The sequence below is a fragment of the Acidovorax sp. Q11 genome (assembly GCF_054950075.1).
Genome location: NZ_JBUDZG010000001.1, coordinates 110536 through 164707, shown reverse-complemented (window position 1 = coordinate 164707; position 54172 = coordinate 110536). Strand labels below are relative to the sequence as shown.

Genomic DNA, 54172 nt, shown 5'->3' with positions numbered 1-54172 from the left:
CATTGGGCCACAGACGATATCGATGGAAATTATCAACAAAAATAAATCCCGACCCCCGGCGAAATCCCCATATGGATGTGGATACCATAACCCAAAAACCAACGCGGCAGCCATTAACCCAATTATGAGGCTGCATATCAAATGAAAACCTGATGCACGCAAAGCTGACTGCAGTCGCAGGGATTCAGTCACTAACATTTCATTAAAAGATAAAATCCAAATAAAAAGAGCGCCGAAGCGCTCTTTTTATTTGTCTAATTAGCGGCACTCAGCAGGTGCAAAGCGAACGGGCAGCGTGGGGCCGCCAGCCACGGCCAAAGTGGCGCGTGTGGCGATGCCGAAAGCATAGCAATCCCAGCGCAGATTCACTGTAGCAGGCGTGCTAGCGGTTGCAGTACCAGCCAGCGCAGCACCGTTGGCTGTTACGTTCAACACCAAACGATTCGCAGCAGCAGGCTGAACCACTGGCAGGTATCCAATAGAGATGTGACCTGCAGCTTGGGCAATGCCAATTCCGAGCGAATTTGCAGTTGCAAATGCAGTTTGCAACTCAGCAACCGTGCAAGCGCCAGCAGCGGCGCAGGCTGTTGCGCCAACAGAGCGGGTCGCTACGGTGCCGCCATAACCCGCGCCGAAGGCGTTACCGTTTGCATTGTTTTCGCCAACAGCTAGTTTTGCTGCACCTGCAAGTGCCAAACCTTCAGTAACACGTGCGCGCACCGTATAGTCTTGGTAAGCAGGCAGTGCCACAGCAGCCAGAATACCGATGATCGCGACAACGATCATCAGTTCGATCAGGGTAAAACCCTTTTGGATAGAGCGCTTCATAAAAAACTCCTAAGAAAAGTTGCAAATGCGCAGTTGCTATGCAATCTGCGTGCCTACCGAGCCGGGCTGCATCGGGCGGCTGCTCGACTGCGTTGCCCAGCCTCGCAACAGGCAACTTGCACCCCTGTGAGGGGGTGACGAATCAGCAAAGTCAAGCATTTGACGAACAAACCTTGGCAAAGAAGCGTGTTCTTCAAAATTGTTCACAAACCTCCCAGGAGGCAGGTACTTGATCGATCTGGTGTACGTCAAAAAAAGCCCCTTCAAACCCCAATGTCTTACATTTTTGTCAGCCAGTATTGTCAAGCCGGTGCCTCAAACCTCCAGCGCTTGGCCCGCAACCAGCCACCGGATGTCATGTGGGCGCAGAGAGCCGCTTGTGCCATCCAGCTGCCGAATTTCCTCCATGATGAGTTCGGTCTCTGAAGGCTTGGTGTGTGTGATGTAGATGGGAAAACTATTTGAGGGATCGATATGCGCCAACTCCTGGGCCAGCGTGTCGGGCGACAGGTGCAGGCTGCGGCGGGCAAGATCGCGTTCGCGGTTGCTGAAGGCGGTTTCTATGACGAGGTAGCTCACGGGCATCGCGTTGACCCGGTCCCAGAACGGCTGGTTGCGTTCGGTGTCGCCGCTGAAAACCCACCAGCCCGTGTGCCCGCGCACGGCGAAGCCGACGGCGGGCACGGTGTGGCGCGCGGGGAATGCTTCGATTTCAGTGCCATCAATCGTCATCAAATCGCCAGTCTTGAACGGCTGGTATTGAAGGAATGGTGATGCCTGCGACGGAATGGTGCTGAAGTCCGGCCAGATGATGTTGTTGAACACATGGGCCTGGAGCGCCTCGATGGTGGCTTGTAGTGCGTGAACCTGCACGGGGCTGCGGCGCAAGGATGAGACCGAATCCAGCATCAGCGGCAGTGCGGCGATGTGGTCGAGGTGGGAGTGGGTGAGGAGCACATGGTCGATGCGGCTCATTTCCTCCAGGGTCAGATCGCCCACGCCGGTGCCCGCATCGATAAGGATGCGGTCTCCAATCAAGAACGATGTCGTGCGACAGTCCTTGGCGATGGCGCCGGAGCAACCCAGCACGCGAATCTGCATGTGAAGCCTTCCCGCTTTTTGCTTGCTCGCCTACTTGGTATCGAAGTTGGTGGCGCTGTCCCAGTCTGGGTTGTAAGGCAACAACCGAAAGCTGGCCACGCGCTCGGCGTACAGCGCATGCAACACGGCGTGGGGATCAAACCCTCTCAGCCGCGTCAACAGTGCATCACATTGTGCCCATTCCTGGGCGGCATAGGCTGCGAGAAATTGCGTCCACACCTCCAGCTCTTCCGCTTGGCGATGTGGTAGCTGGTCCAGTTTGGCCAGTGGCTGGTAGATGGGGACGGCCTGGGCCTTGCCTTTGACGCGGACACGGTCCATCTGTTGCCAGGCGAATTGGGGGGCCAGCGATTTAGCGCTTTCGCTCACCACAATGGCGGTCCCATAGTGTTTGGACAGGCCTTCCAGCCGTGAGCCCAGGTTCACGGCATCGCCGATGACGGTGTAGGCGCGGCGGATGTCTGAGCCCATGTCGCCGACGCACATGACACCGGTGTTGAGCCCGATGCCCACCCCGATTTCAGGCAGGCCACGCTGTCGGTGGTCGGCGTTGATCTGCCCAATGGCCTGGGCCATCTCCATAGCGGCCGATACTGCCAGGTGGGCGTGGTCCGGGGTGGCGACGGGAGCTCCCCAGAAGGCCATGACGCAATCGCCCATGTATTTGTCGATGGTGCCCCGGTGGCTGCGGATGATGTGGGTGAGTTTGCTGAACACCTCGTTGAGCAGCGCCTGCAGCTGCAGTGGCTCCATGCGCTCCGACATAGCAGTGAAGCCGCGCATGTCGCAGAACATCACCGTCAATTCGCGGTTAGTGGCCTGCATGCTGTAGTGTTCGGGCTGCTTGACCATCTCGGCCACCAGTTCGGGTGGCACATAGGCGCTGAACAGGGTGGCCAGTTCGCGCTTGGAGCGGCTTTCCACAAAGTAGCCATAGGCCATGTTGAGTGCAAACGCCAGCAGCGCCATCACCACAGCGGTGGCGAGTGGTAGAGCCAGCCCATGGGCCAGATAGAGCCAGAGGTTGAGGCCCACCAGCGATGCCACCACACCGCCGCTGAGCAGCACGGCTGCGGACGCTGACAGCAGGGGCAATGCCACGGCCAGCAGCAATCCGGCACACAGCAGTTGCAAGGCATCAAATCCTACGGCGTAGTCTGGCCGCACGATGTTCTTGCCGTCCAGAAAGGCCGAGAGCACATTGGCGTGCGCCTCGACGCCCGGATAGGTCCTGCCGACCGGGGTCACCCGCAGGTCCAGGAGGCCGGGGGCGGTGGAGCCCACCAGCACCAGCTGGTCTTTGAGTTGGCCTGGCGAAAGCTTTCCCTCCAGAACATCCGAAGCCGAGACGTACCGGAACGAGCCACCCCGGGCGTCACCCGGGCCCCGGTAGGGGATGAGGGTGGCCAGCTGATCATCCACGGGCAGGGCCAAGGCGCGGCCATCGTCGCGCAGCACAATGCTCTGCAGTGCGTCGTGCGAGCCGTTGGGGACTGGGTTGGCGAAGCCCGGGTGGATGTCTGGCGAGCCAATCACGGCGCGAAACATGGCCAGGGCCAGGGATTCGTAATACTGCCCCTGGTACTCGGCCAGCAGCGGGAGGGAGCGCACCACGCCATCCTCATCGGTGATCGAATTGAAGAACCCGGCGGTGGGTGCGGCGGCGGCCAGGCTTTCGATGTTGCTGCTGTAGCCTTTCCACGATGTGGCGATCAGTGGCAGGCCACGCAGGCGGTCCAGTGGCAGCGCGGGCGGGGGGAGTGCCCCCTTGGTAATGCCGTCGCGGTCATCGCCTGATAGGTAGTAGCCCAGAACCACTGGGCGGCCTTGCAGTGATTGCGCGAACAGTGCGTCGTAGTTCAGCGAGGGTGCGAGACGTTCCAGCTGCTCTTGAAACCCGGTTTGATTGCGCAATGGGCCCTGGGCCAGCTCGCGCAATGTGGACAGGCCTGAGCTCTCGTCCGCCTCGGCGAACACCACATCGAACCCCAGTACGGATACCTGCTGCCGCTCGAACAGTTCGCGCGCCAGGGCTGCCAGCTTGTCGCGCCTCCAGGGCCACTGTCCGATCTGGCCCAGGCTTTTTTCGTCGATGTCGATGATGACGATGCGCTCGTCCAGCGTGCGGGGCATGGTGACCCGCAAACGCGTGTCATAAATAATGTTGTCCAGCCGCTCCAACACCTGGAGGTGGAGCACATCCGAGATGTGCAGCAGCGCAAAAACCAGCGGTATCAGGGTGACGGCAATGCGCCGCCAGCGGCGCAGAAACAGGTGCGAGAGCTGCTGTCGCATGGGCCTGGCCGCATGGGGGTGTCAGTGGTCGATAGCGGTGCTGATGCAAATGCCACGAGGGCGCCGCACCAGCGCCGATCGTCAGCCTTGTTCGAACTGCATCTCGGTGCCGGCCAGTTCCAGCCGGTCTCCATGCTTGAGCGGCACGGGAGACGCGCCGATGGAGGCGCCGTTGAGCAGCGGCATTTCAGGGCCCTCCACATGGGCCAGCACAAAGCCCTGGTGGCGCTTGGTGATGGAAGCAACGGCCACGCCGGGCTTGCCGATGGTTGTCACCACCTTTTGCAAAGACACCTCACGTCCTGCTGCCGCGCCCGACATGACGCGGATCACAGCGGCGATGGGGGCGGGCGCTGCCGGGACAGGCCGTGCCGCTGCGCCCACGGGGGGCACCATGCCCGGCTTGAAGATCATGGTCTTTTCGAAGTTCTGGCCCTCGGCTTCCTGCAGGAAGCGAATCTTGTACTTGCCCACTTCGATCGTGTCACCGTTGCGCAGATCCTGGCGCTTGACGGCTTTGGCATTCACATAGGTGCCGTTGGTGCTGCCCAGGTCTTCGATTTCGACCTCGTGTTCTGCCATGTGGATCACGGCGTGCTCCCCGCTCACGGCGAGGTTGTCGATCACGATATCGTTGTACGGGCGTCGGCCGAGCGTGGTCCGCTCCTTGGTCAGTTGCACTTCCTTGATGACGACCCCGTCGATTGAAACGATCATTCTCGGCATGATCCACTCCTGATGTGATGAATTGTTGTGGTTTGGGCCGTTCAGGCGGCCCCTAGCAATCGGGACATGAGGCCGCGCTTCTTGCCTCCCGCAGCGGCCTGCACCAGCAGCACGCTCACGTTATCACGCCCGCCGTTCGCGTTGGCGGTGTCGATGAGCAATGTGGCTTTTTCTTCCAGCGCAAGCTGCGCACGCACCATCTCCGCAAGGTCGGGGTCGGACACCATGTCCGTGAGCCCATCCGAGCACAGCAGGAAGAGGTCATTGGCGGCCACCTGGAACTCGTTGACTTCCATCATGACGTTGGGCTCGACCCCCAAGGCACGGGTCACCAGGTTGCGGTTGGACGATAGCGCCGCCTGCTGGGCTGTCAGCAGGCCTGCGTCTATCTGCTCTTGCAGCCACGAGTGGTCCCGCGTGATCTGCTGCAGCGCACCATCCCGCAGCCGGTAGCAGCGCGAGTCGCCGATGTGCCCGAGGATGAGGCGGCTGCCATGGAACACGGCGACGACCAGGGTGGTCCCCATGCCCGCATATTGGGGGTTCGACAGCGATGCACCCAGGATGGCATGGTTGGCATTCTCCACGCAGATTTCCAGCGCACGCCGCACATCGGTGGATTGGGGCGTGGTGCCCGCCTGGGCCAGCCAGCGGGCCATTTCGGTGCGGATGAACGTGGTGGCCATGCCACTGGCCACTTCTCCGGCGTTGTAGCCGCCCATGCCGTCTGCGAGTATGGCGACCTGCGCTTCGCGATCGACCGCCACCGCATCTTCGTTGTTGGTGCGCACCCGGCCCTTGTCGGTCCGCGCGAAAAATTCGTAGGTCATGGATGTGTGGGCGAGCGTCATTGGGCGCCTGAAACGGGCGGGGTTGACGCTCCCCGCACGGCGGGGGGATCCATCACGGTTTCCTGAAAATCCGTCATCTCATGCCCTGTTGCATCGCGGTCCGCATCATAGACCACTGTTTCGGGCGCGGGCAGGCTCTCGGCACCGGCTGTTCCAGCGGCAGCCTGCCGCAGATCGGCGGCAAACTGGCGGCCTGTCTGGTAGCGGGCCTCCGGGCGTTTTTGCAGGGCCAGCGCCACCACCCGGGCGACGGCAGGGGAGAGGTCGGGGCGCAACTCGCGGATGTCCGGCGCGTCCACACTGGCGATCTTGTGCATCAGCTCGGTCATGGAGGCGCCCCGCAGCGGAAGGGTGCCGGTCAGCAGCTGGAACAGCGAGATGCCCAGCGAGTACAGGTCCGACCGTCCGTCCACCTTTTTCCCGGCGAGCTGCTCCGGCGACATGAAGCTGGGGGTGCCGAGCACCAGTCCCGTGCGGGTCTTGCTGGAGTCGGTAATGCGCGCAATGCCAAAGTCCGTCACCTTCACCGCCTGGGTGGGGCTGTCAAACATGATGTTGGCGGGCTTGATGTCGCGGTGCACCACGTTGTGGGCATGGGCGTAGTCCAGCGCATCGGCCACACACGCGGCAATCGACAGCACAGTGGCCACGGGCAGCAAATGTTCCTTCGCGCAGGCATGGGACAAATCCCGGCCTTTGAGAAACTCCATCGCGATGTAGGCCAGGTCATGCTCTTCGCCTGCATCGAAGATGGTCACGATGTGGGGGTGCTGCAGGCGCCCGGCTGTCTCGGCTTCGCGGAAGAACCTGGCCCGCGCATCGATCAGCGCATCGCCTTCGAACTCCTGGCCCAGGGCCAGGGTCTTGATGGCTACCACGCGCCCGATTTTTGGGTCCCGCCCCAGGTACACGACGCCCATGGCCCCTTTGCCGATTTCCCGGTCGATCTGGTAGCGACCCAGCATGGGCATGCCCAGCGTGGCGTCACCTGGGAGCCGTGGGCTGGCGGCGACGCCCTGGGGGGGAATGGACGCAGGCTGGCTGTTGGGGCCGCCGCTGTCGGCCTTGGCGCGTGCCCGCTTGTAGCGGCTTCGCGTGTCTTTGTATTGCCGGTTGTGCCGCAGGATGTGTTCGTAGACTGCCTTGGCCTTGGCGAAGTTGCGTTTGCGTTCGAAGTCTTCGGCCAGGTGGTACAGGTTGTCCAGCAAGGCGTCGCTGGCGGGCACTTTGCGCAGCCGCTCAAACGCCATGTCCAGCTGGCCCTGTCCGTGCAAGGCCAGTCCCATCATCCGGTCCGCCTCTGCGGCTTCGGTCGATGCTGGGCGGCCCCGGCCGCTTTTCCATCCGAGCAGCAAGCTCGCGGCGATTCCTGCAGCGAGCCCGATGGCAGGCAGCGCCAGCGCAACCCACAGGCCCGCGTAGTGCAGCAGCCCCCACCCGGCGGCTGCGAGTGCCAGCACCAGCGCTGCGCCAACACCCAGCGCAACAGGCGCCCGTACCCGGTGGGTCAGCAATGCCACGTACAACAGCGCGCCCGCCGCCACCAGTCCCGATACCCAGAGGCCCCAGGTGGGTTTCTGCACGCCAAGGCCCTGCCGGATCGAGGACACGGTGCGCGCCAGCGTCTCAACGGGGTACAGCGCGCCTTGCCCCCCCTGCGGCGCCAGTGCCTCGGTGTTGCTGCCCACCAGCACAATCTTGCCCTTGAAACTGCTGGCAGGCGTTTTGCTGTCGAGCACGCTGCTGAAGGAGTGTGTAGGGAATGCCGGGCTGTCGCCCGGTACCGTTTGCACACGCGGTTGCATCACGGCGGTGGCATCTGTTGCAATGAGCAGCCCTCCCAGGCGCAGCCCGGGGGGCATGTCCTGGGTCTGCAAGTCACTCGACCCCAGGTGAAGGCTGTGCTGGGCCGCCAGCAGGGCCAGCGCAGGAATCCCGGCGTTGTCGTAGCGCAAAAGCAGGGGCACCCGGCGGGTTTTTCCATCCTCGTCCACCTCTGGGTACAGGTGGCCCACGGCAGCGGCAGAGGCCCCCAGGTTTCCAGTGGGGTGCTGCGCGGACTGGACGGGCGTGGCAAAGGTGCCGGGGTCGGGCAGCGTGCTGCGGCGCACATGGGACGGCAGCGCTGCGGGCGTGCCCGCAGGGGCGTAGCGCGACGCCAGCAGCACGTTGCCCGCACGCTGGATGGCAATGGCCAGGCGGGCATCCGTGTCGAGCGCCTGGTCGGCGTCGGCAGCGATGCGGCTGAGTTCGGTGGCCAACGGACCGTTGTCGCCGGAAGCGGCAAGCAATTCCCGGATCTTGCGCACATGGCCAAGGCCCCGGTCACTCTGGGGCTCTGTGAAGTAGGCGGTGTGGACGATGGTCTTGGCGCCGCTGGCTGCCAGCTGATCGATCAGCCGCGCATGAATGTCGCGGGACCAGGGCCAGGGGCCCAGCGCAGCCAGGCTTGCGTCGTCGATGTTGACGATGGCGATTTCTGGCAGGGGTGCGGGAGTGGTGGTGCGGATGGCCGCGTCATACAGCGCAAGGTCCAGCCGCTGGGCAAGGCCCGTGACCACGCACAGGGCCACTGTCGCCAGCCCCGCCAATGCGCTCCAAAAGCCATCGGTACGCCACACATTCAGTCGCCGTGCCGAGGATTTTCTGCCCACTTGCTGTTGTTCCACTCAGGTATTGAACAGCATTTCAAGCAATAACTGCGCCCAGCCCTTGGGGCTGCCATTTCTGCGGATTTCTGTACCAAACAACGCGGTGGGAATGCTTCCTGTGCCGTTCTTGTCGGGCGCGGGGCTTGGCATCAGGCGGAGGTGCCATTTTTGTCACATGGGGCGACGCTTGGTCCCGGTGTGTGAATATGTGCCGCCACCCTGGCATCGGGGCAAAGCGTCTTTTTGGGGGTGCGAGGGCCCCGGAAAAACACCTGTGGACTGGCGCAGAGGGCAAAAAAAAGCGCCCGGAACCTTGGTTCCGGGCGCTTGGAGCCACTGTGGATTCGCCCGTCTGGCGGCTGCCATGCAGAGCGCATGGCGACTGCCGTGGGCGAAGCGTGACTTACTTCAGCTGGGCCTTGAGCAGCTTGCCCAGTTCCGAAGGATTGCGCGTGATGATGAAGCCGGACTCTTCCATGATGGCCAGCTTGGCATCGGCCGTGTCGGCACCACCGGAGATCAGCGCGCCAGCGTGGCCCATGCGCTTGCCGGGAGGGGCGGTCACGCCAGCGATGAAGCCGACGATAGGCTTCTTCATGTTGGCCTTGCACCATTGGGCGGCTTCGGCTTCATCGGGACCACCGATTTCGCCGATCATGATCACGGCGTCGGTGTCTGGATCGTCGTTGAACGCCTTCATCACATCGATGTGCTTGAGGCCATTGATGGGGTCGCCACCAATGCCCACGGCGCTCGACTGGCCCAGGCCGACTTCGGTCAGCATGGCCACGGCTTCGTACGTCAGCGTGCCCGAACGGGATACCACGCCGATGCGGCCCTTGCGGTGGATGTGACCGGGCATGATGCCGATCTTGATTTCGTCGGGCGTGATCAGGCCGGGGCAGTTGGGGCCCAGCAGCAGGGTCTTCTTGCCACCAGCGGCTTCCTTGGCCTTCATCTTGTTGCGCACTTCCAGCATGTCGCGCACTGGGATGCCTTCGGTGATGCAGATCGCCAGGTCCAGGTCGGCTTCGACGGCTTCCCAGATCGCGGCAGCAGCGCCTGCTGGGGGCACGTAGATCACCGACACGGTCGCGCCGGTCTGGTGAGCGGCTTCCTTGACGGAGGCGTAGATCGGGATGTTGAAGATCGATTCGCCAGCCTTCTTCGGGTTCACGCCGGCCACGAAGGCGTTCTTGCCGTTCGCGTATTCCTGGCACTTCTCGGTGTGGAACTGGCCCGTCTTGCCCGTGATGCCCTGGGTGATGACCTTGGTGTCTTTGTTGATGTAGATCGACATGTGTGTTCTCCGGGCTTACTTGACGGCAGCAACGATCTTGGTCGCAGCTTCGGCCATGGTGTCTGCGGCGATGATGGGCAGGCCGGACTCGGCCAGCATCTTCTTGCCCAGCTCTTCGTTCGTGCCCTTCATGCGCACGACGAGCGGCACGTTCAGGTTCACAGCCTTGCAAGCGGTGATCACGCCGGTGGCGATGGTGTCGCACTTCATGATGCCGCCGAAGATGTTGACCAGGATGCCTTCGACCTTGGGGTTCTTCAGCATGATCTTGAAGGCTTCGGTGACCTTCTCGGGGGTGGCACCGCCGCCCACGTCCAGGAAGTTGGCCGGTTCGCCGCCGAACAGCTTGATGGTGTCCATGGTGGCCATGGCCAGGCCGGCGCCGTTCACCAGGCAGCCGATGTTGCCGTCCAGGCTGATGTAGGCCAGGTCGAATTTGGAGGCTTCCACTTCGGCCGGATCTTCTTCGTCCAGATCGCGGAAGGCCACGATTTCGGGGTGGCGGAACAGCGCGTTGGCGTCAAAGTTGAACTTTGCGTCCAGGGCCATCAGGTTGCCCTTGGAGTCGCAGTTCAGCGGGTTGATTTCCACCAGCGACGCGTCGGTTTCCATGTAGCACTTGTAGATCTTGGCGAAGATGTCTACGGCCTGGTCGATGGAAGCGCCAGTCAGGCCGATGGCGGCCGCGACCTTCTTGCTCTGCTCGACAGTGATGCCAGCAATCGGATCGATCATCTCGGTGATGATCTTCTCGGGCGTGGAGTGGGCCACTTCCTCGATGTCCATGCCGCCTTCGCTCGAAGCGATCAGGGCGACCTTCTGCGTGGCGCGGTCGGTGACCAGCGACACATACAGTTCGTTCTTGATGTCAGCGCCGTCTTCGATGTACAGGCGGCGGACCTTCTGGCCCTCAGCGCCCGTCTGGTGCGTGACCAGTTGCATGCCCAGGATTTCGCTGGCGCGTGCTTTCACGTCGTCAATGGTCTTGGCAACCTTCACGCCGCCACCCTTGCCACGGCCACCGGCGTGGATCTGGGCCTTCACGACCCACACGGGGCCGCCGAGCTTCTGGGCTGCTTCGACGGCTTCTTGCACCGTGAATGCTGGAATGCCGCGCGGAACGGGCACACCAAAATTGCGCAAGATTTCCTTGCCTTGGTATTCGTGAATCTTCATGAGGTCTCTCTCAGGGAAGGGTGGTAATTACCCGTTTACCATGAACAGTTGTCTGGCCGCGGGCTTGGGACATGGCAACCCGCGACTGTATCATGTTGCAACGCACCATCCCATGTGCTTAGTACGTACATCCCCTTACCACCGGGCGGCAGCCCTGTTGTTGCAAACGAAGGAACACCCCATGTCCAAAGTCTTTATCGATGGCGAAGCCGGTACCACGGGCCTGCAGATTCGCGAGCGCTTGCAGGCCATGCCCCAGGTCGAGCTGGTCAGCATCGCACCCGAGTTGCGCAAGGACCCCGGCGCCAAGCGTGACCTGATCGCGGGTGTGGACCTGGTGGTGCTGTGCCTGCACGACGATGCGGCGCGTGACACCGTGGCGATGGTCGATGAGATCGAGCGCAGCGCGGGCCGCAAGGTCAAGGTGATCGACGCCAGCACGGCCCATCGCACGGCCGATGGCTGGGTGTACGGGTTTCCAGAACTCGCGGCATCGCAGACGCAAGCGGTGCGCGACGCCGCCCGCGTCTCCAACCCCGGCTGCTACGCCACGGGGGCCATTGCCATCCTGCGCCCGCTGGTCGATGCGGGCCTGATCCCTGTGGACTACCCCCTGAGCCTGCCCTCGGTCTCGGGCTACTCCGGCGGCGGCCGCACCATGATCGAAGCCTACGAGGCGGGCACCGCAGCGCCCTACGAGGCCTATGCACTGGGCCTGTCGCACAAGCACATTCCGGAAATTCTGCGCTACACCGGGCTCACACGCCGCCCGGTCTTCATCCCCGCCGTGGGCAACTTCCGCCAGGGCATGCTGGTGCAGTTGCCGCTGCACCTGGACCTGCTGCCGGGCGCGCCCAAGGCCAGCGATCTGCACGACGCACTGGCCAGCCACTACAGCCGCACCAACACGCCCGAGCAGTGGGTGAGCGTGCTGCCTCCCACCGACGATCTGAAACTGGCCGCCGACACGCTGACCGACACCAACAAGCTGGAACTGCGTGTGTTTGCCAACGAGCAATACCGGCAGGCCGTGGTCATTGCGCGCCTGGACAACCTGGGCAAGGGCGCCAGCGGCGCAGCGGTGCAAAACCTGCAGCTGATGCTGGGCGTGTAACCGCCACAGAGCGCCCCAGAGCGTATCTGAGCGCACCAGGAAGTGGGGCCGATGCCCTGCCGTTGGCGGTGCGTTCAACCCTCGTCAGACTCTTCGGCGCCCAGCACGGCGCGCCGCACAACATCCCCTGAGAACCCCCGCGCCAGCAAAAAGCGCATCTGCTTGGCGCGGGCCTGTGGGTCTGCGGCGGGCTCGCCAAACTTGCGGCGCCACACCTCGCGGGCGCGCTCCAGTTCACTGCCCTGCAACTGGGCCACGGCCTGCTGCACCGCGTCGGCGCCCAGGCCTTTAGACTGCAGCTCCTGCCGTATGCGCGCTGCGCCCAAGCGGCCTGCGCGGCGGTTCAGCACCGAGTCCACCACCCGCGCCTCGCTGATGAAATCGCGTGCCTGCAGGTCGTCGAGGAGGGCGTTGAGGTCATCGCCCTCCTCAACATGCGGGGCCAGCTTGCGCAACAGCTCCGCGCGCGAGTGTTCGCGCTGGCTCAGCAGCCGCAGTGCGCGCCCCTTGAGCGACAGCGTGGTGAAGCCCATGGTGATTGGGATGTTCAAAATTGATAGCAAACAAAGCTTTGCTATCGCGCGGTGAGGCCTTGTTTGACTTAGATTGTGGATGCCTGCCTGCCGCCAAAACCTTGCGGGCCTTGTTCTGGCGGCATGGCAGTTCTTGGCTTACGCCTCGTCGCTGTCGGCACTGGCCTGCGCCAAGGCGGCAGGCAGCAACGCAATGCCCAGACCTTCGCGCACTTTGTTTTCTATCTCTCGGGCCAGATCCGGGTTCTCGCGCAAAAACTCGCGGGCGTTGTCGCGGCCCTGGCCGATCTTTTCGCCGTTGTAGGCATACCAGGCGCCCGACTTCTCGACGATCTTGGCGGTGACGCCCATGTCGATGATCTCGCCCTCGCGGCTGATGCCTTCGCCGAACAGGATGTCGAACTCGGCCGTCTTGAACGGGGGGCTCACCTTGTTCTTGACCACCTTGACCTTGGTTTCATTGCCGATGGCTTCGTCGCCCTTCTTGATGGTGCCGGTGCGGCGGATATCGAGGCGCACCGAGGCGTAGAACTTCAGCGCATTGCCGCCGGTGGTGGTTTCGGGCGAGCCGAACATCACGCCGATCTTCATGCGGATCTGGTTGATGAAGATGACCATGCAGTTGGTCTTCTTGATCGTGGCGGTGAGCTTGCGCAGCGCCTGGCTCATCAAACGGGCCTGCAGGCCGGGCAGGGCGTCGCCCATTTCGCCTTCGATTTCGGCCTTGGGCGTGAGCGCGGCCACCGAGTCCACGATGATCAGGTCCACAGCGCCCGAGCGCACCAGGCTGTCCACGATTTCCAGCGCTTGCTCACCCGTGTCGGGCTGGCTGATCAGCAGGTCGGACAGCTGCACGCCGAGCTTCTGGGCGTATTGCACGTCGAGGGCGTGTTCCGCATCGACGAAGGCGCAGGTGCCGCCCTGCTTTTGCATCTCGGCCACCACTTGCAGCGTGAGCGTGGTCTTGCCCGACGATTCCGGGCCATAAATTTCCACCACGCGGCCCCGGGGCAGGCCGCCCACGCCCAGGGCAATGTCCAGGCCCAGCGAGCCGGTGGACACCACCTGGATGTCCTCGATCACCTCGCCTTCACCCAGGCGCATGATGGTGCCCTTGCCGAACTGCTTCTCGATCTGGGCGAGCGCAGCGGCCAGGGCCTTGGCCTTTTCGGTGTTCACGGGCAATGCGGGGTTGGTGCCTTTGACTGCGACGTCCATGAGAAAACTCCTTGAGAAACAATGGGTTGGGTGTTTGCATGGCTCTGCAATTAATTACAGGCTGGATGCTTGAACAGTAGTTTATGCGAGCCGTCTTTTGTTATTCAAGGATAATTTAGTCAGTTTGCCTGACAATTCAGGCATGCCTGATTCGCCCCTTCCATCCCCTGCCGAAGACGGCTGGCGCCAGACCCACCTGGGCCGCCTGCTCGGCCACGCGATGCGCCGCTTCGACGCGCGGGTGCTTCAGCTCATGGCGCACAACGTGGAGGTGCCGCTGGCCCTGTCCAACCTGGCCGCGCGCGACCAGGTGACGGCTGCCCATGTGCACATCACGCGCCACCTGGCGCTCTCGGGCGACCGGCTGACCGATCTGGCCCAGCGCGCGGGCATGACCAAGCAGGCCATGGCCAACCTGGTGGATCAGTGCGAGGCCTGGGGCCTGGTCACGCGCGAGGCCGACCCGCTGGACGCACGCGCGCGCCGCGTGTGTTTCACGCCCGTGGGCCTGGCCTGGCTGCAGGCCTTTCGCGATGCCGTGGCGCAGGCCGAAGCCGAGTTCCGCGCCGAGGTCGGCAACGAGGTGGCCACCGTGGTCACCATCGGGCTGGAGGCCTACGCGGGGGGGTAGGCGCTTTCGCGCTGCGCGGCCTGTACCAGTGCTGCCGGGTCCAGGCGCAGCGCCTTCAGCGTGCGCGTGGCCACACCTTGTGGCGCGGCTGCGACCAGCGCCACCACATGCGCGCCCAGCAAGGGGCCCGGCTGGCCCTTGCGTGCGTGGGCCAGTGCCTGCACCAGGCTCTGGCCAGAGGGCTGGGCGTGGAAGGCCCGGGGCTGTGGCGCCGTCAGAGGGCTGGCGGGCGGAATATCGGCCTGGATGCCCACCTGCGCCAATGCGTCGCGGTATTGCTGCTCAATCGCGGCGGGGATGGCATCGGGATTGGCGCCGATGCTTTCGAAGGCGCGGCGTGCGGTGCCATCGGGCAGCTCGATGGCGGCCAGCAGAAAGTGCTCAGCGCCCGGCCGTGGCTGCCCCTGGGTTCGGGCATGGTGCTCGGCGCGTGTGAACAGCTGGCGCAGGGTGTGCATGTCCTGCAGGCGTTGGCGGATGCGTTGCAACATGGAGAAGCTCCTTCAATGCGATCAAGGGTGGGTGGGGCGCGCGACCTGGGCAGCCAGGCGCTTGTGGGCTGCCTGTTTGCTCACGCCCAGCGCCTGGGCGATCTGCGCCCATGACCAGCCCTGCTCCAGCGCTGCGGCCACGGCACCGGCTTCCAGCCGGTCGGCCATGAGGCGCAAGGCCACCACGGCCGCCAGTGCGGCCTCGGGCTGGTCGGGCGAAGGAAGCGAGGATGGGGGCTGCGTTTGCATTCGTCAACTGTAGTTGACGAATGCAAAAACTGTCAACCTTGGTTGACGAGGCGTGCGGTGCGGCCTGGTCCCGGAGAGGGAGGCGGCATCGCTTATCGGCACTGCTCCTGTTTCCCCTCAATCAGGGGCTATCGGTGACACCCAACAACGGTGCTGCAGGGGGCGCCACCGGCTGCGCACAGGCCAGCATCCACTGCCGAAAACACTGCAGCGCGTGCAGCTGTGTGCGCCCCTCGGGGTAGCAGAGCCAGTAACCCACGGTGCTGGGGTAGCCGCCGCGCAGCGCTGCGTCGGCCAGGGGCTCGCGCACCAGCCCGGCGGTGATCTCGTCCTGCACCAGGCAGCGCGGCACCAGCGCCAGGCCCATGCCTGCCATCACGGCGCGGATCATGGTCTGGAACTGGTCGAACTGCGGGCCGGCCAGCGGGTCGATGTGGCCGGGCACGCCATGGGTTTCGCTCCAGCGCAGCCAGGCTTCGGGCACGGTCACATGGCGCAGCAGGGTGTGGCGCGCCACATCGCGCGGGGCGTGGATGGGCCAGTCGGCCACCTTGCTGCGGGGGGCAATCAGCGCCACGTCGTGGCCCGTGATGTAGTGCGCGTGGGCACCTGGCCAGTGGCCGTCGCCGAACAGGATTGCGCAGTCCAGCTCGGGCCGGTCGAAGTTATAGCTGTGCATGTAGGGCACAAAATGCAGCGTGACCTGCGGGTGCTGCTGCTGGAATTGCGGCAGGCGCGGGATGAGCCACTTGGCGGCGAAGGTGGGCAGGCTGGACAGGTGCAGCGCACCGCCGCCATCGTCGCTGGTGATCAGCTCCAGCGTGGCCGCCTCCAGCTGCGCCAGCACCGCGCGCACGGCCGTCTCATAGCGTTCGCCCGCCGGGGTCAGCGCCAGGCGCTTGCGGCTGCGCTCGAACAGTGGCACGCCCACCCAGCCCTCCAGCTCCTTGATCTGCTTGCTCACCGCGCTTTGTGTGAGGTGCAGGGCTTCGGCCGCGCGCGACACGCCGCCGAACCGCGTCACGGTGGAGAACGCCCGCAGCAGGTGCAGGGGTGGGGCAAGGCGGCGCAGGGACGACATCGTAAGTAATCAAATCATTCCAATTTGGAATGTTATCAGGCATATCCATTGCTTGGTAGAGCGCACCAATTCACTTAACCTCAATGCATCCCATAGGAGAATTTTCCATGCAACGCCGTCATCTGCTCAATGCATTGGCCGCCGTATCTTTCGTTCCAGGAATGTCTTTGGCGCAAGAAGGCAAACCTCTGCGCCTGGTCGTGCCCTTCCCTCCCGGCGGCGCTACCGACATCACGGCCCGCAGCCTGCAAGAGTCGCTGGCCCGCATCCTCAAGCAGCCCGTGGTGCTCGACAACCGCGGCGGCGCCGGGGGCTCCATCGGCATGGCCGAAGTGGCGCGGGCCCCGGCCGACGGCCTCACCATTGGTGTGGCCACGCTCTCCACCCACGGCGTGAACCCCGCCGTGTACAGCAAGCTGCCCTACCACCCCACCAAGGACTTCGTGGGCGTGACCGAGATCGTGAAGGCCCCTGGCGTGATCGTGGTCAACCCGGCCGTGTTGCCGGTCAAGGACTTTGCCGACCTGGTGAAATACCTCAAGGCCAACCCCGGCAAGGTGTCGTACGCCACGCCGGGCAACGGCACCATCGGCCACATGTGGGGTGAGCTGTTCAAGAGCAGCACAGGCACCTCGATGGTGCACATTCCCTACCGGGGCGCAGGCCCGGCAGTCAACGACGTGCTGGCGGGCCAGGTGGCGGTGTACTTCGACCAGGTGGCGTCGTCGCTGCCGCATGTGAAATCGGGCAAGCTCAAGGCGCTGGCCGTGTCCTGGCCTGAGCGGCTGGATGTGCTGCCCGAGGTGCCCACCTATGCCGAGCTGGGCTACAAGCAGGCCAACGAACCCTCGTGGTTTGGCCTGGTGGCCCCGGCTGCCACCCCCGCTGCGGCGGTAGACCGCATCCAGCAGGCTGTTGCCCAGGCGCTCAAGGAGCCCGCCGTGCGCGAGCGCCTTGCAGGCCAGGGCCTGTATCCCTCGGGCACCACGCCCAAGGAGTTCACGGCCCAGATCGGCAGCGAGATCGACAAGATGAAACGCGTGGCGGCCTACGCCAAGATCGCCCTGGATTAACCCGGGGCGGGCCTTGTTCCGCAGGGACAAGGCCCGCCCGGTGGGCAGGGGCATCCCCTGCCCGGCCGTGAGCCGGATGCCGTGGTCCCTGAGGGATAACCATGGCCTGATTCCGGTCTGGGTGGCTAGGCCAGCCGCCCTACTTTGCGCACACTCTGCCTATGCATGCAGCCTTGAGACTGATCCATCACCGATTCCAGCAAGCCCAGCCCGGCGTCACCGGCTCGCCGGGGCTTGCCTCCACGCCATCCGCTGCCACCGTCACGGCAGTGCCCGGCAGCACCCCGCTGGTGCTCGACTCGCCCCACAGCGGCACGCAGTACCCGGCCGACTTTGGATCCGCCTGCGACCTGCCCACGCTGCGCCGGGCGGAAGACACGCACGTCGAAAAGATCTACGCCTTTGCCCCCGCGCTGGGCGTGGCCTGGGTCGAGGCGCATTTCCCCCGCATCTACCTCGATGTCAACCGCGACACGACCGAGCTGGACACCTCCCTGCTCGACGGCGACTGGCCCGACCCCATCTCCACCGACCCCAAGGTGCTCAGCAAGGTGCGCCTGGGCAAGGGCCTGGTCTGGAAGTTCACCGATGAAGGCGAGCCCATCTACAAGCGCCTGCTCACCGTGGCCGAGGTGCGCGCGCGCATCGACCGCTGCTGGCGCCCCTACCACGCGGCCGTGGCGCAGGCCATTGACGCCGCCCATGCGCGCCACGGCTACAGCATCCACCTCAACTGCCACTCCATGCCCGCCGTGGCCGGGCGCTTTGCCACCGAGTTCCCGGGGCTGGAGCATGCGGACTTCGTGGTGGGTGACCGCGACGGCAGCACGGCCAGCCCGGCGCTGTCGGCGCTGATCTGCGAGCACCTGCGGGCGTGTGGCTACAGCGTGGAATACAACCACCCCTACAAGGGTGTGGAGCTGGTGCGCCGCTACGGCAACCCCGCGCAGCACCGCCACAGCATCCAGGTCGAGATCAACCGCAAGCTCTATATGAACGAGCAGACGCTCGCCCAGGTGCCCGAGGGCATGGCGCGGTTGCAGGCGGACCTCAAGACCCTGGTGCAGAGGCTGCTGGCGCACGACCCGCGCTGAGCACCCGGCGCAGGCCCGGCGGGCTCAGGCCACCAGCGTGGAGACCCCTTCGTAGAGCAGGCCCATGCTGTCCGCCGTGGCGATGTTGCCGTGGACCAGGCCCGCGCGCGAACCATCGAATGCGACCACCGACATGGCCTGAAAACCCGCGTCCTGGCCGGTGTGCAGCAGCCAGCCTGTGCCGTGCGCCGCATGCACCAGCCAGCCCAGGCCATAGCGGCCCGCAGGGGCGTGCCCCAGGTCCTGCAGGCCCTTCACGTAGCTGCGCGGCAAGGCGGTGGCTTCGCCGCGCAACGCACGCAGATGCCACTGCAGCCACCGTGCGTCCTCCTCTGCCGTCAGGCTCACGGCGCCCGCCGGGTCCAGGACCTCCAGCCACACGCGTTCCGGCGCCTCGGCCAGGGGCAGGGGCTGCAGCCGCCCGTCCAGGATTTCATGCCCGGCAGGCTGCTGGCTGCCGGCACGCATCGGTTCTCCCACAAAGAGCGAAAGGCCCAGGGGCTGGGCCACGCGCTGGCGCAGCAGATCCGCCCACCCGAGGCCCGTGGCCGCGCGCAGCATGCGGGCCGCCAGCGCATAGCCTGCGTTGGAGTAGGCAAAGCCCGGGTCCGCGCCTGTCCCGCGAACGGGCGGCTGGCGCAGCAGCCACTGCAGGAAGAACGCCTCTGCCTCCGCAGGTTGCTGCAAGCGCGCCAGCACCTCGGGGCCCACTGCATTCACGAACAGGTCCACGTCTTCGACGGCTGAAAAACCCATCACCCCGGCGCGGTGGTCCAGCAGGTCGCGCAGTGTGATCTGCTGGTAGGCGGGCAGGGCGCTCCGCGCCAGCTCGGGCAGCGTCTGGGCCAGCGTGCTGTCCCAGCGCAGCAGGCTCTGGTCCACCACACTCGCGGCTGCGCAGGCCGTCATGGCCTTGGTGTTGGAGCCGATGGCCATCAGGTCGCCGGTGGCCAGGGGCGCATTGCCCCCCAGGCGGCGCAGCCCCGCGACGGCTGTGCGGACCTGGCGCGGGTCTGCCCACCCGGCTGCGGCGCCCACCACGCCCTGCTTCACCAGCCCTTGCGCCAGAGTCTGCACCCGCTTGTGGGCTTCACGGGGGGCGTCGTCGTCGCCCCCACCGCAGGCGGTGAGCACACTGCCCAGCGTGGACAGGCCTGCGGCGGCCAGCCAGTGGCGGCGCGAGAGGAGGAAGGCGCTGCGCGCCGTGGACGGGGTAACAAGGCGGGTACGGTTCATGGCATCTCGTGAAGTGAAGAAGATGCCGGGATTGTTGAAACGCGAACCTTGGGCGAACCCAAAGATCTGCGCTGGGCTTGGAGGCTGCTGGGTGCGGGTTGTCAGCCCGCCACCGGCCAGCGCAGCGTGAAGCCCACGCCCCGCCCGTGCAGCCCCGGCCCCAGGTGGACCTGCCCGCCCAGGTGGCCGATGGCCTGCTGCGCAATGGTGAGCCCCAGGCCCGATCCGCTGCTGCGCGCGCGTGGCGAGCGCCAGAAGCGCTCGAACACCCGGTCTTGCTCACCGGCCGCTATGCCCGGGCCGTCGTCGGCAATCCAGACCACCACGTCGTCGCCTTCCTGCCGCACCTGCAACTGCACCTCGCGCCCCACGCCCGGGCCGCAGCCGTGCTTGAGCGCGTTGTCCAGCACATTGCCCAGGGCGGACCAGAGCAGCTGGCGGTCCAACGGCAGCTCCAGGGTGTCCGGGCCGTCAAGCGACAGCTCCACGCCCAGGCCCTCGGCCCAGCCCGCGCGCTCGGCCAGGCAGTCCTGCAGCAGCGCCATCAGGTCCTGGGGCGCGGTGGGGTGCAGCGCGGGGGTCTCTTCCAGTGCTGCCAGCGTGAGCAGCTGTTCGCTCAGGTGCGCGGCGCGCTGCACAGCGCGCGTCAGCGCCTCGCTGGCCTGCGCGCGTGCGGGGCCTTCGGGGGCTTGCACCAGCACATGGGCCTGGGTGGCGATGACGGCCATGGGCGTGCGCAGCTCGTGAGCCGCGTCGTGCACCAGGGCCTTTTCGCGTGCCAGGTGGGCCCGCAGGCGGGCCAGCAGCTGGTCGAACGACTGGGCCAGGCCGTGCAGCTCGCGCTGGGGCGGCAGGTGCTGCAGCGGCCGCAGGTCGTGGGCCGAGCGCGCGGCGATCTGGGCATCCAGCCGCGCCAGCGGGCGCAGCCCGGTGCGCACGGCCAGCCACAGCGGCAGGCCCACCAGCGGCAGCGCCAGCAGCACCGAGGCTGCCAGGTCTTCGCCCATGAAGCCCAGCAGCCGCGCATCGGCCAGGCGGGGCTCGGCCACCACCACGCGCCAGGGGCCCGTGCTTTCCCACGCCACCCAATGGGGTGTGCCGGCCACGTCCATCGCGGCATGGCCTGCGGCGCCTGCCAGCACCACCGCGTGCATACCGGCCGTGCTGCTGTGCAGCAGCTGGCCTGTGCGGTCCTGCAGCTGCAGCAGCACCGAGGTTCCCTGCAGTAGGTCCACATCTGCGCGCATGGCGTTGAGGGTATGGGCCATGCCGTGCACCAGCGCGCGGGCCTCGGCGGGTTGCTCCAGCGTGGCCAGAGCCCCCGCCAGCCCCTGCGCGAGCTGGCGCACGCCGGGGTTGGTGTCCATGGCGCGGTAGTGGGTGAGGGCCGCCTGGCCCAGCAGCACCAGCCACACCAGCGCCATGGCCGCGAGCAGCGCCAGCAGGGTGCGGCGCATGAGGCTCGGACCCCACCAGCGCCGTGGGGGTGTCGGTGTCTGGGGTTGTGCTCGTGTCATGACCGCAGCCGGTAGCCCACGCCACGCACCGTGACCACGCGCTCTGCGCCAATCTTCTTGCGCAGGTTGGAGACATGCACCTCCAGCGTGGCGGCGTCCAGCGCGTCGCCCAGGGGTTCGAGTCGCTGCGCGAGCACGTTCTTGGCCACCACCTTGCCGGGTTCGCGCGCCAGCTCCACCAGCAGCCGGAACTCGCGCGGCGACAGCGCCAGGGGCTCGTCGCCCACCCAGGCCTCGTGCCGCCGGGGTGCTACGCGCAGGGCGCCCAGCGTCCACTCCTCGCAGGCCTGGCGCGCACTGCGCCGCAGCACGGCGTGCAGGCGCGACAGCAGCTCGGGCACGTCGAAGGGCTTGAGCACGTAGTCGTCGGCGCCGCCGTCCAGGCCGTCGAGCCGGTCCTGCAAGGCGGTGCGGGCCGTGATCACGATCACCGGCAGGCTGAGGCCCGCGCGGCGCCAGCGGCGCAGCAGCGCCATGCCCTGGCCGTCGGGCAGGGTCAGGTCCAGCAGCACGGCGGCGACCTCGTTGGCGTCGGGCAGGGGCGGCGTGGCGGCCACGCTGCGCAGCCATTGCACCGTGAAGCCGCCCTGCTGCAGGGCTTGCAGCAGGGCCTGGCCCAGGTCCAGGTCGTCTTCGATGAGCATGATGTGCATGGCCGCCATTTTCCGTGCCCCCAGCTTGCAGCCAGCCAAAGGCGCCGGACAGGGAGCTGGCGTTTTAGGCGCCCTAAAATCCTCGCACAGGCAGACAATGACGACACAGGCCCGCCCACGGGCCGCACCACCCAAGGAGACATTCCGCATGCGCATCCTCATTGCCGAAGACGACCAGGTGCTGGCCGATGGCCTGCTGCGCACCCTGCGGGCCTCGGGCGCCGTGGTGGACCATGTCGCCAGCGGCACCGAGGCCGACGCGGCCCTGATGACCAACAACGAGTTCGACCTGCTCATCCTGGACCTGGGCCTGCCCAAGATGCACGGCCTGGAGGTGCTCAAGAAGTTGCGCAGCCGGGGCTCGGCGCTGCCGGTGCTCATCCTCACCGCCGCCGACAGCGTGGAAGAGCGCGTGAAGGGCCTGGATTTTGGCGCCGACGACTACATGGCCAAGCCCTTCAGCCTGCAAGAGCTGGAGGCGCGTGTGCGCGCCCTCACGCGCCGGGGCATGGGCGGCACCAGCAGTTCCATCAAGCACGGCCCGCTGGTGTACGACCAAGCCGGCCGCGTGGCCACCATCGACGGCAAGATGATCGAGCTGTCGGCGCGCGAGCTGGGCCTGCTGGAGGTGCTGCTGCAGCGCGCGGGCCGCCTGGTGAGCAAGGAACAACTGGTGGAGCGCCTGTGCGAGTGGGGCGAAGAGGTGAGCAACAACGCCATCGAGGTCTACATCCACCGCCTGCGCAAGAAGATCGAGGGCGGACCCATCCGCATCGCCACCGTGCGCGGCCTGGGCTACTGCCTCGAAAAAATCCCTGGATAGTATGAAATTGATAGCTACCAAGGCATGATGGATGCGCGGTAGCGGCCACTTTAGTTCATAAAACCAGCACGGCAAACGCCTTGAAGATCTTTCAGCGAGAGCAGCGCTCCTTGTTCGGCGAGATCCTCGACTGGATGCTCACGCCGCTGCTGCTGCTATGGCCTGTGAGCCTGGCGCTGACCTGGCTGGTGGCCCAGGGCCTGGCCAACAAACCGTTCGACCGCGCGCTCGAATACAACGCCCACGCGCTCGCCCAGCTGGTCACCGTGGCAGGCGACACCGTCCAGTTCAACCTGCCCCAGCCCGCCAGCGAGATCCTGCGCGCCGACGACTCCGACATCGTTTACTACCAGGTCATTGGGCCGGGCGGCGAGTTCCTGTCGGGCGAACGCGAGCTGCCCGAACCCCCGGGCGACGAGGTGCCCCTGTCGGGCGAGGTGCGCCTGCGTGACGCCGAGATGCGCGGCATCGAGATCCGCGTGGCCTACATCTGGGTGCGGCTGCCGCTGCCCGGCACCCCCGTGGCCCTGGTGCAGGTGGCCGAGACGCGCGAAAAACGCAGTGTGCTGGCTACCGAGATCATCAAGGGCGTGATGCTGCCGCAGTTCGTCATCCTGCCGCTGGCCGTGCTGCTGGTGTGGCTGGCGCTGGCGCGCGGCATCCAGCCGCTGAACCAGCTGGAGCAGCGCATCCGCGCGCGCAAGCCCGACGACCTCTCGCCGCTGGACGACCGCACGGTGCCGCTCGAAGTCGCACCGCTGGTGGCGTCGGTCAACGACCTGCTGCAGCGGCTCAACGACTCGCTGGCCACGCAAAAGCGCTTTCTGGCCGACGCGGCGCACCAGCTCAAGACCCCGCTCGCGGGCCTGCGCATGCAGGCCGACCTGGCCCAGCGCGAGGGCACCAGCACCGAAGAACTCAAGCGCTCGCTGCAGCAGATCGGGCGCTCCAGCATCCGCGCCACCCACACCGTCAACCAGCTGCTGGCGCTGGCACGTGCCGAAGGCGGCGGCGTGGGGTTTGCGCGCCAGCCCTGCGACCTGGCGCGCCTGACCATCGAAGTGGTGCGCGATTCGGTGCCGCGTGCGCTCGACAAACACATCGACCTGGGCTACGACGGCGCCGAACCCGGCACGCCCGGGGTGGCGCTGGACGGCAACCCCACGCTGCTCAAGGAGCTGGTGCGCAACCTGCTCGACAACGCCATCAACTACACCCCCTCTACGGCCGACAAGCCCGGCGTGGTCACCGCCCGCGTGTTGGCCGACACCTTCGGCCAGGTGCTGCTGCTGCAGGTCGAAGACTCGGGCCCCGGCGTGCCCGAGGCCGAGCGCGAGCTGGTGTTCCAGCCGTTTTACCGCGCGCTGGGCAGCGAGGCCGACGGCTCGGGCCTGGGCCTGCCCATCGTGCTGGAGATCGCGCGCCAGCACGGCGCCGAGGTCACGCTCGAAGACGCTCGCCCCGGCCAGCAACCGCCGGGGGCGCGCTTCAGCGTGCGCTTTGTGGCGCGGGATGTAGTGGCGGAGGGCTAGTGTCTGCGACGGCGGGGGCGCGCTGTGTGCTGCACGCAGCCGTTCTTTGACGCTGGCGCAGCCGCTCAGGGGGTTGTTGTCAGATACAACTGCGCAGCGTCTTGCCTGCCATGGCGCTGCGCAGGGCATCCAGCTGGGGGCGCAGGGCATCGTTCACGGCGGGCAGGCGCAGTGTGAAGCCGGGGGCGTCGGGGCGCTCCTGCACCACGCGGGCCGTGCGCACGCCCTTGGTGCCCAGGTTGGCCAGCTCGCGCTCGGCGGCGTCCTTGGTGGTGAAGCGGCCCAGCGAGAGGCCGAACTCCAGCGTGCCCCCGGCGCGGTCGTGGTCCACCTTGCGCGCGCGCAGTTCGGCCCGCTTTCTGTCCAGCGTTTCCTGGTCTTCGAAGCGGCCCATGTAGACCATCCAGCGGCCTGCAATGGGCGTGGGCTCCAGCGCCCAGCTGCCCTGGGGCAGCCCTGCAGCGGCGGTGCGCAGGGCCTCGGCCTGGCGCTCGTCAAATACACCGGCCTGCAGGCATTCGGTGGGGTCGGCGGTCGTGGCGGCGGTGGATGCGGGGGTGTCGGCGGCTGTGGTGCTGGCGGCTGTGGTGCTGGCGGTGGGCGCAGACGGAGCGGCAGGGGCGGGCACCGGCGCGCTGGAGGAGGTCTTGCTCGCATTCACCTTCAGGATCTGCAGCGTTTCGGGCCGGATCTGCTGGTTCATGCGCTGGGGCTCGGCCTGCTCCTGCGGGGCCCAGCCCCAGGGGCGCAGATGGCCCTGCGACCACGCGAAGTAGCCCGCGTTGGCCAGCAGCAGCACGATCACGGCGAGTCGGAGCATGGGGGCCTTTCTGCGGGCGTTCTTAAACCGGCGGCACGGCGCTGGGCCGCACGCTGATTTCGGAGCTGGTGATGGCCTGCATGCCGCCCGCCGTGTGCACCAGCAGGGCGCCATCGTCGCCCACGCCGTGCGCGGTGCCTGTGTGGCCATCGCTCAAGGTCACAGCACGGCCTTGCAGTACATCGCGCGCGGCGAACCGGGGCTGCATGGGCGCAAAGCCATAGCCTTCAAACGCCTGCAGCATGGCCGCCAGCGGTGGCACGATGCGCAGCAGGGCGGTGGGGGCATCCAGGCCCGGCTCCACGTCCTGCAGGCTGCCAGGGGGCATGCTCATGCCCTCGGCGCTGCGCGGCAGCACATTGATGCCGATGCCCACCACCACATAGCGTGTGGTGGCCGCGCCCGTCTGGGCGGAGATCGCCTGGGGCGCCACAAAACTCGCCGTCTCCACCAGGATACCGCCCAGCTTGCGGTCGCCCGCTGCGCCGCCCAGCCACAGGTCATTGGGCCATTTCAGGCCCACGCGCGCAGGCTGGCCTGTGCCCAGCGGTGGCAGTACGGGCTGCAGGCTCTCGGCCACGCTCACACCCACGGCCAGCGAGAGGCCCGACCAGTCCTTGGGCGCCAGCGGCAGGCCCAAAGACATCATCAGCGAAGCCCCCACATCGCTCTGCCACACGCGCCCCAGCCGCCCGCGCCCGGCGGTCTGCTGCTCGGCCACCAGCAGCGTGGGCTCGCACTGGCCTGCGCGCGCGCGGCGCATGAGTTCGGTGTTGGTGGAGTCGATGGTGGGCAGCACCTCAACGGTAAAGCCCGGTAACAGCGGTGACACTGCTTCCCAGACGGCCTCGGCAGGCCAGCGGATGGGGGCATTCATCGCCGGGCCTTTTTGGCGGCCTTGGCGGAAGGTTTGGACGGTGGCAGCGGCACGGGAGGCGCCCAGCCGCGCTTGGGCGCCAGCAGCGTGCCCCGGCAGTTGGTGCTGCCGCACCAGCAGGGGTATTCGGCCTTGAGCTTCGGGGTGTAACGCTCTTCGATGATCAGGCCGTAGTCGTAATTGAGCTCTTCGCCCGCCTTGATGTTGCGCAGCGCGGTGATGAAAATGCGGCCGTCCCGCTCATCGGCATAACAGTTGGGGTTGCAGCTGTGGTTGATCCAGCGCGACGAATTGCCACCGAACTTTGCGTCGATCACATGGTCTTCATCCACATGGAAGTAGAACGTGTGGTTGGGTTGCAGCGGGTCGTGCGGGTGCCGGTCCTGCGCCTCTTGCCAGCCGATCACTTCGCCCGTGTACTCCACAAGGACTTCGCCCTCTGCAATATCCTGCACGGCAAAAACGCCCTTGCCATGCACGCCCGAGCGCCGGGTCTGGATGCGGCGGCCTGGTGCAACAGTGGGGGCAGCGGGCGGTGCGGTGCGGGGCATGGCAAAAACTCTGTTAACTTGAATATGCACACACATGCGCGTGCGCGTGTACGCGTGAGGCAACGAATTGTAGAAGCGACCGGCCGGATGCCGGACAGTCAGACTGGCGAGAAACCAAAAAATGACCAAGACCCTGGTAATTGCAGAAAAACCCTCGGTGGCGCAAGACATCGTGCGCGCACTGACCCCCGTGGCGGGCAAGTTCGACAAGCACGAAGACCACTTCGAGAACGACCGCTATGTAGTCACCAGCGCCGTGGGCCACCTGGTGGAGATCCAGGCCCCCGAGCAGTTCGACGTGAAGCGCGGCAAGTGGAGCTTTGCCCACCTGCCCGTGATCCCGCCGTTCTTTGACCTCAAGCCCGTGGATAAGACCAAGAGCCGCCTGAACGCGGTGGTCAAGCAGGCCAAGCGCAAGGACGTGACCGAACTCATCAACGCCTGCGACGCGGGCCGCGAGGGCGAGCTGATCTTCCGCCTGATCGAACAGTACGCCGGTGGCGCTAAGCCCCTGGGCAAGCCCGTCAAGCGCCTGTGGCTGCAGAGCATGACGCCCCAGGCCATCCGCGACGGCTTCAGTGCGCTGCGCACCGAGCAGCAGATGGCGGGCCTGGCCAGTGCAGCGCGCAGCCGCTCCGAGGCCGACTGGCTGGTGGGCATCAACGGCACGCGCGCCATGACGGCGTTCAACTCGCGCGACGGCGGGTTCTTCCTGACCACCGTGGGCCGGGTGCAGACGCCCACGCTGTCGCTGGTGGTGGAGCGCGAAGAAAAGATCCGCAAGTTCATCAGTCGCGACTACTGGGAAATCCACGCCACCTTCGGCGCCGAAGCCGGCGAGTACCCCGCCAAGTGGTTCGACCCCAAGTGGAAGAAGGGCGAGGATGTGGAAATGCGCGCGGACCGTGTCTGGTCTGCTGCCGAAGCCACGGCCATTGCCAACGCTGTGCGCGGCAAACAGGCCACCGTCACCGAAGAAAGCAAGCCCACCACCCAGGCGTCACCCCTGCTGTTCGACCTGACCAGCCTGCAGCGCGAGGCCAATGGCAAGTTCGGCTTTAGTGCCAAGACCACGCTGGCGCTGGCGCAAAGCCTGTACGAGCGCCACAAGGCCCTGACCTACCCGCGGACCGATTCGCGCGCGCTGCCTGAAGACTATTTGCCTGTGGCCAAGCAGACCTTTGAAATGCTGGCTGACAGCGGCATGCGCCACCTGGCGCCGCACGCGCTCACCGCGCTGAACAACAACTACATTCGCCCGTCCAAGCGCATCTTCGACAACAGCAAGGTCAGCGATCACTTTGCCATCATCCCCACGCTGCAGGCACCGAGTGGCCTGAGCGAGGCCGAGCAAAAGCTGTACGACCTGGTGGTGCGCCGCTTCATGGCGGTGTTCTTCCCCAGCGCTGAATACACGGTGACCACGCGCATCAGCACCGTGGCCCCGCACAGCTTCAAGACCGAAGGCAAGGTGCTGGTCAAGCCGGGCTGGCTGGCCATCTACGGCAAGGAAGCGGCCGACGAAGTGGAAGGTGGCAAGGACGGCGACAAGGGCCAGAACCTGGTGCCCGTGAAGCCTGGCGAGAGCGTCAACATCCTGGCCGCCGACCCCAAGGGCCTTAAGACCAAGCCGCCAGCCCGCTACTCCGAAGCCACGCTGCTGGGCGCCATGGAAAGCGCTGGCAAGCAGATCGACGACGACGAACTGCGCGAGGCCATGCAGGAAAAGGGCCTGGGCACGCCTGCCACGCGCGCGGCCATCATCGAAGGCCTGCTGACCGAGAAGTACATGCTGCGCGAAGGCCGCGAGATCATCCCCACGGCCAAGGCCTTCCAGCTCATGACGCTGCTGCGCGGGCTGGAGGTCGAGGAACTCTGCCGCGCCGACCTGACCGGCGAATGGGAGTTCAAGCTCTCGCAGATGGAAAAGGGCCAGCTCAGCCGCGAATCCTTCATGGCCGAGATCGCCGCCATGACCGAGCGCATGGTCAAGAAGGCCAAGGAATACGACCGCGACACCATCCCCGGCGACTACGCCACGCTCGAATCGCCTTGCCCCAACTGCGGCGGTGTGGTGAAGGAAAACTACCGCCGCTTTGCCTGTGTGGGCAAGCCTGCTGGATCAGGAGCCGCCGGTCAAGCCGGCGGGGAAGCCTGCGGCTTCAGCTTTGGCAAGTCGCCCGCAGGCCGCACGTTTGAGACGGCCGAGGCCAACACCCTGCTGCGCGACAAGAAGATCGGCCCGCTGGAAGGTTTCCGCTCCAAGGCGGGCTGGCCGTTCACGTCCGAGATCGTCATCAAGTACGACGACGAGGCACACAACTACAAGCTCGAATTCGACTTTGGCGACGACAAGAAGGGCGAAGAGTCTGGCGAGATCGTGGAGTTTGAAGACGCCTCGCTGGGCGCGTGCCCCATTTGTGGATCGGAAGTGCACGAGCACGGCAGCAACTACGTGTGCAGCAAGGCCGTGCCCACCACCGCACAGCCCACGCCCAGCTGCACCTTCAAGAGCGGCAAGATCATCCTGCAGCAGCCCGTGGAGCGCGAGCAGATGACCAAGCTGCTGGAGACCGGCAAGACCGACCTGCTCGACAAGTTTGTGAGCATGCGCACGCGCCGCAACTTCAAGGCCCACCTGGCGTGGGACAAGGAGGCGGGCAAGGTCAACTTTGAATTTGCGCCCAGCAAATTCCCCCCACGCCCGGGTGCTGCTGCAAAAACAGTAGCTGCCAAGGTAGGCAAAACGGGCGCAGCGGCCAAAAAAGCCCCTGCAAAGAAGGCTGCCGCCAAAACCACCGCCGCCAAAGCCCCGCGCAAGGCTGCCGCAGGCAAGGCGCCCAGCGCCGCCCTGGCCGCCGTGATTGGCAACGAACCCGTGGCCCGGCCTGAGGCCGTGAAGAAGATGTGGGAATACATCAAGACCCACAACCTGCAAGACCCCAAGGACAAGCGCACCATCGTCGCCGACGACAAGCTGCGCGCCGTGTTTGGCAAGGACAGCGCGGGCATGTTCGAGCTGGCGGGCATCCTGGGCAACCACCTGGGCGGCGAAGGATGAAGCCCCGCAGCGCCGAGCCCACTGCATCGCCTGCTCTGGGCGTGTGGCGCACCGCGCTGGTGGCCTTGGCCGTTGTCGGTGTGCTGGGCGGTTGCAGCAGCGCGCCGGGCTCCGCACGGTCCAGCGACCCCGCCAACCCGCAGCCATCGCAGGGCGCCAGCGGTGTGACTGTGTTTGGCGATATCGATGTGGGCGTGACGCGAGAGCGCACGCGCTGACGGCACCCCGCACCCGCGCGAAGCCTGCCGTCACCCAGCACGGCGCAGCGCGATGGACGGAGCGGGCGCCACACGGGAGAGATGGATGATGGAACCCGCACTGTCCCTGCAGATTGCCACCACGGTCCACCACCGCATCCACACCGTCACGGTGCGCATGGATTCGGTGGGCTGGGTGGTGTCGGGCACCAAACACCTGGTCACGCCCGGGGGCGGGCATCGCTACCCCAGCGGGCGCGTGTTTGTGCTGCCGCGCGGCGCACAGTGGGAAATCGTCAACGACCCCGCCCCGCAGGGCCGCTACGTGGCGCGGCTGCTGTGTTTTGCGCCCGAGCTGGTGGAGCAGTTCCACCGCCAGTTCGGCCAGTTTGCAGCCGTGCCGCCTGTGCAAGGCTGTGCGGGCCTCGCGGCCAATGCGGCGTTTGAAGACAGCTACATGCGCGCCGTGGCCGCGCTGGAGAGTGAGGCCAGCTCACAGGCCCTGCGCGAACACCGTGCGCTCGAAGTGCTGCTGATGCTGGCCGAGGCGGGCATCGTGTTTGCCCCGCCGGGCGAGCTGGGCTGGGCCGAGCGCGTGCGCCGCCTCATCGGCCCCAGCCCGCAGGCCGACTGGACGCTGGAGCGCATCGCCGCCGCGTTTGCCACCAGCGCCAGCACCCTGCAGCGCCGCCTGGCCCAAGAGGGTGAAACCGTGAGCCAATGCCTGCGCGACGTGCGGCTGGAGACGGGGCTGGTGCTGCTGCAAAGCTCCGCGCTGCAGGTGTCCGAGATTGCGGCCCGCTGCGGCTACGAATCGCACAGCCGCTTCAGCGCCGCGTTCCGCGAGCGTTTTGGTTTTCCGCCCTCGCAGCTGCGCCCCTGACGCTGCGGCTGACGCGCCGCGCACAACCTTTGACGCCGCCGGGCCAGTGCCATGGCCCGCCGCACCGCACCATCAAGCCCTTGTTTCACCCCGCTATCGCAAGGAGTCTTTCTGATGTCTTTTCCTCTTTCGCGCCCCCTCCGCGCCCTGTCTGCCGTCGCCACCCTGGGCCTTGCACTGGCCGCCCAGGCCCAGGCCTTCACGCTCTCCAGCCCCGACTTTGCCGAAGGCAGCACGCTGCCCCAGCGCTTCGAGTTCAAGGGCTTTGGCTGCGCGGGTGACAACCAGTCGCCCGCCTTGCGCTGGAGCGGTGCGCCTGCGGGCACGCAGAGCTTTGCCATCACCGCCTACGACCCCGATGCCCCCACGGGCTCGGGCTGGTGGCATTGGTCGGTGGTCAACATCCCCGCCAGCGTGACCGAGCTGCGGCCCGACGCGGGTGCTGCCGGTGGCGCCAAGCTGCCCGCAGGCTCCAGCCATGTGCGCATCGACTACGGCGTGGCAGCCTGGGGCGGCACCTGCCCGCCCGAGGGCGATGCGCCGCACCGCTACATCTTCACCGTGCATGCGCTCAAGGTGCCGCGTCTGGACCTGCCCGCCGACGCCACCGCCGCGCTGGCCGGGTACATGATCAACGCCAACAGCCTGGGCAAGGCCACGCTCACGGCACGCTACGGGCGCCCTGCGGCCAAAGGCAAGCAGCCGTGACCTTGTGGGCTGGGGCGCTGTGATGTTTTAAGCTTGGTGGTCATCCACCCCACCGCAGGCCCACCCCCATGCGCAGCACCCGCGAACGAGCCCTCTGGTCCCTTGTGGCCGCACTGCTGCTGGCCGCTGCCGCCGCAGCCTGGTGGACCGCCGACCAGTGGCTGCCCCAGGCCGGGCCCTGGACTGAGCAGGCCTGGAAAAAGATCACCCGCCCCGGGCCCGAGTCCCTGCCGCCCGACAAGCGCCCCGCTGCCGCTCAGGCCCGCCCCGCGCAGGCGGGAGCATCCCAACCCGTGGCCCCGCAGCCGCGCAAATGTGTGCGGGACGGCCGCACCACCTATACCGACCAACCCTGCCCCAAGGGCAGCCAGGAGCTGCCGGTGGATGGCGCGCTCACGTCGCTGCCGCCTGCGCAGTAGCTGCGTGGTGGGCGGCTGATACCAGTTTGCGTTCAATAAACAAGAACCGGTCGGGCTGAGCCTGTCGAAGCCTCGCGCGGCGCTTCGACGGGCTCAGCGTGAACGGATTTGTTTTTTTGAACGCATACCGGTATGAGGTACCGCTGGTGGTGGGCCGCTCTGCCTCACATGTCGTTTTTTTCCTAGCCCGCACGGGGTGGCGCGCGTTCAATCGGTGGCTGGATTCACCACCTGCGGCCTGCGCAAACGGGCCGTTTCACCGATGCAAAACCCTCCTGTCTCGCGATCCCTGCGTGTATTTTTGTGGGCGCTGGCCGCCCTGGGCCTGGCCATCCCCTGGTACTTCAACACCGTGTACTTTCTGGCCGGGGGCAGCGTGATGCCCGATGTTTTCTGGCGCGACGCCTTTGCCAATGCGCTCACCACCGGCATCACCTGCGATGTGTACCTGGCCGCTGTGGCGTTCTCGGCCTGGGTGGCGGCCGACCGCCGCCTGGGCGCGTGGCGCTGGGCCTATATCGCGGCTTGCTTCGGCATTGGCCTCGCGTTTGTGATGCCGCTGTACCTGGCTCAGCGCTTGCGGATGGACGCAGCCCGCTCCAGCGGCTGACCCGGCTGCGCCTGCGCGCCCACCTGCAGGGGCCAGTGTTCGCTGACCGGGCTGCGGCTGCCCTGCACCAGGGCCTGTAGCGGCTGGCCCGCCAGCCTGCGCATATCACGCGCCATGTGCGACTGGTCGTAGTAGCCCTGGTCCACCGCCAGGCCCACCACCGGGTCGCCGGGCGCAGCCAGGGCGTTGCCCAGCGTGCTGTTCAGCCGCGCAATCACCTGAAACTGCTTGGGCGCCATGCCCCAGTGCGCCACAAAGCGGCGTTCAAACTGCCGCTGGCTCAGGCCCAGACGCTGGCCCGCGTCTGTTGCATCGTCGCTGGCCGCGTGCAGCAAAGCCAGCGCCTGATGCCGCCGCGCCTCACAAGGCGATGGCGGCGCAACCCACTGGCGGATGAAGTCGCACAGCACCTGCAGCCGTGCACCATCGTCCGCCGCCGCGCGCACTGCGTGTTCCACCTCGGCCCACGCGGGGCCCACCAGTTCTGCCAGCGGCCGCAGCGTGTTCACCAGCCCGTGCGCGCTGGCAAACAGCGCCGCTGCGGCCTCGGGCTGCAGCACCAGCCCCACGGCCTGCACTGGCCCGCTGTGTTCGTACACCGTGGCCGTGGCGCTGGCGCTCATCCGGGCCGATGGCGGCACGGGCTCACCCCGGCACACCACCTGGCCTGTCAGCCGCACCACCAGCATGCTCGACACCATGGCCGGGAAATGCGACTGTGCCAACGCCGCCGGGGCATCGACCACCACGGCGGCCATCAGCCAGGGCTGTAAATCGGGGGGGACGGGCACCAAACGCTGCATGCCTGGATTTTGCACACCTGCGTGCAAGGCGCAGTGGCCCATGCCCCGGCCATCGGCAGGTGCGCCAGCCACCCGCGCGACACGCGTCTGCCGCACGCCCCGACTATGCTTTGCGCTTCGCCCACCGGCCCACGCACACCCGCGCCCCGCACCATGCAGCCAACCCCTACCCGATCCCTGCCCATGGCAGGCGCCACCAACTTCCGCGACCTGGGCGGCTACACCGGCCACGGCGGGCGGCCCGTGAAGTGGCGGCGCATCTTCCGCTCTGACCACCTGGCGAGCCTGACCGCGCAGGACCAGGCCCTGCTGGCCGACCTGGGTGTGGCCCGCGCGGTGGACTTTCGCGGCCAGGCCGAAAGCGCCGCCTACGCTTACGCACTGCCCGGCGTGGCCTACCACCCGCTGCACATCGAGCCCACTGTGGTGCAGCGCGCGCTGGAGCTGCAGCGCACCGGCCGCCAGCTCACCGCGCAAGACGCCGTGGGCCTGATGCAGGACACCTACCGGGGTTTTGTGCACGACAACGCTCCGCGTTTTGCCGAGCTGTTCCGCCTGCTGCTGGCCAGCGATGCGCCCACCGTCTTCCACTGCACCGCAGGCAAGGACCGCACCGGCTTTGCCGCTGCCCTCATCCTGCTCACGCTGGGTGTGCCGCGCGACGTGGTCATGCACGACTACCTGCTCACCAACGCGCTCTACCAACGCCCCCCCGGCATGGGCAGCCACGCCCCCGAAGAAGTGCTGGCCGTGCTGTGGCGCGTGCAGGAGGAGTTTCTGAACGCCGCCCTGCACATGGTGGACAACGACTTTGGCGGCGTGCAGGCGTATCTGGTGGATGTGCTGGGCGTGGACGCCGCTGCGCAGAAGGAATTGGCAGGGCGGTATCTGCAGGCGGTGTGACGCCCTGATGTGCCTTGCTGGTTGGCGTGCCCACCGACCATGGCGCACTGTTGCTTGTGCGCTGCAGGCCCCTTTTTTTCCCGTGGCGCAGCGCCGATGCTCCGAATTCCGTGGGCCCGCGTGGGTAGCATACCCTCCTTCACTTTTCTGCGGCGCTTTGGTGCGCCCTTGCTCTCATGATCCGACTGGTACTGATCGCCCTGGTGTTGCTGGGTGGCTTTTATGCGCATGGCCGTTTGGCGTTTTCCGAGCCGCGCGTGATGGGCTGGATGACACAGCACGCCGCGCGCAGCATGCAGGGCGACAGCATGGCCTGTGACGACTACGCCGATGACCTCAAGGTCGAGCTGACCGCCAAGGGCCAGCGCGGGCGCTGGGAGGTCGAGGGCGGCAAGGCCGAGATGTGTGGCTACCTCAAGCAATCGGCCGCCGCGTTGACGGTGCTGCAGGCCAGCACACAAACCGAGTTCGACAACGTGCGCATCACACGCGGCGGCTTTCCGTGGACCACCGCCCGGCTGCAATACACCCAGCGCACCACGGTGCAGGCAGGCGGCCTGCCCAGCATGACGGTGACCAGCGAAGACGCGATGGTGCTGGCCCGCACCCCTGGCGGCCTGCGCATCCGGGAGCTGCAGTCGCAGTCGTCTGGCGGGCTGTGAGGGCGGGGGGGGGGGGGAGGGGGCTCGGTGGGGCCAACCCCATGCTGCGTGATCGCCCCCCACACCTGAGCAGACAGACGCAGCGGGCTGGGCAAGCCAGTGCCGCTGGGAGCTGCTGGGCGTTGCTTGCAAGTGGCGTTGGTCGATTCATCTTGAATTCTTGCCTTTGCGCAGTCTCGGGGCAAAGGCGTTCGCCGCACGCCTTTGGCTTCGTTCTTTGACATTCAAAGGTTGCGCACCACCCTGGCTCCCCCTACAGTGCATTTACAAATACACACGTAGGCAGCGCACCAGCAAGGGAGGCAACTGGCGGCATGGCGATATTGATACCGGCATTGGGCGCATGTACATCGCGCATCACAAGTGGCGAGCGGCGCCTGGCAGAGCGGTTGGAGCAAAAGCTTGACGACGACTACCTGCTTTGGTACGACGTGCCCGTAGGCCCCCAGCAACTGCATCCTGATTTCATCGTGCTGCACCCCAGCCGGGGTTTGCTGATTCTGGAAGTCAAAGACTTCCGCCTGAGCACCATCGTGCAGGCCAGCAAAGACGAGTGGACCATTCTGGACAACGCCAGCGGCGAACCCAAACACATCCAGTCGCCCTTCGCCCAGGCCCGCAAATACGCCCATGCCGTGCTCGGCGCGCTGCGTGCTGACAAACGCCTTGTGCACCCCGATGGCCGGCGCCAGGGTGAGGTGGTGTTTGCCTGGAGCTATGGCGTGGTGCTGTTTCGTGTAGCGGCTACGCGGGCGAAAAACAAGCTGGTTCTCACATTGAGTGGCGGCGGCGGGTTTGAAAAACGTCTATCGAATGTCTCTTAAAAACCGTAAGTTCCGCCGCCCAAGCGCGATACGGTGGACGAGTTCTGATAAGGCTCGCTGCCTTTTAAAAATTCAAATTCAACAGTACGCCAAGAAGGGAAGGTTGCTATGAAGCTAACAAAAGCCCGTGTCCAGAACTATCGGTCCGTAGAGGACAGCGGGGAATTCGAGATTGGCGACCTCACTTGCTTGGTCGGCAAAAACGAGGCGGGCAAGACTGCGCTGCTGAGCGCGATGCGCGGCCTGAAACCTTCTCAGGCGTTTGAATTCGATGAAACCATTGACTACCCGCGGCGCTTCTCGACTCGGTTCGACGATCGGCATGAGGATGGGACCGCAGAGGTTATCAGGACATGGTGGCGGCTTGAAGCAGCGGATATGGCCGCTGTGGAAAAGCGATTCGGATCCGGAGTCTTAAAGGGTGACACGTTTCAGGTCCACTTTGGATTTCGATACGACGACAGTCACATTTGGATCATTGATGTCGATAGTGCAAAGGTGCTTGAAAATATGCTCACCAAGCATGTCCTTGACGCGACCGAGCGAAACGTCTTGCATGGTGTGGCGGATGGGCCTGCAGCAGACAAGGCACTCACTGGATTGGCCAAGAGAACTCCGAAGCAAGAAGAACTGCTTCAAGACATTAAGAAATGCAGGGAGTCCAGTTTCATCAAGGGTGTGATCGATGTCCTCTTCGCTAGGCAGCCGAAGTTCTTCTTCACCTCGCACTTCGAGCGCATGTCGGGCATGGTCTCGATTCAGAAGCTCCAACAAGACAAGCAGAACAAGACGGTTTCCGTCGGCGACCAGATTTTTCTTGCCTTCTTGGAGTATGCGGGGACGACGCTAGAGGCGCTGCTGGAGGCTGACCGTCGGGAGGCATTAAAAGCCACTTGCGAGGCTGCAAGCAATGAGATCACCGAAGAAATCTTCCAGTTCTGGAGCCAGAACAACGCATTGGAAGTGGTCATCGACATCGACAGTGGAAAGGCCAAGGACCCCGCACCATTCAACACCGGCACAGTGGCGGAAATCCGGATCAAGAACAACAATCACAAAGCGACGCTGCCCCTGTCAGAGCGCAGTGCGGGCTTTGTCTGGTTCTTCTCGTTTCTCGCCCAGTTCAAGCAGTTGAGAAAAACACCGGGCAACGGTAATGCCATCATCTTATTGGACGAGCCAGGTTTGACCCTGCACGGTAAGGCGCAAGGCGATTTGCTGCGCTACATCGTCGAACGGCTGCTGCCGGATCACCAGGTCATCTTTACCACCCACTCTCCATTCATGGTGCCGATGGATCGTCTTGCCGATGTCCGAATTGTTGAGGACGTGGTTATCGAGAAGCCAGGCAAGAGGCCCGAGGTCAAAGGCACAAAGGTTCGATCCGATGTGTTGGAGGTCAACGACGACACGCTTTTCCCGCTTCAAGGCGCGTTGGGATATGAGGTGACCCAGTCGCTTTTCATCGGCGCGAACACATGGCTGGTCGAAGGCCCGTCGGACATCCTCTATTTGCAGGTTGTGTCTCAGGCGTTGACTAAGCGCCGACGCGTTGGGCTCGATCCGAAGTGGACGTTGTGCCCCTCCGGCGGCATCGACAAGATTGCCCCGTTCGTGCGGCTTTTCGGCGGAAACAGGATCAATGTGGCGGTGCTTTCCGATATCGCCAATGGGGATAAGACCAAGATCGAGAATTTGAAGAAGGCCGATATCCTGAAGGCAGGGCATTTCTACACCTGCGCAGACTTCACCAATCAGGCCGAGTCGGATGTAGAGGACCTGTTCGATGCCGACCTGTTCGTCGAGATGCTCAATGGTGCCTACAAGCCGCCTACTACCAACGCGGTGGCGAAAGATGCTCTGATGGCAGCGGCTCCAACTCCACGCATCGTCAAGAAGGCAGAGGCCCTATTCAAGCTAATGCCTGCGACGGTCGCCGAGTTCGACCACTTTGGAGCATCGCGTTGGCTCTTGGAAAACCCATCTGCGTTGGATGCAGATACGCCTGCGGTTAATGCGACCCTCGACCGGTTTGAGGAAGTGTTCAAGGTATTTAACAATCTGCTGGCATAAGCGTGCCACTGGCAATATGCCCAATATTCGATCCATTGACATGCTGTTTCTCGATGAAATCTTCGAGATGGGTGGTGGGTACGTCCTGAATTTTTCGGACAGAACCTTGTCGCAGTTCTTCGCCGAGGAGCTTAACGTCGATATCGATGATCCGACTTACGCCGAGAATGGCCGTTCCAAAGGCAAGCGACTGCGCTGCTACTTGCAGAAGGTTGATATTCCGACGGTGGTTCGGACGCTCAAAGCGCTTTGGGAGTACCGTGAAGCCATCAGACAACAAGCCAATAAAGCGGAGTCGGTCGAGAACGCAGAGGGACGCCTGCTGTCGCTCTTGAATCGCCTTGAAGGCAAGCCGGATGTCGTGCAGGCATCCGGCCAACCACCAAAGCCAGCGTTTGATCGCCTGAGGCTCTTGGCTCTGCGGAGCGATTTGCTCGGATTCACCCAGCTAACGCCGCAAGCGCGGGGCTATGCGTTCGAGGCCCTGCTGCGTGATCTGTTCAATGTCTTTGGGCTGGAAGCTCGCGAGCCGTTTCGGCTTAGGGGCGAACAAATTGACGGTAGCTTCTTGCTTCAGGGCGAAACCTATCTTGTGGAGGCCAAGTGGCAGGACGCCCAAACGGGCGTGGCAGACCTGCACACCTTCCATGGCAAGTTAGAACAGAAGGCTGCATGGACCCGAGGGCTCTTCGTGAGCCACAGTGGTTTCACCGAGGACGGGCTCGTCGCATTTGGTCGGGGCAAACGGGTGATCTGCATGGACGGGCTCGACCTCTTCGACACGCTCAGCCGCGAGCTGCCCTTGAACCATGTCCTCGAAAAAAAGGTGCGCAGGGCCGCTGAGACAGGTTTGCCATTCGCACGCGTGCGGGACCTCTTTCCTGCATAAACAACGTGCTATGTATTTCACAGCTGCTTGGGCGTACTCCACGGCGGGTCGTGGTTAAAGCTCAATTTGGCTCACAAAACCAGCGTTTGAACTCCTCGCACTGGCCGTGAATATCAAGGGCTTTTACCCCGCCCCAACTTCGCCATCCGCTTCTCCCTCGTTTCCGGCCGCTTGGCACTCTGCAGCCGGTGGTAGATTGTGAATAGGCTCTGGCGTTTGAGTTTGAGCGTGGCGTAGAAAGCGTGGGCAGCGGGGTCTTGCTGTAGCGCGCTGCCAAAAAGTCTTCAGGCATCACCACGGTAGCGCTGCCGGCGTAGGCGGTGGCCTAGCGCCCATCGCTGCGTGCGGCTCCTACCTGCGCCAGGCCAGCGGCTTGCATGCGCCCTTGCGCTATCAGCCGCTCGGCATGCTGCACGTTTTTCTGCGACCAGTTAGATCGCGCACGGCGTGGCGTGAGGCGTTGCAGAAACGAGGTGTCGTCCAATGTCTTGCGTATCTCGTCGATCCAGCCCCAGGCGATGGCTGCCACCACGCAGTCGTCCCACGTCACGCTGGGCTGGCCGGTGGCCTTTTTGAAGGTGCGCACCCACAGCTCTGTCTCGCTGGTGTGGCTTGCCTGCAGCCACGCGTGGAGTGGCTCTGGCGCTTCAAAGGTGTGATGCGCGGTGTTGCTCATGTATTGATAGCTACCTGCGTTTTTTCACTGAGGATCGCAGCCTATTTGGCACACAACTCGTACCCCGTACTCCGCCCCCCACCTTCCAGCCTGCGCAGCACGCCGCGCTCCAGCAGGTCATTGATATCCCGCAGCGCTGTGTCCGATGAGCATTTGGCTATGGCCGCCCACTTGGCGTTGGTGAGCTTGCCCTCCATGCCGTCCAGCACTCGGTTCAGCACCAGGGTTTGCCGTGCGTTCATCGGCACATCGGCCCAGCGTTGCCAGAACTGCGCCTTGCCCAGAACCCCGGCCAGCAGGTTTTCTGCGCCTTGTACTGCTCGCAGCAGGCAGCCCAGAAACCAGTCCAGCCAGGGCGTCACATCCAGCGGGCCGCGCTGGGTGGTTTCAAGCTGGTCGTAGTAGTGCTTGCGTTCGCGTTGGATTTGCGCGCTCAGGCTGTAAAAGCGCTGCGCTGTCCCTTCGGCGCGGGCCAGGGCCATGTCGCCCACGGCGCGGCTGATGCGGCCGTTGCCGTCGTCGAAGGGGTGCAGGGTGACGAGCCACAGGTGGGCCAGGCCCGCGTGGATCAACGGGTCGCCCACTGGTGGGCGGTTGAACCACTGCAGGAAGGCGGTGGTCTCGGTGGGTAGCCGGGTGGCGGGAGGGGCTTCGTAGTGCACGGTTTCCCGGCCCACGGGGCCGGAGACCACCTGCATGGGGCCCGCAGCATCGTTGCGCCACGCGCCCACCTGGATGCGGGTGCGGCCGCTGTAGCCGGTGGGGAACAGGGCGGCGTGCCAGCCAAACAGGCGTTCAGCGGTCAGGGGCTGGCTGTAGTGCTGGGTGGCGTCCAGCACCATGTCCACGACGCCGTCCACATGCCGGTCTGCGGGGGCCAGGGCGCCGATGTCCACGCCCAGCCTGCGGGCGATGGAGGAGCGCACGGCGTCCAGATCGAGCGTTTCGCCTTCGATGGCGCTGGTGGTGACCACCTCTTGCGTGAGCGCCTGCAGCGTGGCCTGGTCGCGCTGCGCCAGCCCCACGTCGGCCATGCGCCCGGCCAGGTGGCCCTGGGCGCGGTGAACCTCGGCCAGCGGGGCCGCCAATGCGGCCGCATCCAAGCGCCACTGCGGCCAGTCGGGGCGTTGCCACAGGTAGATGCGGCGGCGGGGGGCTTTTTTCTCGGTCCACATGCGGCGATTATGGTGCCTATTCGCCGCAACTTATGCGGTGAATGTGGCGTGTATTCACCGCAAGGCCGTGCCGTCGGGTTCAGCGATGGGCCAGAAAATGCTCTCAATTTGATAGCTGCTACCGCTCTTCCATAGCGCGCAAAGCAGCATTTTTATCAAATTTTTGAAGAATCTCCCGGGTTGGGCCTGCCGATACGGGTCACACCCGCACCGACGCCCCCGTCGCATAAAACTGCCCCCCCGCCACGTAGTGCAGCGTGCGCAGGTCATCCGGCGCGGTGTCGAACTCCCAGTGCCCGTTGCGGAACACGCGCTCATCCGCCCAGGCGGCAACAACTTCGCCGATGAACAGGTCGTAGGCTTGCTGGTTGTGGGGCTCGGGCAGCACGCGGCACAGGAGCCAGGCGGCGCAGCCTTGCACCAGCGGGGGCGTGGCGTGCGCGGGGTGGCCGGGGGCGCTGAACAGTTCCACGCCATGGCGCTGGAGCTTGTCGGGCTGGGTCTTGGCGCTGTCGGTGCCCAGGGCGACGGTGAGGGCAGCCATGGGCACGGTGGGCAGTTGCAGGGCGAACTGGCCGCTGGCCTCCACCAGCTCGCGGGTGCGCGTGACCTTGTCGAGCACCACCGTGACCTTGGGCGGCGCTAAGTCGAGCGCGCAGGCCCAGGATGCCGCCATCACGTTGTGCTGGCCCGCGTGCGCGGCCGACACCAGCACGGTGGGGCCGTGGTTGAGCAGGCGGTAGGCCTTGTCGAGGGGGACGGCGCGGGCGTGGGGCGGGGTTGGCATGAGGGGCGGGGCGGAGGGCGCTGTGGATGGGGGGTGTTTGCTATGTATTTAATAGCTATTGGCGCATGATGGTCGCGCGCAGACGGCCATTTTGGCTTGAAAAACCGGGGCGAGGCAGCCGCAGGGTTTTGAAGAGAGCCGCGCACCCGGGGCGGCGCCGTCCCGGTGCTACCAGCAAGTAACATGCTCCTGCTTCTCAGCTTCTATCAACTGCCCCCTTGGGGCTCTATGGAGACAACACGATGTTCAGTCATGTGATGGTCGGCGTGAACGACCTGGAGGTGTCGAAGGTGTTTTACGACGCGCTGCTTGGCACGCTGGGTGTGCCGCCCGGCATTGCCAACAAGAACCGCTATTTCTACCGGGGCCCGCACGGCACCTTTGGCATCACCACGCCCATCAACGGCGAGCCCGCCACCTTTGCCAATGGCGGCACCATCGGGTTTGCGATGCAGTCGCCCGAGCAGGCTGATGCCTTCCACACCGCCGGGGTGGCGAATGGCGGCACTACCTGCGAAGACCCGCCGGGCTGGCGCGAAGGCCCGGGCGGGCGGCTCTATCTGGCCTACGTGCGCGACCCGGACGGCAACAAGCTCTGCGCGCTGCACCGCCCGCCCAAGTGATGCGGGTTCAGGCGCTCTGGGTGCCGGGCCGCCGCACGGCGCGCACCTTGCCGCTGCCCCCGCCACCGCAGTAGAAGAGGCCTGCCCCGTCGGATTCGAGCCCGCTCACGCCCACGCCTGCGGGCATGTCCAGCTGCTGCAGCACGGCGCCGCTGGTGGGGTCGATGTGGCGCAGGCTGCTTTCTTCGCCCTCCCAGGTGCCGTGCCACAGCTCGCCGTCCACCCAGGTCACGCCGGTGACGAAGCGGTTGGATTCGATGGTGCGCAGCACGGTGCCCGTGGCCGGGTCGATCTGGTGGATCTTGCGGTCGCGGTATTGGCCCACCCACAGGCTGCCTTCGGCCCAGGTCAGGCCCGAGTCGTTGCCGCCGCCGGGCGCGGGGATGGTGGCGAGCACCTGGCCCGTGGCCGGGTCGATCTTGTCGATGCGCGCCTCGGCGATCTGGTAGAGGTGCGTGCCGTCGAACGCCGTGCCCGCGTCGCACACCACGTCCAGCGTGCGGGTGGTGGCGCCGCTGGCGGGGTCAAAACCCACCAGCTGTTCGCCCGTGGCCGCCCACACGCGCTGGCCGTCGTGCGTCACGCCGTGGATGGCGCTGGCTCCGTTGAAGGGGCCGTACTCGCGCACGACCTCGGCAGGGCGGCGCGAGGCAATGGGCAGCTGCAGGTGCGATGGGGGCGTGTCGCCGGGCTGGCTGCTGCAGGCGGTGTCGCGGGGGGCTTCCAGGGTGGTGTCGGTCATGTCGATGGCTCCTTGCGGGGGGTGCCCGGTGCACGCTGACGAGGTGGTGCGGTGGGTGGTGTGGCCACTTTAGGGATTTGGCTGCGTGGTAGGGAGTAACAAGATCGTCGTGAATCCCACCAGCGGCGCGGCCACCCAGCGGCGGGCGCGGGCCTGGCCGATGGCGCGCACCTGGCTGCTGGCCTCCAGCTCGGCCAGCGCGCGTTGCACGGTGCGCTGGCTGTCGCCCAGTGCCAGTGCCAGGGCCGATGTGGACCAGGCCGCGCCGTCGGCGAGCAGCGCCAGCAGTGCGCCCTGTTCTCCATCCACGGGCGGTGCCAGCACGGCCACGGTGCGTCCGCCCTGGGGGTGCAGTGCAAAGCCGCGCGCGGTGGCCGCTACGCCCGCCAGCGGCGCGATGAGTTTGCGCAGGCGGCCCATCTCCACACGCAGTCGGGCGCGGTGCGTCTCGTCGGGGTGGCGGGTGCGGAACACGCTGGCAATCAGCGACTCGCGGTCCGCATCGCCCGGCCAAGCCTCAGCCAGCGCGCGCACCAGCACAAACAGCACGGGGCGGCGCGCCAAGTGCAGCGCTGCGCTACCCGCATGCACCGCGTGGCGGCAGGCATCGACCACCAGCATGTGGCCGGATGCACGCAGTGCGGCCACGTCCTGCAGCCGCAGCGCTAGCTCGCCATCCGGCCCCAGCAGGCGGGCGGCGGGCTGGGCCAGCAGCGCACGCGCATGGGCCACCTCGGCCTGCAGCGCGGGCACACCGGCATGTTGTGCGGCCCGCTCGGCGTGCTGCAGGGCGGCGTGGGCGGTGTCGATGTGCAGGGCACGCAGCGCCAGTTCCGCGCGGGTGAGTGCGGCCACGGTGGCCAGCGGGGCGGGCAGGTGAGTGGGCGGGGGAACACCGTCGGCCGGTTGGGCTGCCAGCATGTCGGATGCCTCTGCCAGCCGCCCCAGCAGCACCAGCCTGCGTGCCGCCAGCAGCCGGGCCTGCAGCGCGTTGGTGGTGTCGCCGTGGGCCTGCAGCGTGTGGGCCGCTGCCAGCAGGGCTGCGGGGCCCTTGCTGCCATTGCCGCCCAGGTCGCGCTGGGCCAGGGCCACCTCGGCCTCGGCCACCACGCAGCGGGCGCGGGCTACGGGCTCGTGGGCCCCAAACGCGCGGGTGGCGCGGCGCAGCAGTTCGCGGGCGCGCGGGTGTTCGCCCAGCTGGGCCATGGCAATGCCGCGCAGGGCCAGCGCGGGCGGGTCGTCGCGCAAGGCCACACGCTGCAGCGCGGTGAGGGCGTCGCCCCCCGCCAGCGCGCGGGCGGCGGCAGAGATCATCGAATCCATGGCGACAGACTACACGCCCCCCTGAAAAGACCGCAAACAGGTTCTCCATGGAGGTGCGGGATACTCTCGCCCTCCCTGTCTTCCCTGCCCACAAGGACCGCCCATTGAAATCCGCCAGCGCCACCACCTTCGACGAGGCCTACTACCAGCGCTTTTACTTCGACAAGAAAACCAGCGTGGTGGACCCGCAGCACATGGAGCGCCTGGGCACCTTTGTGTGCAGCTACCTCAAGTACCTGCGCGTGCCGGTGCACCGCGTGCTCGATGTGGGCTGTGGCATCGGGCTGTGGAAGGACATCGTGGCGCAGCACTTTCCCGCAGCGAGCTACCAGGGCGTGGAGTTCAGCCCCTACCTGTGCGAGCGTTTCGGCTGGCAGCAGGGCTCGGTGGTGGACTATGTGGCCGACGCGCCGTTTGACTTCGTGATCTGCCAGGGCGTGCTGCCCTACCTGAGCCCGCCCGATCTGAAGACCGCGCTGCACAACCTGGGGCGCCTGTGCAAAGGCGCGCTGTATGTCGAGGCCGTCTCGCGCGAGGACTACGAACGCGACATCATCGACGAAGACCTGACCGACAACCGCGTGTTCCGCCACCGCGCCGAGCTGTACCGGCGCGGCCTGCAGCAGGGCGCTATCGAGCTGGGCGGCGGCGTGTGGCTGAGCCGAAAGGCCGAGCTGCCGCTGTTTGCGCTGGAACAAGCGGCCGGGCTGTGACGACAACGCCCGCACCGTCGCCTGCGGTAACGGCGCCGCGCGAGCCGCACGCGGTCTCGCGCCTGCGCGCCGAGCGCCTGGCCCGCAGCGCCAAGCCTTTTCTGGCGCGCGGCGGCCCCAAGGGCGAGCGCTGCGCAGGCTGCCGCCTGGTGCCCAGCCACTGCATCTGCGCGCTGCGCCCCCAGGTACCCACGCGCGCGGGCATGTGCCTGCTGATGGCCGACATCGAGCCGCTCAAGCCCAGCAACACCGGCTGGCTGATCGCCGATGTGGTGGCCGACACCTTTGCCTTTGGCTGGGCGCGCACCGAGGTGCAACCGGGCCTGCTGGCGCTGCTGGCCGACGCGCAGTGGCAGCCGGTTGTGGTGTTCCCCGGCGAGTTTGTGGCGCCCGAGCGGGTGGTGACACAGGTGGCGCCTGCAGACGACGCCCCCGCAGGCAAGCGCCCGCTGTTCATCCTGCTCGACGCCACCTGGCCCGAGGCGCGCAAGATGTTCCGCAAAAGCCCCTACCTCGACCGCTTTCCGGTGCTGAGCCTGGCGCCCGAACAGATCTCGCGCTACCAGCTGCGCCGCTCGCGCCGCGACGACCATTTCTGCACCAGCGAGGTGGCCAGCCTGTGCCTGGAGCTGGCAGGCGAGGCGCAGGCCGCGCAGGTGCTGGATGCGTACCTGGACGTTTTCACCCACCACTATCTGCAGTCCAAGCACCAGCTGCCGGTGGACGCGGACGACCCCACGCACCTGCGGCTGCGTAGCCTGGCCACGGCGCCTGCGCCATGACCGCCACCGTCCAGATCCGCCCTTTCCGCACGGGCGACGCACCGGCCTTGCGCGCGGTGTTCCACGCCTCGGTGCATGGCCTGGCCTGCCGTTGCTACACCCCCCAGCAGTGTGGAGCCTGGGCCCCCGCCGAGCACGACGCCGCGCAATGGGCCGCGCGCATGCAGGCCAACCAGCCCTTTGTGGCCGAGGCCGATGGTGGTGCCATCGCGGGGTTTGCCGACCTGCAGCCCAGTGGCTACATCGACATGTTGTTTGTGGCCCCGGCGTTTGCGCGCCAGGGCGTGGCCAGCGCGTTGATGGCGCACATTCAAGCGCAGGCCGCGCAACGCGGGCTGGCGCGGTTGTGGGCGGATGTCAGCCTGGCGGCCGAGCCGTTTTTTGTGGCCCAGGGCTTTGCCGTGGAAGAACGCCAGGCGGTGGAGCGCGCCGGTGTGGTGCTGCACAACGCGCGCATGGGCAAGGCGCTGTAGTTGAAGCTTGCTCCTGATTTAATAGCTATTGAGGCTTATCTATTGCGCGGTGAAGGCCTTTTCGGCATGTGATTTTGCCTGCGCGCTGTCCGCTGGCGCCGCCAGTGCCTTACAGTAGCCGCCCTACCGCACACGCGGCGAACCCGACCCACCCACCCGCCAGCAAAGAAGGCCACCCCACCATGACCAAAGACCCGGCCCGCCAACGAGAACTGCAACCCATGGCCCTGTGCGAGCCCTGCCAGGGCATCCAGCGCAACTGGCGCAAGGCCCCCGGCCATGCCGAGCTGGTGCAGCGCGGCAACCGCAAGGAAGACCGCGACCACGGCCCCGTGACCTTCACCCGCTATGTGTGTGACCGCTGTGGCACGGCGTGGGAGTATGAAAACGACAAGACGAACCAGCAGGCGGGTTGGTCGGTGGTGGGGCGGTGACTATCAAAAAAGAGAGCATTTAGCGCTTGCTGGACAGGCGCAAGGGCCTGTTTTGACCTGAAGTGTCAGAAGCCTCGGCGTCTTTTTCTGTAACTGCCGACGCACATCGCGCGGTGCGGAGGGAGTACCGGGAGTTGTCTCAGAAACGGGGGCTGTTCAGCCGCCAACCTGGCCCACATTCTCGGCCGCAATGGCCCGGAAATCCGCTGACACCCGCTCATCCGCCGCCGCCGCCTGCCAGAAGGCACGCGCCAGCCGCAGCGCCTCGTCCCATTCGCCCAGCGTGGCCGCCGTGGGCTGCTGCGGGCGGCTGGCAAAGTCGCGCGGCACCAGCTCGCCGCTCACCGGGGCGTACAGCATGGGCAGCATGTCGTAGGTGGGGGACAGCGCCCAGTCGTCATCCTTCAGCACCAGCGAGATGTTGCCGTAGTGCCGGTCGGTGTTGGCGATGAGCTGGCCGTAGGCCTCCAGCAGGCGCAGCGTGCGTGCATCGGCTGGTGTGAGCAGGTGGCGCGCCGCCATGCGGTTGGCGGTGGCGGCCCAGTTGTCGATCTCGCCCACGTACTCGGCGTTGTAGACCTGCAGCGACACCATGCCGATGCGCCCGCCCAGCGGCGCGTCGTCCGCCAGGGGCGTGCGGTCAAACCGTTCCGACTCCAGAAACACCCGCCCCGCACCCATGAAGAGCTGCGTGGGCGCGGCGGGCAGCCCCGCCTGCGCCAGCGTGCGCAGCGCCAGGTGCTCGCACACCAGCAGGTCACGCATGCGCTGGTCGGCGGGGGCATCGCCTGCGGGCGAGAACTTCACGATGACGTGTCGCCCGGCGGTGATGGTGCAGAACTTGGGCTGCTCGCCCCCGGCCGACGAGCCGGGATGGGTGCCGCGCATGGCCTGCTCGGCCAGCGCCGGGTAGCTGTCGGCCGATGCCACCCGCGATGCGCGCGCGGGCAGCGTGTGAAAGCGCTGGAACGCGGCCTCGCCCATGATGAGGTTGCCCGGCAGGTCGTCGCCATACAGCGTCATGGCGCGCAGTACGTCGTCGTCGCTCCAGTGGCGCGGGTCGTGGCCCAGCTGCAGCGCGGGGTGGGCATGCGCAAAGGTGCGGCCCATGAAGCCCTGGGGCCGCATGTCGTCCAGAAACCAGGGCAGGCCATCGTGCCGCGCGCTCACGCCGTCGGCTTCGTCCACCCAGAACGCGCCGCCTTCCAGCGGAACCAGGCGTGCAAACGGGGACGGGCGGCCCTGCGTGTCGATGCGCATCACCCGCACCTCGCTGCCCACACCGGGCACATTGCGCGGCAGCACATAGCGCTGCGAGCGCGCCGCGCCCACCTTTTGCACCTGGCCTGCATGGATCAGCGGCGCCAGCGCGCGCGACACCGTGGGCTGGCTCACGCCCAGCAGCGCCTGCAACTCGGTGCTGGTCAGCACGCCACCCTGGCGGCGCAGGGCCAACAGGGCTTTGGAGGAGAGTTCGTGGGGGGCAGGCATGAATGATTATATGAATAGATAAATTAATTCAAATTCACATTGAAATCATTGGTTTACATGGGGCTGTGAATAGAAAATATGAGTTGAAAATGTTCAGGGCATGGGGGTCACGGCTTGCCACAAGGGCACCTTTTGCATCGCCCCGTGTCCCACCGCCTTCCGAGGAGACTTCGCCCCATGCCCCACCGTCGCCGTTTTCTTGCAGCCACCACCCGCAGCCTGGCCCTGGGCAGCATGGCCCTGTTCATTGGCTGCGGTGCACTGGCCCAGCCCAGCTACACCGTGCCGCTGGCGCAGCTGCAGGAGATGGTGGCCACCAAGTTCCCGCGCAGCGTGCCGGTGCAGGGCCTGTTTGATCTGAACCTGCAGGCACCGCAATTGCGCCTGCTGCCCGCCGTGAACCGCCTGGGCGCCACTATGGCCGTGGACGCTGCGGGCCCCGCGCTGCGGCGCAGCCACGGCGGGACCTTCGATGTGGAGTTTGGGCTGCGCTACGAGGCCAGCGACCGCACGCTGCGTGCGCACCAGATCCGGCTGGGGCGGCTGGACTTCCCGACCCTCAAGCCCGCTGTGACCGACCTGCTCAACGCCTACGGCCCGGTGCTGGCCGAGCAGTCGCTGCGCGAGGTCACGCTGCACCAGCTGCGCCCGCAGGACACGGCGGTGTTCGACGGACTGGGCCTGCAGCCGGGGCCCATCACCGTGACGGCCAAGGGGCTGGAGGTGGCGTTTGTGCGCAAGCCTTAGAACAGGCTCTCAGCCCTGGCGGTACCGCGGGTTGTGTGGTGCTTTTTCAAAAACGATAGCTATCAGCGCTTGATGGACGCGCGGTAGGGGCTGAAAAAGCTTCAAATTTGGGGCATCCGGTGCTCTACCGGGGCTCGCCCGCCACCCGCCGCTGCACCGCTGCAAACACCGGGTTGCGGATGAGGTGCAGCGCCTGCCCGCGCTGGCCGCTCTCGGGCGACACGGTGGAGGTGGTGGCCACCACCAGGTCCAGCGGCGGGTACACCCAGATGAACTGCCCGCCAAACCCGCTGGCCATGAAGGTGGGCCGCGCCGCCTTGCCGGGCACCACCCACCACAGGTAGCCATAGGGCAGCCCCACCGGCGGGCCGCCCGCGTGCTGCACCTGCACGGACGCATCGGCAAACGCCTCGGGCAGCAGCGGCTGGCCGTTCCACTGGCCGCGCTGCAGGTACAACTGGCCCAGCTTGGCCATGTCGAGCGTGCGCAGGTGCACGATGCTGCCCTGGTAACGCGGCGCGGCCAGGCCCAGGGGGCCCACCAGCTGCTGCTGCGCGTAGTCGGCCAGGGGCATGCCGGTGGTTTTCTCCAGCACGGCCACCAGCAGCGGCGTCACGGAGTTGTCGTAGGCAAACACCTGCCCCGGGTCGGCCGCCAGCGGCCTTGCCCAGGCCTCGCGCACGGGCAAAGGCGCTGTGGTGCCCGAGCGGGTGCGCGGGCCGCCGTCCAGCGCAAACCCGGCGGTCAGCGTCAGCAGGTGGCGCAGCGTGAGGGTGGCGGCGCGCGGGTCGGGGTTGAGCGGCGCCCATTCGGGCATCAGCTCCACCACACGCTGGTCCACGCTGCCGATGCGGCCCTGCGCCAGGGCCGTGCCCAGCAGGGCCGAGAGCGCGCTTTTGGAGGCAGACTGGGTATCACGCAGCTTCTCTGGTTCGCCGTCGCGGTAGAAGCGGTACACCACCCGGCCGCGCAGCACGACCACCGCACTTTGCACATCGGGGTACTGCGTGGCCAGCGCGGCCTCCACGGGCTGGAAGGCGGCGGCGTCCAGCGCCTGTTCTTCTGTGGTGGCCGTTTCGCGCCAGGCGGATGCAGCGACGGTTTGCGCATGTACCGCGCTGGCTGTCAGGCCCACCGCGCCGATCAGCAGGCAAAGCGACAACGAGGCACAACAGGCGGGCCAGCGGATGGGCATGCGGAACTCCTTCGGTGGGGCGCGGGGATGTGCCTGCCAGTGTAGAAGCCGCCACCTTTGCGCCAGCCAAAGATGAAGTGATGACGTGATGAATGGATGCAGAGGCAGGGCCCGCCTCAATCCGCCCGCACCCGCTGCGCAAACCCGCGCTGGCTGAACTGCTCCACCACAAAGTCCACAAACACCCGCGTGCGCGCGGGCAGCAGCTTTTTGCTGGGGTAGTACAGCGAGGTGGGCCCATTGTCGGCCCACCAGCCGGGCAGCACCCGCACCAGGTCGCCACGCGCCAGCCAGGGCTGCACAAACGGCATGGGCAGCACGGCCAGGCCGAGGCCCATCAGCGCGGCCTGGCACATGGCCTCGGGGTCGTCAAACACGATGCGGGGGCGCAGCTCTACCGGGGCCGCGTCGCCCGCCTTGTTGCGCAGCGTTGTGACGTTGACGCGCCCGGTGCGGATGTTGAGCCGCGCGATGCCGTCCCACTGCGCCAGGTCTGCGGGGTGGCGTGGCGCCTTGCGGCCCTTCAGCAGGGTGGGAGCGGCCACTACCACCAGGTGTGTGGGGCCCAGCACGCGCATCACCATGTCCGGGTTCCTGTTCAGGCCGCCGCCGATGCCTGCGTCAAACCCTTCGCCGATCAGATCGACATACCGGTTGTCAAACCGCCAGTCAGGCTGGATGGCCGGATAGCGCTGCAGAAACTCTGCCAGCAGCGGAACGATGTATGCGCGGCCAAAGCCCAGTCCCACGCTGACCTTGAGCGTGCCTGCAGGCTGCTGATCGGACTCTGCGGCGTGGTCTACCGCGTCCGTCAGTTCCGACAGGGGGTGGCGAATCTGCGCCAGAAAGCGCTGCCCACCCTCGGTCAGGGTCAGGCGCCGCGTGCTGCGCTGGAACAGCCGCACACCCAGGCCGGATTCAAGCCGCGCCACGTTCTTGCTCACGGCGGCGGGCGTCAGGCCCATGAGCCGCGCAGCGGCCGAGAAGCTGCCGGACTCGGCGGATTTGACGAACGATTCGAGGTGACTCAGGGGTTGCATGGGCTGTATTTTCAACTGATGGTTGAAATAGATCCAGCCCATTGATGGCTACCGATTAAGTAATGGATGGCCGAAACTGCAGCTATTCCCGGTTTGTTACTGAGCCTTTTTGATCCCCTTTTTCTGGAGAAACACCATGTCTTCTGTTCTGGCATCCTCCCCGACACATCAGCCCCTGGCGGGCAAGGTGGCGCTGGTCACCGGCGGCGCGCGCGGCATTGGCGCGGCCATCGTGCGGCGCCTGGCGCGCGATGGCGCAGCCGTGGCCTTCACCTACAGCAGCTCGGCTGCACCGGCCCAGGCGCTGGTGGCGGCCATCGAGGCCGCCGGTGGCAAGGCCCTGGCCCTGCAGGCCGACAGCGCCGACGCTGCCGCTCTCACGCAGGCCGTGGACCACGCCGCCCGCACGCTGGGCCGCCTGGACATCCTCGTCAACAACGCGGGCGTGGCCGTGGCGGGCGTGCTGGACAGCTTTTCGCTGGCCGACTTCGACCACACCCTCAACGTGAACGTGCGCGCCGTGTTCGTGGCCACGCAGGCCGCCGTGCGTCACATGGGCCAGGGCGGTGCCTATGGCCGCGTGATCACCATCGGCAGCACCAACTCCGACCGCGTGCCATGGCCCGGCTTCAGCGTCTATGGCATGAGCAAGGCCGCCATCGTGGGCCTGACCAAGGGCCTGGCGCGCGACCTGGGCCCGCGTGGCATCACCGTGAACAACGTGCAGCCCGGCCCCGTGAACACCGACATGAACCCCGCCGACGGCCCCATGGCGGGCGACATGCACGGCCTGATGGCGCTGGACCGCCATGCCCACCCCGACGAGATCGCGGGCATGGTGGCCTACCTGGCCGGGCCCGAATCGGGCATGGTGACGGGGGCGGGCTTGCTGATCGACGGCGGGTTTGCGGCTTGAGAAGGTGTGAACGAACCCATCATGCCCGCTCATCCCGCCAAAACACGCCCGCTCGTCGTTGCAAATGCTCGCCATAGCCCGAGCTATGGCTGTGCTTTGCGCCTAGACCGGCCGTGTTTTAGCGGCCTGCTCGGACACGCCGGATCCGTTCACACCTTCTGAGCTGTCAGCGCGGCGCTCACGGCGTGGGCTTTCGCGCCCGGGGCTTTTTCTGCACCGCAGGGCCGTGGGTCGCCAGCTCTTTGGGTGTGAGCAGATAGGCCGGGTTGTCCGCCACCATCTCCACCGCCAGATCGATGAAGGCCCGCACACGCGCAGGCAGCGCCGTGCGGCTGCCGTAGTACACGTACAGCGCCAGGTGCTGCGCCACATGCTGGGGCAGCAGTGGCACCAGCTGGCCGCTGCGCACCAGCGGCGCGGCCGTCACGCCCACCAACTGGCCCACCGCGTGGCCGCCCAGCACGGCGCGGGCCTCGGCTTCGATGTCGTTGGTGCAGAAGGTGGGGTGGATGGTGTGCGCCACGATGTCGTCGCCCACCTGGAATTCCCAGGGCATGGGCTTGCCGGTGGACGCATGGCGAAAGCCGCTGCAGCGGTGCTGCGCCAGGTCGTCGATGCTGGCCGGCGCACCGTGGCGTGCGATGTAGGCGGGCGCGGCACACACGATGAGCTGCAGCGTGAGCAGCCGGCGCGCCACCACGCCGCCCTCGGGCGGGTAGCCCGAGCGGAAGCCCACATCCACGCGGTCTTCCACCCAGTTGCCGATGCGGTCGTCCAGCTGCACATCGGGCTCCACCAGCGGGTGGCGGCGGCAGAACTCGTCAAGCACCGGCCAGATCACCTCCAGCAGGATGGAGCGTGGCGCCACGATGCGCAGCGGCCCTGCCATTGCCTCACGCCCGCGCCGCGCGCCCTGCACCGCGTGCTGCAGCGTGGCCAGGCCCGGCTGTGCCGAAGCCAGGAACTGGCGCCCTTCTTCGGTCAGGCTCAGGCTGCGTGTGGTGCGGTGGAACAGCCGCACGCCCAGGTGCGATTCGAGCTGCACCAGCAGCTGGCTGGACGCCTGCGGCGTGATGCCCTGCGCGGCCGCCGCCTGGCGCAGGCTGCCCAGCTCGGCGGCCTTGACGAAGTTGGCGATGGCACGCAGTTCATTGATGGCCATGGTGGGCAGGCGTTGTGCGGGGTGGGTGTGCGGTGGATTGGCAAGCAAAGCTTGCGAATGAATCCAGAGATTATGGGCTAGTTGAATGGCAATGGCTTGCCTAAAGTCCACCGCCATGGGCACCGCCCATTGCTCAACACCACCTCAAGGACCTGCCATGAACGCCGCACACACCACCCCCACCACAGCCATTCCCACCACCCGTTCTTCGTACCCCCGCGTCTGGCTGATCACCGGCGCCTCGCGTGGCATCGGCGCGCGCATCGCCGAGGCTGCGCTGGCCCAGGGCGATGCCGTCATCGCCACGTCGCGCGATGCCGCATCGGTCGAAAAGCGCTTGGGCGCACACGATGCCCTGCTGCCCCTGGCGCTGGACGTGACCGACGAGGCCCAGGCCCGCCATGCCGCAGGCGCGGCGCTCGACCGCTTCGGCCGCATCGACGTGCTGGTCAACAACGCGGGCTACGGCCTGCTGGGCGCGGTGGAAGAGGCCACCGCCGACGAGGTGCGGCGCCTGTACGACACCAACGTGTTCGGCCTGCTGCATGTGACCCGCGCCGTGTTGCCCGCCATGCGCGCGCGCCGCGCCGGGCATGTGATCAACATCTCGTCGCTGGGCGGTGTGCAGTCGGCCGCCGGGTTTGGCCTGTACTGCTCCACCAAGTTCGCGGTCGAGGGCATCACCGAGGCGCTGCACGCCGAGCTGGCGCCGCTGGGTATCCACGCCACCGTGGTGGAGCCCGGGTACTTCCGCACCGAGTTCCTGGACAGCGCCTCGCTGGCCGTGTCGCCCCGCGTGCTGGACGACTACGCCCAGAGCGCCGGTGCCGTGCGCGAGGCGGCCCGCCGCATCAACCTGAACCAGCCCGGCGACCCCGTGCGCCTGGCCCAGGCCGTGATGCAGCTGGTGGCCAGCCCCACGCCGCCGCTGCGCCTGCCGCTGGGCACGGACACGCTGCAAACCATTGCCGACAAACATGCCTTTGTGGCAAAAGAGACGGCGCAGTGGCGTGCGGTGGCAGCGTCTACGGACTTCCCGGCGCAGGAGACGGCGCTTCAGGCGGCGTGATTAAATGCTCCTGTTTTGATAGCTGATGGCGCCCTGCCATCAGGCGGCAGGGGCTGTTTTGGCTCAGGTTTTTTGGTGCCTGAGGGCTGCCTGCGTGCTGTGCGCGGGCTGCCCACGCTCACACCGGCCGCGCCATCTCCATCACCCAGTTCACCTCCCAGGTCGCGCCGCCGTCATCCGAAAACGCCTGCTGCCAGCGCGGCGCGCCGGTGTGCATCTGCGACCACTCGAAGCGCACGCGCACCGGGCGGCCCTCAAGCAGATCCTCGCCTTCGAAAATACCCACGCCGCCCTGGAAGCCTCCCACCACGGGCGGCAGCAGGTGGCCGGTGGCCGGGTCCAGCCCGCCGGTGAGGTTGTCGAGCCAGTAG

Annotated in this window: 56 protein-coding genes and 1 pseudogene (2 of these 57 running past the window's edge); 25 read left to right on the top strand and 32 right to left on the bottom strand. The window is 66.3% G+C overall.

Annotated features, from left to right (window positions below):
- The 9 genes from ACYZGB_RS00810 to sucC form a co-directional block, all read right to left on the bottom strand.
- On the bottom strand, positions 1–198 hold the 5' end (the start) of the coding sequence (locus tag ACYZGB_RS00810; RefSeq protein ID WP_462386247.1) for a pilus assembly protein. It extends 576 nt beyond the left edge of the window; 198 of the gene's 774 nt are visible here — the first part of the coding sequence; the start codon lies at positions 196–198; the stop codon falls past the left edge of the window.
- Positions 199–258: 60 nt separating this feature from the next.
- Entirely contained in the window at positions 259–828 is a 570-nt protein-coding gene (locus ACYZGB_RS00805; RefSeq protein WP_462386245.1) for a pilin, read from the bottom strand.
- 315 nt (positions 829–1143) lie between these two features.
- Complete coding sequence (locus ACYZGB_RS00800) at positions 1144–1929, bottom strand: MBL fold metallo-hydrolase (protein WP_462386244.1); 786 nt, start codon at positions 1927–1929, stop codon at positions 1144–1146.
- Positions 1930–1959: 30 nt separating this feature from the next.
- Positions 1960–4224 (bottom strand): CHASE2 domain-containing protein, encoded by a 2265-nt coding sequence (locus ACYZGB_RS00795; RefSeq protein WP_462386243.1) that lies wholly within the window; start codon positions 4222–4224, stop codon positions 1960–1962.
- A gap of 81 nt (positions 4225–4305) precedes the next feature.
- Complete coding sequence (locus tag ACYZGB_RS00790; RefSeq protein ID WP_462386241.1) at positions 4306–4950, bottom strand: FHA domain-containing protein; 645 nt, start codon at positions 4948–4950, stop codon at positions 4306–4308.
- Between the two features lie 41 nt (positions 4951–4991).
- Positions 4992–5780, bottom strand: a complete 789-nt coding sequence (locus ACYZGB_RS00785; protein ID WP_462386239.1) for a Stp1/IreP family PP2C-type Ser/Thr phosphatase — start codon at positions 5778–5780, stop codon at positions 4992–4994.
- Between the two features lie 17 nt (positions 5781–5797).
- Positions 5798–8422, bottom strand: coding sequence for a CHASE2 domain-containing serine/threonine-protein kinase (locus tag ACYZGB_RS00780; protein ID WP_462386238.1), 2625 nt, complete (start codon positions 8420–8422; stop codon positions 5798–5800).
- A gap of 433 nt (positions 8423–8855) precedes the next feature.
- Entirely contained in the window at positions 8856–9752 is an 897-nt protein-coding gene (gene sucD / locus ACYZGB_RS00775) for a succinate--CoA ligase subunit alpha (protein WP_099657212.1), read from the bottom strand.
- A 15-nt stretch (positions 9753–9767) separates the two neighbouring features.
- A complete protein-coding gene (sucC, locus tag ACYZGB_RS00770) occupies positions 9768–10928 on the bottom strand; it encodes an ADP-forming succinate--CoA ligase subunit beta (protein WP_462386236.1) in 1161 nt (386 codons plus the stop codon).
- 181 nt (positions 10929–11109) lie between these two features.
- On the opposite strand from sucC, the gene argC reads away from it, so the two are divergent.
- Positions 11110–12042 carry an N-acetyl-gamma-glutamyl-phosphate reductase gene (gene argC / locus ACYZGB_RS00765; RefSeq protein ID WP_462386235.1) on the top strand — a complete coding sequence of 311 codons (933 nt, stop codon included), beginning with the start codon at positions 11110–11112 and terminating at the stop codon, positions 12040–12042.
- 74 nt (positions 12043–12116) lie between these two features.
- Here argC and recX read toward each other — a convergent pair whose 3' ends face one another.
- Both recX and recA read right to left on the bottom strand, forming a co-directional pair.
- Entirely contained in the window at positions 12117–12575 is a 459-nt protein-coding gene (recX, locus tag ACYZGB_RS00760) for a recombination regulator RecX (protein WP_462386234.1), read from the bottom strand.
- Positions 12576–12713: 138 nt separating this feature from the next.
- Positions 12714–13793 carry a recombinase RecA gene (gene recA / locus ACYZGB_RS00755; RefSeq protein WP_063459699.1) on the bottom strand — a complete coding sequence of 360 codons (1080 nt, stop codon included), beginning with the start codon at positions 13791–13793 and terminating at the stop codon, positions 12714–12716.
- 142 nt (positions 13794–13935) lie between these two features.
- Between recA and ACYZGB_RS00750 the strand changes: the two genes are divergently transcribed.
- Positions 13936–14424, top strand: coding sequence for a MarR family winged helix-turn-helix transcriptional regulator (locus ACYZGB_RS00750; protein ID WP_462386233.1), 489 nt, complete (start codon positions 13936–13938; stop codon positions 14422–14424).
- Here the strand turns inward: ACYZGB_RS00750 and ACYZGB_RS00745 are convergent.
- From ACYZGB_RS00745 to ACYZGB_RS00735, 3 genes are all read right to left on the bottom strand, one after another.
- Positions 14409–14915 (bottom strand): Clp protease N-terminal domain-containing protein, encoded by a 507-nt coding sequence (locus ACYZGB_RS00745; RefSeq protein ID WP_462386232.1) that lies wholly within the window; start codon positions 14913–14915, stop codon positions 14409–14411. The genes ACYZGB_RS00750 and ACYZGB_RS00745 overlap by 16 nt on opposite strands.
- 21 nt (positions 14916–14936) lie before the next feature.
- Positions 14937–15164, bottom strand: a complete 228-nt coding sequence (locus ACYZGB_RS00740) for a helix-turn-helix domain-containing protein (RefSeq protein WP_462386231.1) — start codon at positions 15162–15164, stop codon at positions 14937–14939.
- 121 nt (positions 15165–15285) lie between these two features.
- Positions 15286–16245: a LysR substrate-binding domain-containing protein gene (locus tag ACYZGB_RS00735; RefSeq protein ID WP_462386230.1), complete on the bottom strand. Its 960-nt coding sequence runs from the start codon at positions 16243–16245 to the stop codon at positions 15286–15288.
- 107 nt (positions 16246–16352) lie between these two features.
- Here ACYZGB_RS00735 and ACYZGB_RS00730 point away from each other — a divergent pair, with 107 nt between their 5' ends.
- Together ACYZGB_RS00730 and ACYZGB_RS00725 are read left to right on the top strand one after the other, a co-directional pair.
- On the top strand, positions 16353–17318 hold the full coding sequence (locus tag ACYZGB_RS00730) for a tripartite tricarboxylate transporter substrate binding protein BugE (protein ID WP_462386229.1): 966 nt from the start codon (positions 16353–16355) through the stop codon (positions 17316–17318).
- Positions 17319–17479: 161 nt separating this feature from the next.
- A complete protein-coding gene (locus tag ACYZGB_RS00725) occupies positions 17480–18412 on the top strand; it encodes an N-formylglutamate amidohydrolase (RefSeq protein ID WP_462386228.1) in 933 nt (310 codons plus the stop codon).
- Between the two features lie 24 nt (positions 18413–18436).
- On the opposite strand, the gene ACYZGB_RS00720 is transcribed toward ACYZGB_RS00725, so the two are convergent.
- From ACYZGB_RS00720 to ACYZGB_RS00710, 3 genes are all read right to left on the bottom strand, one after another.
- A complete protein-coding gene (locus tag ACYZGB_RS00720) occupies positions 18437–19648 on the bottom strand; it encodes a serine hydrolase domain-containing protein (protein ID WP_462386226.1) in 1212 nt (403 codons plus the stop codon).
- 101 nt (positions 19649–19749) lie between these two features.
- Positions 19750–21105: a sensor histidine kinase gene (locus tag ACYZGB_RS00715; RefSeq protein ID WP_462386225.1), complete on the bottom strand. Its 1356-nt coding sequence runs from the start codon at positions 21103–21105 to the stop codon at positions 19750–19752.
- A gap of 56 nt (positions 21106–21161) precedes the next feature.
- Positions 21162–21818: a response regulator gene (locus ACYZGB_RS00710; protein ID WP_462386223.1), complete on the bottom strand. Its 657-nt coding sequence runs from the start codon at positions 21816–21818 to the stop codon at positions 21162–21164.
- A 148-nt stretch (positions 21819–21966) separates the two neighbouring features.
- Here ACYZGB_RS00710 and ACYZGB_RS00705 point away from each other — a divergent pair, with 148 nt between their 5' ends.
- Together ACYZGB_RS00705 and ACYZGB_RS00700 are read left to right on the top strand one after the other, a co-directional pair.
- Complete coding sequence (locus tag ACYZGB_RS00705) at positions 21967–22641, top strand: response regulator (protein ID WP_063459706.1); 675 nt, start codon at positions 21967–21969, stop codon at positions 22639–22641.
- 80 nt (positions 22642–22721) lie between these two features.
- Complete coding sequence (locus tag ACYZGB_RS00700) at positions 22722–24173, top strand: sensor histidine kinase N-terminal domain-containing protein (protein WP_462386221.1); 1452 nt, start codon at positions 22722–22724, stop codon at positions 24171–24173.
- A gap of 79 nt (positions 24174–24252) precedes the next feature.
- Here the strand turns inward: ACYZGB_RS00700 and ACYZGB_RS00695 are convergent, their stop codons facing one another.
- From ACYZGB_RS00695 to ACYZGB_RS00685, 3 genes are read right to left on the bottom strand one after another with little or no spacing between them, the layout of a single operon-like run.
- Positions 24253–24993, bottom strand: a complete 741-nt coding sequence (locus ACYZGB_RS00695; RefSeq protein ID WP_462386220.1) for an SPOR domain-containing protein — start codon at positions 24991–24993, stop codon at positions 24253–24255.
- 22 nt (positions 24994–25015) lie between these two features.
- Positions 25016–25870, bottom strand: a complete 855-nt coding sequence (locus ACYZGB_RS00690; protein WP_462386219.1) for a biotin--[acetyl-CoA-carboxylase] ligase — start codon at positions 25868–25870, stop codon at positions 25016–25018.
- The gene (locus ACYZGB_RS00685) at positions 25867–26421 is read right to left on the bottom strand and encodes an SET domain-containing protein (RefSeq protein ID WP_462386218.1); all 555 of its coding nucleotides are present in this window, start codon (positions 26419–26421) and stop codon (positions 25867–25869) included. Before ACYZGB_RS00685 ends, ACYZGB_RS00690 begins: the two co-directional genes overlap by 4 nt.
- A 121-nt stretch (positions 26422–26542) precedes the next feature.
- On the opposite strand from ACYZGB_RS00685, the gene ACYZGB_RS00680 reads away from it, so the two are divergent.
- The 6 genes from ACYZGB_RS00680 to ACYZGB_RS00655 all read left to right on the top strand — a co-directional run bounded on the left by ACYZGB_RS00680 (position 26543) and on the right by ACYZGB_RS00655 (position 32299).
- Positions 26543–29482, top strand: a complete 2940-nt coding sequence (locus ACYZGB_RS00680; RefSeq protein WP_462386217.1) for a DNA topoisomerase III — start codon at positions 26543–26545, stop codon at positions 29480–29482.
- Positions 29479–29700: a hypothetical protein gene (locus ACYZGB_RS00675; RefSeq protein ID WP_462386215.1), complete on the top strand. Its 222-nt coding sequence runs from the start codon at positions 29479–29481 to the stop codon at positions 29698–29700. The genes ACYZGB_RS00680 and ACYZGB_RS00675 overlap by 4 nt, the downstream gene beginning before the upstream one ends.
- An 85-nt stretch (positions 29701–29785) precedes the next feature.
- Complete coding sequence (locus tag ACYZGB_RS00670; protein WP_462386214.1) at positions 29786–30562, top strand: helix-turn-helix transcriptional regulator; 777 nt, start codon at positions 29786–29788, stop codon at positions 30560–30562.
- 114 nt (positions 30563–30676) lie between these two features.
- Positions 30677–31270, top strand: coding sequence for a YbhB/YbcL family Raf kinase inhibitor-like protein (locus tag ACYZGB_RS00665; RefSeq protein WP_462386212.1), 594 nt, complete (start codon positions 30677–30679; stop codon positions 31268–31270).
- A gap of 68 nt (positions 31271–31338) precedes the next feature.
- Complete coding sequence (locus tag ACYZGB_RS00660) at positions 31339–31689, top strand: DUF4124 domain-containing protein (RefSeq protein ID WP_462386211.1); 351 nt, start codon at positions 31339–31341, stop codon at positions 31687–31689.
- Positions 31690–31951: 262 nt separating this feature from the next.
- Complete coding sequence (locus ACYZGB_RS00655) at positions 31952–32299, top strand: DUF2834 domain-containing protein (RefSeq protein WP_462386209.1); 348 nt, start codon at positions 31952–31954, stop codon at positions 32297–32299.
- On the opposite strand, the gene ACYZGB_RS00650 is transcribed toward ACYZGB_RS00655, so the two are convergent.
- Positions 32260–33090 (bottom strand): AraC family transcriptional regulator, encoded by an 831-nt coding sequence (locus ACYZGB_RS00650; RefSeq protein WP_462386207.1) that lies wholly within the window; start codon positions 33088–33090, stop codon positions 32260–32262. The two genes, ACYZGB_RS00655 and ACYZGB_RS00650, sit on opposite strands and share 40 nt — an antisense overlap.
- 165 nt (positions 33091–33255) lie before the next feature.
- Between ACYZGB_RS00650 and ACYZGB_RS00645 the strand changes: the two genes are divergently transcribed.
- The 5 genes from ACYZGB_RS00645 (at position 33256) to ACYZGB_RS00625 (ending at position 38453) form a co-directional block, all read left to right on the top strand.
- On the top strand, positions 33256–34005 hold the full coding sequence (locus ACYZGB_RS00645; protein ID WP_462386205.1) for a tyrosine-protein phosphatase: 750 nt from the start codon (positions 33256–33258) through the stop codon (positions 34003–34005).
- A gap of 176 nt (positions 34006–34181) precedes the next feature.
- On the top strand, positions 34182–34667 hold the full coding sequence (locus ACYZGB_RS00640; RefSeq protein ID WP_462386203.1) for a hypothetical protein: 486 nt from the start codon (positions 34182–34184) through the stop codon (positions 34665–34667).
- Between the two features lie 314 nt (positions 34668–34981).
- Entirely contained in the window at positions 34982–35491 is a 510-nt protein-coding gene (locus ACYZGB_RS00635; RefSeq protein WP_462386201.1) for a nuclease-related domain-containing protein, read from the top strand.
- A 108-nt stretch (positions 35492–35599) separates the two neighbouring features.
- Positions 35600–37564, top strand: a complete 1965-nt coding sequence (locus ACYZGB_RS00630; protein ID WP_462386199.1) for an AAA family ATPase — start codon at positions 35600–35602, stop codon at positions 37562–37564.
- Between the two features lie 40 nt (positions 37565–37604).
- Positions 37605–38453: a restriction endonuclease gene (locus tag ACYZGB_RS00625; protein ID WP_462386198.1), complete on the top strand. Its 849-nt coding sequence runs from the start codon at positions 37605–37607 to the stop codon at positions 38451–38453.
- 113 nt (positions 38454–38566) lie between these two features.
- On the opposite strand, the pseudogene ACYZGB_RS00620 reads toward ACYZGB_RS00625, so the two are convergent.
- From ACYZGB_RS00620 to ACYZGB_RS00605, 4 genes and pseudogenes are all read right to left on the bottom strand, one after another.
- Positions 38567–38665: pseudogene (locus ACYZGB_RS00620) on the bottom strand (YdeI/OmpD-associated family protein); the annotation flags it as partial.
- A 113-nt stretch (positions 38666–38778) separates the two neighbouring features.
- On the bottom strand, positions 38779–39129 hold the full coding sequence (locus ACYZGB_RS00615) for a YdeI/OmpD-associated family protein (RefSeq protein ID WP_462386197.1): 351 nt from the start codon (positions 39127–39129) through the stop codon (positions 38779–38781).
- Positions 39130–39170: 41 nt separating this feature from the next.
- Entirely contained in the window at positions 39171–40304 is a 1134-nt protein-coding gene (locus ACYZGB_RS00610) for a Fic family protein (protein WP_462386195.1), read from the bottom strand.
- Positions 40305–40503: 199 nt separating this feature from the next.
- Complete coding sequence (locus ACYZGB_RS00605) at positions 40504–41091, bottom strand: flavin reductase family protein (protein WP_462386193.1); 588 nt, start codon at positions 41089–41091, stop codon at positions 40504–40506.
- Between the two features lie 242 nt (positions 41092–41333).
- On the opposite strand from ACYZGB_RS00605, the gene ACYZGB_RS00600 reads away from it, so the two are divergent.
- The gene (locus tag ACYZGB_RS00600; RefSeq protein ID WP_462386192.1) at positions 41334–41714 is read left to right on the top strand and encodes a VOC family protein; all 381 of its coding nucleotides are present in this window, start codon (positions 41334–41336) and stop codon (positions 41712–41714) included.
- A gap of 7 nt (positions 41715–41721) precedes the next feature.
- On the opposite strand, the gene ACYZGB_RS00595 is transcribed toward ACYZGB_RS00600, so the two are convergent.
- Together ACYZGB_RS00595 and ACYZGB_RS00590 are read right to left on the bottom strand one after the other, a co-directional pair.
- Positions 41722–42456 carry a Vgb family protein gene (locus ACYZGB_RS00595; protein WP_462386191.1) on the bottom strand — a complete coding sequence of 245 codons (735 nt, stop codon included), beginning with the start codon at positions 42454–42456 and terminating at the stop codon, positions 41722–41724.
- 69 nt (positions 42457–42525) lie between these two features.
- Entirely contained in the window at positions 42526–43779 is a 1254-nt protein-coding gene (locus tag ACYZGB_RS00590; RefSeq protein ID WP_462386190.1) for a helix-turn-helix domain-containing protein, read from the bottom strand.
- A gap of 104 nt (positions 43780–43883) precedes the next feature.
- Between ACYZGB_RS00590 and ACYZGB_RS00585 the strand changes: the two genes are divergently transcribed.
- The 4 genes from ACYZGB_RS00585 to ACYZGB_RS00570 all read left to right on the top strand — a co-directional run bounded on the left by ACYZGB_RS00585 (position 43884) and on the right by ACYZGB_RS00570 (position 46181).
- Positions 43884–44492 carry a class I SAM-dependent methyltransferase gene (locus ACYZGB_RS00585; RefSeq protein ID WP_462386189.1) on the top strand — a complete coding sequence of 203 codons (609 nt, stop codon included), beginning with the start codon at positions 43884–43886 and terminating at the stop codon, positions 44490–44492.
- Positions 44489–45274, top strand: coding sequence for a tRNA-uridine aminocarboxypropyltransferase (locus ACYZGB_RS00580; RefSeq protein ID WP_462386188.1), 786 nt, complete (start codon positions 44489–44491; stop codon positions 45272–45274). Before ACYZGB_RS00585 ends, ACYZGB_RS00580 begins: the two co-directional genes overlap by 4 nt.
- On the top strand, positions 45271–45747 hold the full coding sequence (locus ACYZGB_RS00575; RefSeq protein ID WP_462386187.1) for a GNAT family N-acetyltransferase: 477 nt from the start codon (positions 45271–45273) through the stop codon (positions 45745–45747). Before ACYZGB_RS00580 ends, ACYZGB_RS00575 begins: the two co-directional genes overlap by 4 nt.
- 182 nt (positions 45748–45929) lie before the next feature.
- Positions 45930–46181, top strand: coding sequence for a hypothetical protein (locus tag ACYZGB_RS00570; RefSeq protein ID WP_063459727.1), 252 nt, complete (start codon positions 45930–45932; stop codon positions 46179–46181).
- Between the two features lie 156 nt (positions 46182–46337).
- Here the strand turns inward: ACYZGB_RS00570 and yjjJ are convergent, their stop codons facing one another.
- Complete coding sequence (gene yjjJ, locus ACYZGB_RS00565) at positions 46338–47672, bottom strand: type II toxin-antitoxin system HipA family toxin YjjJ (RefSeq protein ID WP_462386186.1); 1335 nt, start codon at positions 47670–47672, stop codon at positions 46338–46340.
- Between the two features lie 177 nt (positions 47673–47849).
- On the opposite strand from yjjJ, the gene ACYZGB_RS00560 reads away from it, so the two are divergent.
- Positions 47850–48419, top strand: a complete 570-nt coding sequence (locus tag ACYZGB_RS00560) for a DUF1439 domain-containing protein (protein WP_462386185.1) — start codon at positions 47850–47852, stop codon at positions 48417–48419.
- Between the two features lie 124 nt (positions 48420–48543).
- Here the strand turns inward: ACYZGB_RS00560 and ACYZGB_RS00555 are convergent, their stop codons facing one another.
- A complete protein-coding gene (locus ACYZGB_RS00555; protein WP_462386184.1) occupies positions 48544–49614 on the bottom strand; it encodes a serine hydrolase domain-containing protein in 1071 nt (356 codons plus the stop codon).
- A 116-nt stretch (positions 49615–49730) separates the two neighbouring features.
- A complete protein-coding gene (locus tag ACYZGB_RS00550) occupies positions 49731–50654 on the bottom strand; it encodes a LysR family transcriptional regulator (protein ID WP_462386182.1) in 924 nt (307 codons plus the stop codon).
- Between the two features lie 136 nt (positions 50655–50790).
- On the opposite strand from ACYZGB_RS00550, the gene ACYZGB_RS00545 reads away from it, so the two are divergent.
- The gene (locus ACYZGB_RS00545) at positions 50791–51570 is read left to right on the top strand and encodes an SDR family oxidoreductase (protein WP_462386181.1); all 780 of its coding nucleotides are present in this window, start codon (positions 50791–50793) and stop codon (positions 51568–51570) included.
- A 178-nt stretch (positions 51571–51748) separates the two neighbouring features.
- Here ACYZGB_RS00545 and ACYZGB_RS00540 read toward each other — a convergent pair whose 3' ends face one another.
- Positions 51749–52732, bottom strand: coding sequence for a LysR family transcriptional regulator (locus ACYZGB_RS00540; protein ID WP_462386179.1), 984 nt, complete (start codon positions 52730–52732; stop codon positions 51749–51751).
- 157 nt (positions 52733–52889) lie between these two features.
- On the opposite strand from ACYZGB_RS00540, the gene ACYZGB_RS00535 reads away from it, so the two are divergent.
- A complete protein-coding gene (locus ACYZGB_RS00535) occupies positions 52890–53801 on the top strand; it encodes an oxidoreductase (RefSeq protein WP_462386177.1) in 912 nt (303 codons plus the stop codon).
- A gap of 118 nt (positions 53802–53919) precedes the next feature.
- On the opposite strand, the gene ACYZGB_RS00530 is transcribed toward ACYZGB_RS00535, so the two are convergent.
- Positions 53920–54172, bottom strand: partial view of a hypothetical protein gene (locus ACYZGB_RS00530; protein ID WP_462386176.1) — the final stretch only. It continues 323 nt past the right edge of the window; the window shows 253 of its 576 coding nt (coding positions 324–576); its start codon lies beyond the right edge, outside the window; it ends in the stop codon at positions 53920–53922.

Coding starts and splice junctions, on each gene's coding strand:
- ACYZGB_RS00805 (WP_462386245.1), bottom strand. CDS start 828: ATGAAGCGCTCTATCCAAAAGGGTTTTACCCTGATCGAACTGATGATC.
- ACYZGB_RS00800 (WP_462386244.1), bottom strand. CDS start 1,929: ATGCAGATTCGCGTGCTGGGTTGCTCCGGCGCCATCGCCAAGGACTGT.
- ACYZGB_RS00795 (WP_462386243.1), bottom strand. CDS start 4,224: ATGCGACAGCAGCTCTCGCACCTGTTTCTGCGCCGCTGGCGGCGCATT.
- ACYZGB_RS00790 (WP_462386241.1), bottom strand. CDS start 4,950: ATGCCGAGAATGATCGTTTCAATCGACGGGGTCGTCATCAAGGAAGTG.
- ACYZGB_RS00785 (WP_462386239.1), bottom strand. CDS start 5,780: ATGACCTACGAATTTTTCGCGCGGACCGACAAGGGCCGGGTGCGCACC.
- sucD (WP_099657212.1), bottom strand. CDS start 9,752: ATGTCGATCTACATCAACAAAGACACCAAGGTCATCACCCAGGGCATC.
- sucC (WP_462386236.1), bottom strand. CDS start 10,928: ATGAAGATTCACGAATACCAAGGCAAGGAAATCTTGCGCAATTTTGGT.
- argC (WP_462386235.1), top strand. CDS start 11,110: ATGTCCAAAGTCTTTATCGATGGCGAAGCCGGTACCACGGGCCTGCAG.
- recX (WP_462386234.1), bottom strand. CDS start 12,575: ATGGGCTTCACCACGCTGTCGCTCAAGGGGCGCGCACTGCGGCTGCTG.
- recA (WP_063459699.1), bottom strand. CDS start 13,793: ATGGACGTCGCAGTCAAAGGCACCAACCCCGCATTGCCCGTGAACACC.
- ACYZGB_RS00750 (WP_462386233.1), top strand. CDS start 13,936: ATGCCTGATTCGCCCCTTCCATCCCCTGCCGAAGACGGCTGGCGCCAG.
- ACYZGB_RS00745 (WP_462386232.1), bottom strand. CDS start 14,915: ATGTTGCAACGCATCCGCCAACGCCTGCAGGACATGCACACCCTGCGC.
- ACYZGB_RS00740 (WP_462386231.1), bottom strand. CDS start 15,164: ATGCAAACGCAGCCCCCATCCTCGCTTCCTTCGCCCGACCAGCCCGAG.
- ACYZGB_RS00735 (WP_462386230.1), bottom strand. CDS start 16,245: ATGTCGTCCCTGCGCCGCCTTGCCCCACCCCTGCACCTGCTGCGGGCG.
- ACYZGB_RS00730 (WP_462386229.1), top strand. CDS start 16,353: ATGCAACGCCGTCATCTGCTCAATGCATTGGCCGCCGTATCTTTCGTT.
- ACYZGB_RS00725 (WP_462386228.1), top strand. CDS start 17,480: ATGCATGCAGCCTTGAGACTGATCCATCACCGATTCCAGCAAGCCCAG.
- ACYZGB_RS00720 (WP_462386226.1), bottom strand. CDS start 19,648: ATGAACCGTACCCGCCTTGTTACCCCGTCCACGGCGCGCAGCGCCTTC.
- ACYZGB_RS00715 (WP_462386225.1), bottom strand. CDS start 21,105: ATGCGCCGCACCCTGCTGGCGCTGCTCGCGGCCATGGCGCTGGTGTGG.
- ACYZGB_RS00710 (WP_462386223.1), bottom strand. CDS start 21,818: ATGCACATCATGCTCATCGAAGACGACCTGGACCTGGGCCAGGCCCTG.
- ACYZGB_RS00705 (WP_063459706.1), top strand. CDS start 21,967: ATGCGCATCCTCATTGCCGAAGACGACCAGGTGCTGGCCGATGGCCTG.
- ACYZGB_RS00695 (WP_462386220.1), bottom strand. CDS start 24,993: ATGCTCCGACTCGCCGTGATCGTGCTGCTGCTGGCCAACGCGGGCTAC.
- ACYZGB_RS00690 (WP_462386219.1), bottom strand. CDS start 25,870: ATGAATGCCCCCATCCGCTGGCCTGCCGAGGCCGTCTGGGAAGCAGTG.
- ACYZGB_RS00685 (WP_462386218.1), bottom strand. CDS start 26,421: ATGCCCCGCACCGCACCGCCCGCTGCCCCCACTGTTGCACCAGGCCGC.
- ACYZGB_RS00680 (WP_462386217.1), top strand. CDS start 26,543: ATGACCAAGACCCTGGTAATTGCAGAAAAACCCTCGGTGGCGCAAGAC.
- ACYZGB_RS00675 (WP_462386215.1), top strand. CDS start 29,479: ATGAAGCCCCGCAGCGCCGAGCCCACTGCATCGCCTGCTCTGGGCGTG.
- ACYZGB_RS00670 (WP_462386214.1), top strand. CDS start 29,786: ATGATGGAACCCGCACTGTCCCTGCAGATTGCCACCACGGTCCACCAC.
- ACYZGB_RS00665 (WP_462386212.1), top strand. CDS start 30,677: ATGTCTTTTCCTCTTTCGCGCCCCCTCCGCGCCCTGTCTGCCGTCGCC.
- ACYZGB_RS00660 (WP_462386211.1), top strand. CDS start 31,339: ATGCGCAGCACCCGCGAACGAGCCCTCTGGTCCCTTGTGGCCGCACTG.
- ACYZGB_RS00655 (WP_462386209.1), top strand. CDS start 31,952: ATGCAAAACCCTCCTGTCTCGCGATCCCTGCGTGTATTTTTGTGGGCG.
- ACYZGB_RS00645 (WP_462386205.1), top strand. CDS start 33,256: ATGCAGCCAACCCCTACCCGATCCCTGCCCATGGCAGGCGCCACCAAC.
- ACYZGB_RS00640 (WP_462386203.1), top strand. CDS start 34,182: ATGATCCGACTGGTACTGATCGCCCTGGTGTTGCTGGGTGGCTTTTAT.
- ACYZGB_RS00635 (WP_462386201.1), top strand. CDS start 34,982: ATGGCGATATTGATACCGGCATTGGGCGCATGTACATCGCGCATCACA.
- ACYZGB_RS00630 (WP_462386199.1), top strand. CDS start 35,600: ATGAAGCTAACAAAAGCCCGTGTCCAGAACTATCGGTCCGTAGAGGAC.
- ACYZGB_RS00625 (WP_462386198.1), top strand. CDS start 37,605: ATGCTGTTTCTCGATGAAATCTTCGAGATGGGTGGTGGGTACGTCCTG.
- ACYZGB_RS00615 (WP_462386197.1), bottom strand. CDS start 39,129: ATGAGCAACACCGCGCATCACACCTTTGAAGCGCCAGAGCCACTCCAC.
- ACYZGB_RS00610 (WP_462386195.1), bottom strand. CDS start 40,304: ATGTGGACCGAGAAAAAAGCCCCCCGCCGCCGCATCTACCTGTGGCAA.
- ACYZGB_RS00605 (WP_462386193.1), bottom strand. CDS start 41,091: ATGCCAACCCCGCCCCACGCCCGCGCCGTCCCCCTCGACAAGGCCTAC.
- ACYZGB_RS00600 (WP_462386192.1), top strand. CDS start 41,334: ATGTTCAGTCATGTGATGGTCGGCGTGAACGACCTGGAGGTGTCGAAG.
- ACYZGB_RS00595 (WP_462386191.1), bottom strand. CDS start 42,456: ATGACCGACACCACCCTGGAAGCCCCCCGCGACACCGCCTGCAGCAGC.
- ACYZGB_RS00590 (WP_462386190.1), bottom strand. CDS start 43,779: ATGGATTCGATGATCTCTGCCGCCGCCCGCGCGCTGGCGGGGGGCGAC.
- ACYZGB_RS00575 (WP_462386187.1), top strand. CDS start 45,271: ATGACCGCCACCGTCCAGATCCGCCCTTTCCGCACGGGCGACGCACCG.
- ACYZGB_RS00570 (WP_063459727.1), top strand. CDS start 45,930: ATGACCAAAGACCCGGCCCGCCAACGAGAACTGCAACCCATGGCCCTG.
- yjjJ (WP_462386186.1), bottom strand. CDS start 47,672: ATGCCTGCCCCCCACGAACTCTCCTCCAAAGCCCTGTTGGCCCTGCGC.
- ACYZGB_RS00560 (WP_462386185.1), top strand. CDS start 47,850: ATGCCCCACCGTCGCCGTTTTCTTGCAGCCACCACCCGCAGCCTGGCC.
- ACYZGB_RS00555 (WP_462386184.1), bottom strand. CDS start 49,614: ATGCCCATCCGCTGGCCCGCCTGTTGTGCCTCGTTGTCGCTTTGCCTG.
- ACYZGB_RS00550 (WP_462386182.1), bottom strand. CDS start 50,654: ATGCAACCCCTGAGTCACCTCGAATCGTTCGTCAAATCCGCCGAGTCC.
- ACYZGB_RS00545 (WP_462386181.1), top strand. CDS start 50,791: ATGTCTTCTGTTCTGGCATCCTCCCCGACACATCAGCCCCTGGCGGGC.
- ACYZGB_RS00540 (WP_462386179.1), bottom strand. CDS start 52,732: ATGGCCATCAATGAACTGCGTGCCATCGCCAACTTCGTCAAGGCCGCC.
- ACYZGB_RS00535 (WP_462386177.1), top strand. CDS start 52,890: ATGAACGCCGCACACACCACCCCCACCACAGCCATTCCCACCACCCGT.